Here is a 55,871-nt window from a genome sequence, read left to right on the forward strand (position 1 = left end):
ACCCACGACCATTCCGCCCACACAGCGCCGGCATGCGACTCGATTACGCTCCACACATCACGTGAATGGAGATAACATTTGAGAATATCTCGATATTCGCTCGCATATTGTATTTCGGTATTAGCTTGAACAAGCGATGCGCCAATATTTCCGGGATTCATGACCAACACGTACTTCGGCTTCGCAAAGCCGTGATAGTGAAGGACAATGGAATTCTACGCCCATTCCACCAAGGCGACCGATTGCTGCGATTGGGAGCTTCTCTCTGACCACCTCAGCGCCGTGGCGCGACGGGCACGCGAATTCGCAGCGCCCTTGAAGATTGCAGAGGCCGCCGCGTTTTGCGGCGCCCTGCATGACCTGGGAAAACTCTCGCCAGCGTTCCAGGCGCGACTGCAAGGCGCGAGCGAACCGGTCGACCATTCCACGGCCGGTGCGAAGGCCGTTCTCGGTCTCTTCGCGCATGCGCCGAACCAGTGGATCGCCTGGCTCATGGCGCAGGCGATCGCCGGGCACCATGCGGGCCTGCCGGACCGGTCGAGCCATCAGCCCAGCTCCCTGGAGGAGCGGTTGGGCGGTTTTACTATGAAAGCTCTGGCGCCCGGCTGGGCCGACCTCCTCCCCGACACGCCGTCCGAACTCATGCCGCCCTTCGACTGGACGGCCCCCGACTGGCCGCGCTGCGCCTTTCGCTTCGCCATGCTCGGGCGCATGCTCTTCTCCTGCCTCGTCGACGCAGATTTCAAGGAGACCGAGCTCTTCTACCAAAAAACCGGAGACGTCGCGAAGGACCGCGACTGGCCGAGCCTTGCGGAATGCCTGCCCACGTTTTTGGACTCCTTTGAGAAGAGGATCGCCGCCTTCGGCGAGCCGCAGAGCGAGATCGGCCGATTGCGGGCCGAAATCCTCGCCACTGCGCGGGCACGCGCAGAAATGGCGCCCGGCCTTTTCACACTCAACGTCCCGACCGGCGGCGGCAAGACGCTCGCTTCGCTCGGCTTTGCGCTCGACCATGCGAAACACCACGGCCATCGGCGGATCATCTTCGGGATTCCCTTCACGTCCATCATCGACCAGACGGCCGCGATCTTCCGGGAGATCCTGGGCGACGATTTGGTGCTGGAGCATCATTCGGCCATCGAAGACGAAGAGACCGGCCAGGTCGGCCCAGCGGACAGCACCCGATCGATGAAGGGCAAGATGCGGTTCGCCATGGAAGACTGGGCCGCACCTGTGGTCGTCACAACGCATGTCCAGCTGTTCGAGAGCCTGTTCGCCGCCCGCACCTCGCGCTGCCGCAAGCTCCACAACATCGCCGGCAGCGTCATCGTGCTCGACGAAGCACAGACCCTGCCGAAGAAGCTCTTGGCACCGACGGTCTGGGCAATCGACGAGCTCTGCCGCAACTACGGCTGCTCAATCGTTCTGTGCACGGCGACGCAGCCCGCCTTCGATGCACGCAAGCTGAAGGCGCTGAAGCCAGACCATCTCCTGGCGCTCGATCTCGACGGCCGCGAGCTCGCACCCGACCCGCCGCGACTTCACAAGGCCTTTGAGCGTGTGCGCCTCGTGTTCGCCAGAGAGATGAGTGACGAGGATCTCGTGGAAGCCCTGAAGGACCATCCGCAGGCGCTCATGATCGTCAACAGCCGCCGCCATGCGCTCGATCTTTACCGGGCGGCGCAGATGGAGGAGCTCGACGGGCTCGTGCATCTGACGACCCGGCAATACGCGGCCCATCGGCGCAACATCCTGGCTGACGTGAAAACGCGTCTCAACGAGGGACGCCCCTGCCGTCTGATCGCCACGTCACTGATCGAAGCGGGCGTCGATGTCGATTTTCCCGTCGCCTGGCGGGCCGAAGCGGGGCTTGATCAGATCGCCCAGGCCGCGGGGCGGGTGAACCGTGAGATGCGGCGACCAGTCGACGAAAGCGTCGTCACGGTTTTCAGGCCGTCCGACCCGGACCATGCGCCGCCCGCCGAAATCAAAAGCCTCATCGGCAGCATGGAGCGGATGAAGGATCTCTTCGACAACCATTTCGCGCCGGAGGCCATCGAGCGCTACTTTCATGAGATCTACTGGCAGGCCGGCGAAGAACGCCTCGGCAAGCCGATCCTCCATCTTTCAAAATTCTCGCAGAGCTACGGTCCGGACATTGCCTATCGCACCATCGCCGAACACTACCGGATGATCGAAGACGGCATGGCGCCGGTGATCGTCGCCCGCGACGAGAAGGCGCGGAAAGCGGTTAGAAACCTAGAAGTGCCCGAGATTTCCTCGGGTCGGATCGCCCGTGAATTACAGCCGTATATTGTCTCGGTCCCGCCCCGGGCGCGGGCACTCCTCAAGACAAACGAACATATCGTCTTTCCACATCGGGAATTGCGGAAGAAACAGTTCGCGATCCTGAAGACGGACACGCTCTACGAGGAAGACGTTGGTCTGCTCTGGGAGAATGCAGAGTACTTGGAGCTCGAAAACACCATCACTTAGAAAACGACCTTCTCTGCGGCTACGCGGCCCAGTTGCATGATCTCCATAAGAGACGAGATAATCAGTAACCGAGAAAACAAAGGTGGGGGCGATTCACCATGACCTACGGCATCCGTCTTTTGGTCTCAGGTCCCTTCGCCTGCTTCACCCGACCCGAAATGAAGGTGGAGCGCGTCTCCTATGACGTGATGACGCCCTCGGCCGCGCGCGGCATTCTGGAGGCGATCCACTGGAAGCCGGCGATCCGCTGGGTGATCGACGAAATCCATGTGCTGAAGCCGATCCGCTTCCGATCCATCCGGCGCAACGAGGTGGGTCACAAAGCCTCGGCCCGCAATGCCAAGACGGCGATGAATCGCGGCGATCTCTCCGGCCTCGCCCTCCTCGTCGACGACGACCGCCAGCAGCGCGCCTCCACCATCCTCGTCGACGTCGCCTACGTCATCGCCGCGCATTTCGAGATGACGGAAAAGGCCGGACCGCAGGACAATGAAGGCAAGCATCTCGACATGTTCAATCGCCGGGCGCGCAATGGGCAGTGCTTCCACCAGCCCTGCCTCGGCACGCGGGAGTTCGACGCCCGCTTCCGCTTGATCGAACCGGATGAACCAATCCCCGAACCCGACACCTCCGCACATACGGCCGAGCTCGGCTACGGCAGCCCTCGCGATCTCGGTTTCATGCTCTTCGACATCGACCACCAGGCAAAGGGGCGGCCGTCACTCTTTTTTCGCGCCACGCTCGAAAACGGCGCCGTGAAGGTGCCTCCCCTCGGCTCGCCGGAGATCCTGCGATGACCATCCTTCAATCCCTGGCGCGCGCCTATGAACGGATTCCCGACGCACCACCTCCAGGTTTCGCGATGCAGAAGGTCGGGCTCGCCATTGGACTAAACCCCGATGGGACGATCGCGACCGTCACAGATCTGAGGGAAGCGCAAGGCAAGAAAAAGGTCGCGCGGCAGATGTCGGTGCCGGCCCCGGTGAAGCGCGCTTCCAACATCCTTCCGCATACCCTTTGGGATAAGACGGCCTACACGCTGGGCGTGACGAAGATGCCTAAGCCGCGCACGGCGCAGGAGCATCAAGCCTTCGTCGAACATCATCGCGCGTTGATCGGGACGAGTGACGATCCGGGCCTTCTCGCCTTTTTGCGCTTTCTCGACCTCTGGAAGCCGGAAATGTTCGAGGAACACTTCGCCGAGGAGATGAAGGACGAGAATACCGTCTTCGCGCTGGAGGAGGAGCGGCTTCGGCACATCTATCTGCACGACCGCCCGGCGGCCCGCGCCCTTCTTAAGAACGGCGAGGGCCATTCCGGCCAACTCTGCCTCGTTAGCGGACAGCACGGCCCGACCGCCCGGCTCCACCCGGCGATCAAGGGAATGTGGGCCAAACCTGGACAGAAAGCCGCAGACACGATTGTCGGATTCAACTGGCCTGCCTTCGAATCCTACGGCCATTCGCAGGGCGACAACGCCCCCGTCTCCGAGAGCGCGGCAGAGGCCTATACTGGTGCACTCAACCATTTTCTCCAAAGGGGCTCCGGCCATCGCGTGCAGATCGGCGATGCGTCGACCGTATTCTGGGCGGAAGCAGACGATGCGCAAATGGCCGCTCTCTCAGAGAGCATCTTCGGAGCGATGGTCGGCGGAGCGGACACTAAGGCGTCGGCCGCCGAGGACGAAGCCGCGGCCAAGCGGGTCGGCATCCTGCTTGAGAAAATCCGCGCCGGCCAGGCGCTGAAAGACGTCGAACCGAAGCTCGGCGAGGGCGTTCGCTTTTACGTGCTGGGCCTGGCGCCGAACGCAGCGCGCATTTCCGTCCGCTTCTGGCTGGCGGAGAGTTTCGGCGAGCTTGCGAAAAACTACGGCCGCTACAGCGCGGACATGCGCATCGCGCCGCCCGACCCACACGGCACGCCGGCGCTCTGGCAGTATCTTTCCGAGACGGCGGTCCTCGGCAAGCGCGAAAACGTCCCGCCGAACCTCGCCGGCGAGTGGACGCGCGCAATCCTGACGGGCACGCCCTACCCGCTGACGCTTCTCAATACGGTTCTCATGCGCATCCGCTCTGACGGGATCATCAACGCCCGCCGCGCGTCGATGCTGAAAGCCATTCTCGTTCGCAATTTCCGTAAGGAAAAGGAGGCTCCTGTGGCGCTCGACCCAGACAACCCTGACCGCGCCTATCAACTCGGGCGGCTCTTCGCTGTCCTTGAATCGGCGCAATACACGGCTCTCGGCCGCGTTAACGCAACGATTGGCGATCGCTTCTACGCAGCGGCTTCGTCCACTCCGGCGCGTGTCTTCGGGCCGTTGCTGCGCGGTCTCAAGCATCACGTCTCAGACGCGAAAAAGCAGAACAAAGGTTTTTGGATCGAACCGCGGGTCACCGAGATCGTGGCGATGCTACCCCCCGACCTTCCACGTACGCTCAAGCTCGAGGAACAGGGACGTTTCGCTGTCGGCTACTACCATGAGCGGGCTCGCCGCAGCAAAGACACCGGAACCGAGGAGATGTCTGATGGGGAATAATCCACTCAAGGTGCGGCACGAATTCCTTCTTTTATTCGACGTGACGAACGGCAATCCGAACGGCGATCCTGACGCCGGCAACATGCCGCGAATGGACCCAGAGACCGGGCACGGCATCGTCAGCGATGTCTGCCTCAAGCGAAAAGTGCGCAACTATATTGAGATGACACAAATGGATGCGCCGAAGTTTCGCATCTATGTCACCGAAGGAGCAATCCTCAACGACAAACATCGTGAGGCCTACCGTGCGGAGCGTGGGGACGACGCCACCGTCGAAAAGGCGGCGAAACTGACACCTAAATCCGACGAAGAGGCCGCTCGCATCCGTCGTTTCATGTGCGACAACTTCTTTGATATTCGCACCTTCGGCGGCGTGCTCTCAACTGGCATCAATGCCGGTCAGGTCCGCGGCCCGGTCCAGTTCGCCTTCTCACGTTCCATCGAACCGGTGCTACCACTGGAAGTCTCCATCACACGCATGGCGGCAACCACAGAGGCTGAAAAGAAGGAGCGCGTCGAGGGAGAAGACGAAAAAGAAAAACGCGGCGACAAGCGGACGATGGGCCGTAAGCATATCATTCCGTACGGTCTCTATCGCGCCCACGGTTTTGTCTCTGCGCACTTGGCCTCGCATCCGGCAAAGGGAACAGGTTTCACCGAAGGAGACCTTGATCTGCTCTTCGAAGCGCTGGAAGCCATGTTCGAGCATGACCATTCAGCCGCACGCGGCGAGATGGCAACCAGGAAGCTCATCGTCTTCCGCCATGCGACCGCGCTCGGCAACGCTCCCGCCCACAGCCTCTTCGATCGCGTCAAGATCTGGCGCTCCTTCAAGGGCGAAACGTACGAGCCGGGCAGCGAACGCCTCGACAACGCGCCTCCCGCCCGCGCCTTCTCCGACTATGCCGTGACGATCGACCGGGAGAACCTGCCGGACGGGGTGGAGATCATCGAGCGGCTGTGACGGCGATGGCGTCGGCGGATCTTCTCGGTAGAGAAGCCCCTGCAGAGGGCGGCGAGCCCATTCCCCTCTCCGCCCTTCAGCATGCCGTTTATTGCCCGCGCCAAGCCGCGCTCATCCATCTGGAACGCATGTGGGCGGAGAACCGCTTCACGGCCGAAGGCGATATCCTGCACATTACGGCGGACCGTCCCGGCCAGCGCCGTGTCCGCGGTATGCGTCGCGTCTTTTCGCTGCCGCTTGCGAGCAAGCGCCTCGGCCTCGCCGGCGTCGCCGATTTAGTCGAATTCCATGCCACGGAAGACGGACGCGAAGTGCCGCTGCCCGTCGAGTATAAGCGCGGTAAGCCGAAAGCCCATCGTGCCGACGAGGTGCAGCTCTGCGCCCAGGCCTTGTGCCTGGAAGAGATGCTCGGACGGCCCGTGCCGGAAGGCGCGCTCTTCTATGGCGAGACGCGCCGACGTGTCGCCGTCACTTTCGACACCGGCCTGCGCGCGGTGACCGAAGAGACGGCTGCCGAACTCCGCACCATCTTTGCGGAGCACGTGACGCCCGCTCCCACGCCTCACAAGAGCCGGTGTCGGGCGTGCTCGCTCGCCGAGCTCTGCCGTCCGACGGCGGTAGTCCGCTCCGCCGGCGCCTGGACACGGCAGAGGCTCGCCGACCTCCTTGCAGAAGTGCCGGGAAACGCTGGATGAAGAAGCTCCTCAACACGCTCTACGTCACCACCGAGGGCGCCGCACTTCGCAAGGACGGAGAAAACGCCGTGGTCTCGGTCGAAGGCATAGAGCGGGCGCGCGTTCCCTTCCACATGCTCGCCTCGATCGTTCTGTTCGGCCCGATCGCCGTCTCACCCGCGATGATCGGGGCAGCAGCCGCACAGGGTATGACGATCGTGCTTCTCGACCGCGTCGGCCGTTTTCAAGCACGCATCGAAGGGCCCGTCAGCGGTAACGTGCTCTTGCGGCGCGCCCAATACGCCGCCTCCGCGACGCCTGTCGACATCGTCCGCGCCCTCCTTTTGGGCAAGATCGCCAACCAGCGCACTGTCTTGATGCGAGGTTTGCGCGACCATGGCTCCGGACTGAGCGAAGGAGCGCACCAGGCCCTTGAAAACGCGGTTGCGCGACTTGCCCAGATCTTGCGACGGGTCGAACTTCGCGGAGGTGACGCAGAAGCGCTGCGCGGCGCCGAAGGCGAGGCTGCAGCGCTCTATTTCACCGTCTTCGACCATCTGATCCGCGTCGAAGACGGTAACATGCGTTTTCGCGGCCGTTCGCGTCGCCCGCCGCTCGATCCCGTCAACGCGCTCCTCTCCTTCCTCTACACGCTTTTGACGCATGATTGCCGTGGTGCGGCGGAAGCCGTCGGACTCGATCCGGCCGTAGGTTTCTTGCACCGCGACCGCCCTGGACGTCCGAGCCTTGCGCTCGACCTGATGGAGGAGTTGCGCCCCGTACTGGCCGACCGGCTGGCGTTGTCGTTGATCAATCGCAGGCAGCTTGCTGCCGACGATTTCGAGACACGCGAGGGCGCCGCGGTGATCATGCGTGACGAGGCTCGTCGCACCGTTCTGACGGCCTGGCAGGAACGCAAGCGTGAAGAGCTTCTCCACCCCTTCCTGGGCGAAAAAGCACCGCTCGGCCTCGTCCCGTACATCCAGGCGCAGATGCTCTCGCGGCATCTTCGCGGCGACCTCGACGCCTACCCGCCCTGGTTCTGGAAATAGACGATGCTGGTTCTCGTAACCTATGACGTGAGAACGAGTGACCCGGGCGGTGCCAGGCGGCTCCGACGCATCGCCAAGGCTTGCCGCGATTTCGGCCAGCGCGTGCAATTCTCGGTCTTCGAGATTGAGGTCGACCCGGCCCAATGGACGAAACTGAAGGGACGGCTGGAAGGCATTATCGATCCGGCAGCCGACAGCCTGCGCTATTATTATCTTGGTGCAAAAGGGCAACGCCGCGTCGAACATGTTGGCGCCAAGCCAGCATCCGATCTTGAAGGCCCCCTGATCGTATGATCCTCCACCGAAAGCGGTGGCAACGCTGAAGAGCTATCGCGAACCGCAAGCGTGCCGCGTTTTCCCGGCAGGTTCGCGCACGCCCCAACCTCCTGAAAACATTGCACTGAAACGGAAGCCTTTCCCGGAGCGCCGTCTTCCAGACGCACGCCGAGGCCCAGTTCGCGCAAACATCGTCGTTTCTCTGACTTGGTCTCGCTTTATCGTGAGGCCGTCGCCCCTCACGCAGGGGCGTGGATCGAAACTAGAGGCCAGGACGCAGCTATGGCATTATGACCGGTCGCCCCTCACGCAGGGGCGTGGATCGAAACGCGGAGCGTCGGGATCAGCTTCACCCATGCCGTCTCGTCGCCCCTCACGCAGGGGCGTGGATCGAAACATTGCGGCCACGTCTTGCTTCGTGTCGTGTCAGGTCGCCCCTCACGCAGGGGCGTGGATCGAAACAGCGCGGAGGTTGGCGAACCCAAACTTCCCGTCCTTGTCGCCCCTCACGCAGGGGCGTGGATCGAAACCAGTATTGTCGGCCGGTTCGGCGGCGATGGATTGTCGCCCCTCAGCCGGCACCATTTTCATCCTGAAAAGACTGCGCTTTTTAGACCAGCCGGGATCTCGAGGAACGGATTGGGCGACACGCGCTTATCCGGCCGCGCGCCGCCTCTCGACTCAGAGAGAGCGCCCGGCCGCGCCGTTGAGGCGCGGCCTTTGTCTGGCGACCAGGACTGCGCATAAGCCCAGCCCCGGGGAATCGAGCGCCAAGTGTGGATCCCCCACTTTCCCGTAAAATTGCAACGCCAGGAAAGGGCCGCCGAGAGACGGTTGAAGACGGCTCAACGAGATTGGCAAGACCCGGACGACGCCTTGATCGCCCGGGAATCGACAGGGCCGGCCCCTCAGCCAGCCACCTTTTCGATGATCCGCCGGACATCCTCCGCACTTGCCTTGCGCGGGTTTCCGGACGTGCAGAAATCCGCCAAGGCGGAAGCGACTAGCGCATCCTTGCTCTCAGCCAGCACAGCCATGTCGGCGCCCAAAGCCTTGAGCGTCAACGGGACTCCAAAGCGCTTGTTCAGGTCCACGATCGCGTCGATCAAATTCTGCGTGCCTTGCAGGGCTGTCTCGCCTTCAAGATCGAGGAGCCGGGCCAAACGCGCATAGCGCTCTGCCGCGGGCTCCGCAGAGTTCTTGTCGAGACCGGCATTGAACGCGATCACGTACGGCAGGAGCATGGCGTTGATGCGCCCATGCGGAATATGCAGGCGGCCTCCGATGGCATGCGCCAGCCCGTGGTTGAGACCGAGCCCGGCCGAGTTGAAAGCCATGCCGGCCATGCACGAGGCGTTGTGCATCGCAATCCGGCCCTCGACGTTCTGGCCATCGGCAAAAACCACGGGAAGGTTCTTGAAGGTCAGGCTGACAGCCTTCTCGGCAAGAGCATCGGAGAAATCGGTCGCGCAATGGGCGACATAGGCCTCCAGAGCATGGGTCAGCACATCCATGCCCGTATCCGCCGTGATCTGGGGCGGCACGGTGCGCACGAATTCCGGCTCCAGCAGCGCGATATCCGGAATCAGATCGTCGGAGACGAGCGGGAACTTCGTGCCCTTCTCGGGATCGGAAATCACCGAATAAGCCGTCACCTCGGAGCCGGTGCCGCTCGTCGTCGGAATGGCGATGAAGGTGATGCGGCTCCGACTGTTCATCTCCCGCAGGATGGCCAGAATCGCTTTCGCTGCATCGATGGCCGAGCCGCCGCCGAGGCCGATGATGATCGTCGGGCGAAATGCGGAAAGCTCCCTCGCCCCTTCCTTGACGCTGGCAATGGGCGGATCGGGAGTGACTTTGTCGTAGATCGTGACGGCGGAGCCGGAAAGGTACTGGCGCACCCGGTCCGCCACACCGAGCTTCACCATCAGCGCATCGGTGACGATACCGACCCGCTCGCCGTGGAACTCACGAAGCCGCTCGAGGGTACCCACCCCAGAGACAACCTCTGTCTTGAGTGAAAACGTATGCATGGCGCTCATCGTCTTGGCCTCCTTAGCCGAAGAGCTCCCCCGCATTTTTAGGTCCGGCGTTGCCCGGAGCTGAAAACCGGTCCCTTCGCGCCATCGCATCAAGCCCCAAGCGACATCGCATCCAGTTTCGGATCAGTGCGCCATCATCTGGCGCGTCAGCTGAGCTCCGTCTAGCGATGAGGGGTAGTATGTCGGGCGATGGGGCCTCGAATTGGCGGGCCCCACCCGATCGCCCCTCCTCCCGGTCATCTGAGCGGCATGGGGCTGGGCGACCTCAGATCCTTGTGGGAAGCGCACGATCTCGCGTGTTTCCTCGCCGCTTTCGTCGCGGCGGCACGGCTCGCCTCTCCCCGCTCCGGCATCTCCGCACTGCGGGTCCCGCCACCCTCCGCGGCATTATGCCCCTGTGTTTCCTCAGCTTTTGGAGCTCTGTGCCCGACCGCTCGTCACGACAAAATCATCCCTCGAGCGGCAATCGGCTCTTCAATGCGACGAATGCCGCTCAACACGCACAACCCTTCGTTGAGATAGCGCAAAGTTGATCCTGTCTTCTTCGGAAGCGGCCCGCACGGGCCCTTCAACCCACACAAAGGAAGCCCGGCCGTAGAGACCAAATCTCGCGCGGCTCTGAGCCCCGATGCTCGAAGCGGCCGCGTGCGTTTTATCGATCCGGCCGGCCTCACCGGAAACGGATGGAACTGAAAGCGCCCCCACGGGTCATTTCACTGTCACCCAGTCCAATGCCACCGAACAAATCGGAAGGTGCAATCCATGGCGCAATCGCATCCCGCCGCGGACGACGCCGTCGCCGGGCAGCCCATCCACGCAGTGCTGGTCCAGTTCCCGACGGTCTGTTTCACCCTCGCCCTCCTCACGGACCTCGCCTACTGGCAGACGGCCAATCTCATGTGGCAGAATTTCTCCGCATGGCTCCTCTTCGTCGGTCTCGTCGTCGGCGTCCTTGCCGCGCTTGTCGGTATCATCGACATTCTCGTCCGCAGGTCGGCCCGCAGAAGCGGTGCAGCCTGGCCGCACGCGATCGGCAGCATCGTCGTCCTCGTGCTCGCCTTCATCAACAGCCTCATCCATGCCGGTGACGGCTGGACGGCCGTCGTTCCATGGGGCCTCACCCTCTCCATTCTCACCGTCCTCGTCATGATAGCGACCGGATTTCTCGGCCGCTCCATGACGGCGAGCAGCCATCGAGGAGATCGCGACCATGCCTAGACTTCACGCGGGTCTCGCGGGCCGCACGCTCACGCTCGCCGGCAGTGTTCTCCTGACCGCCATGCTGGCGAGTTGCGGCGACGACGGCTCAGACTTCGATATTTCGCAACAGATCGGTCCCGACCCGGTTCTCCCGGAGCCTGATCCTCCGCTCATTGCCAACATGAAGGTGGCGGAGGTGATCGGCTGGAACGAGGGCGAAACACCGTCCGTCCCCGATGGTCTCGCCATCATCGCCTATGCCCAGGATCTCGCCAATCCGCGGGCGCTGCACACGCTGCCGAATGGGGACGTCCTCGTCATCCAATCGCGAGGTCCAGGAGGCGAACCCGTGTCGCGTCCGAAGGATATCATCCGCGGATGGATCATGTCTTTTGCCCATGGCGGAGGCGGCGATACGAAGGAAAGCAATCTCATCACGCTTTTGCAGGATACCGATCGCGACGGCACGGTTGATGAACGCCACGATCTTCTCACCGGACTGAACTCCCCCTTCGGCGTGGCGTGGGCCGACGGCACGCTCTACGTGGCCGCAACCGACGCCATTCTCACCTATCCCTACGCGCTCGGGGACACCGAGATTACGGCATCGCCGGAAGTGCTCACCCCCCTTCCGGGCGGACCGATCGACCATCATTGGACGAAGGATCTCGCCCTCTCTCCGGACGGGCAGAGCCTCTTCGTGTCGGTCGGCTCCAATTCCAACATCCTGGAAAACGGACTGGAGGCCGAGAAAGGTCGCGCCGCGATCTGGCAGGTCGACCGTCAAACCGGCGCAGCGCGGGTTTACGCCTCGGGACTCCGCAACCCGAATGGCCTGACCTTCAATCCGCAGACCGGCGCGCTCTGGGCGGTCGTCAACGAGCGCGACGAACTCGGGCCGAACCTTGTTCCCGACTACATGACCTCCGTCCAGCAGGGCGCCTTTTACGGCTGGCCGTGGAGCTATTACGGCGACCATGTCGACGAGCGCGTCCGCCCGAAGAGGCCCGATATGGTGGAGGAGGCGATCGCGCCGGACTACGCCCTCTCGAGCCACGTCGCGCCTTTGGGCATGACCTTTTCTTTGAACTCTGCCCTGCCACAAGCCTATCGCAACGGCGCCTTCGTCGGCGAGCACGGCAGCTGGAACCGCAGCTTCTTCAACGGCTACAAGGTCGTCTTCATCCCGTTTGAGAACGGCACACCCTCTGGCATGGCGCAAGATGTGGTGACCGGTTTCATCGATGGCGACGAAGCGCATGGTCGCCCGGTCGGTGTTGGGATCGACGGCACCGGCGCGCTGTTGATCGCCGATGATGCCGGCAACACAGTCTGGCGCGTGGCGGCCGCCGACGGCTCCGTGACCCCCCAACCGATCGGCACCGATCAGGTCTCGGCCGCGTCTGCGGGCAGTGCCGGAGCCTCCGGGGCAACCTCGGGATCGGTAGCAGGCAGGTCCGGCCCGCAGCAATCGCCAGAGGCGGCTTCGCCATCCGGCACAACATCGACGCCTGATCAGACCTCCACACCTGTCGACCAGGAGAGGCCCGCCGCCTCTGCCGACGAGATGATGACAGGTCAGGCGCCCGTTGCGCCGCCGGCGGATTCGGCGCCTGCCCCCGGCCAGACGGAGATCGCTCCGGCTGTTCTTCCGCAGACAGAGCCGGCACCGAACTCTAGCAGAAACCAGTGACAGGCGAGCCGGTGTTCTGCGGAGCCACGGAGCGATGGCAACAGCCCCCATATGGCATTAACAAAACCAAATATCATATTGGTTTATATTGTGATTTAGGCAGAACCATATGGAACGGCGGCGGGCATGGGTTTCAGCACGCCGCCCTCACTCCTCCGGGCGCAGGAAGCGGTAGCCGACCCCGGGCTCGTTCAGGATATAGCGAGGGCTCGCCGGGTCATCGCCAAGTTTCTGGCGCAGACGTCCGACGAAAACGCGCAGATACTGCACGTCTTCGGCATTCGCAGGGCCCCAGACGCTCGTCAGGATCTGCCGGTGGGTGAGGATGCGGCCGGCATTGCGCATCAGATAAGCGAGAAGTTCGAATTCTTTCGGCGTCAGCTTGAGCTTCTCCGCCGCCAGCGACACCTCGTGGCGGGCGAGATCGAGCTTCAGATCACCGACCACGATCTCGGCGGAGTCCTCTCCGGTTTTTCGCGTGGGACGCAGGAGAACCCGCACGCGTGCCAGAAACTCCGGGATCCCGAAAGGCTTGACCACGTAGTCGTTCGCCCCGGCATCGAGGGCGGCGACCTTCTCATCCTCCCCTTCCCTGACGGACAGCACGAGAATCGGCAGGTTCGACCATTCGCGAAGGCGCGTGATCACTTCCTTGCCATCGATATCGGGCAGACCGAGATCGAGAATAACGAGGTCGGGCTCCTTCAAGGCGACGGCCTCCACCCCCTTGCGGCCATTCTCCGCCTCGAAAACCTCAAAACCATGCGCTCCGAGCGCCACCCGGAGGAACTTCCGGATCTGCGGCTCGTCGTCGACGATCAGGATACGCGTGGCGCTCATGGTTCTGCCGTCGCCTTCTTCGGCACCTCGGGAGCCAGAGGAAGCTTCACCGTTATGGCGGTTCCGCGGCCGCCCGAGCCCGTGCCGATGGTGATCTCGCCGCCATGTGCCTCCACGATGCCCTTGCAGATGGCGAGCCCGAGGCCGGTGCCGGCTCTCTGCGCGTCCCCGGCACGCACGCGATAGAACATGTCGAACACACGGGCGCGGTCCTCGACCGGGATGCCGGGGCCCTCGTCGCGCACCGAGAGATGAAGCTGCCCCGCCTCGACGCGGCCCGACACCGCGATCTCGGTGCCGGCCTCGGCGTATTTCGCGGCATTGTCGAGAAGATTCGCGATGACCTGCTCTAAAAGTACGGGATCACCCGCAGCCATGGGCAAGTCACGCGGCAGCTCGATGGCGAGGGTATGTCCCGCAAGACGCCGACGGAGCTGACGAACGGCGCGGCCCACCACCTCCCGCATGTCGACCCAGTCGCGCCGGACCTGCAATGCGCCATAGCCGAGACGCGTCATGTCGAGAAGGTTCTGGATGTAGCGGTTGAGCCGCTCGCCCTCGTCGCGGATGGTTTCGGCCATCGCCACGCGACCCGACGGGCCAAGCGCTTCATCGGCCTCCAGGAGACCCGACGCGGCCCCAATGATGGACACGAGCGGCGTGCGCAGATCGTGGCTGACGGACGACAGAAGCGCGGCGCGCAGCCTCTCCGTCTCGGAAAGCAGCCGCGTCTCCTCCATGTCGGCCGCCAGACGGGTGCGCTCGACGGCGATCGCCACCTGATCGACGAGCGCTTCCAGGAGGCGGCGCTCGTCGGGAGCGAGCGGCTGCGAGCGCGCAAAGCTCACGCCGAGCAGCCCTTCCCTGCCATGCGCCGTCTTGAGCGGCAGAAACAGCCACGAAGACGCCGGCAGTGTCGGCGAGCCCCAGCCGGCGATTTCTCCATGCTCCCAGGCCCATTCCGCCGCGCCACGATCCTTCGCCTCGAGCTGGTCCTCGGGCGGATAGCCGCCGAGGATGGTCAGCTGCCCGTCCGGGCCAGGCCCGAGGATGAGCGAGGAGCAGTTCAACGTCGAGGCGACGTGGTGGACTGCCGCCCACACGACGTCGTCGAGCGAAGCTGCACTCGCAATCTTGCGGCTGAAATCATAGAGCGCTACCGTACGCCTAGCGATGTTGCGCTGTGCCTTCACCTGCGCGCGCAGCCGCGCCGCGAGATTGCCGGTCGCGATCGCCACGGCGAGATAGAGGAAAAGGGTGCGGACCACCGTCTCGCTGTGGACGCTGAACGTATAATACGGCTCGGTCAGAAAGTAGTTGTAGGCGAGGAAGGACAGGACGCTCGCATAGATCGAGGGCCAGAGGCCGTACCGCGTGGCGAGGGCGATCACCGAGGCGAGGTAGAGGAGCGACAGGCTCTCCACCGGCAGAGCCCGATGGACCGCCGCGCCGATCGCGCTGCTCGCGAGAACGGCCACGGTCGCCACCCCATAGGCTTCCGCCTCCCAGGTCGGAAAGAGATGCGGCGCCCTCACCTTGTCGCGACGCGCTCGCGCGGCGTCCGAGGCGATCACCGTGACCTCGAAATCCCTCGCGGCGCGGATGATCTCGTTCGCCACGTTCTCGCGAAAGAACCGCGCGGAAAGGGTACGCATGCGCGGGCGGCCGACGACGATGCGGCTCACATTGCGCGAGCGTGCGAAAGCGAGAATCTCCTGCGCGATGCGCGATTCTGCGTTGAGCGAAGCGACTTCGCCGCCGAGGGTTTCGGCGAGCCTCAGCGTCTCGGCGATCTGATCCTTCGCGGCCTCCGGCAGGCTCTCCGAGGCCGGGGTGACGACGTGCACCGCGATCCACGGAAAGCGGCCGCGGTCGGCAGCCCGTTTGGCGGCCCGTACCAGCACGCCGGCGACCGGCGATTCGTTGACGCAAACGAGGATTCGCTCCTGTGTCGGCCACGGTCCCGGGATCGCGTGGCTCTTCATATGCGCCATCATCTGCGCATCGACACGGTCGGCCGCGACGCGCATGGCAAGCTCGCGCAGAGCCGTCAGATTGCCCTTGGAGAAGAAGTTCTGGATGGCCCGCGCAATCTGCTCCTGGACGTAGACCTTCCCCTCACGCAGCCTTTCGATCAGCTCGTCGGGAGGCAGGTCGATCAGCTCGATCTCATCCGCCAGTTCGACGACGCGATCGGGCACCGTCTCGCGCACACGCACGCCGGAGATGCGCGCGACGACATCGTTGAGGCTCTCCAGGTGCTGGATGTTGAGCGTCGTATAGACGTCGATGCCCGCGCCGATCAGCTCCTCCACATCCTGCCAGCGCTTCGGATGCCGGCTTTCGGGAACGTTGGTGTGGGCGAGTTCGTCGACGAGGACGAGGCCCGGCCGACGCTTCAGGATCGCATCGACGTCCATCTCGGAGAGAAACCGGCCGCGATAGAGGACGCGCCGCCTCGGGATGATTTCAAGCCCGCCTGCAAGGCGTTCCGTCTCGGCGCGGCCGTGCGTCTCGACGACGCCGACGGCAACGTCGAGACCCGCCGTGCGGCGCTCGCGCGCCGCCTCGAGCATGGAATAGGTCTTGCCGACGCCGGGCGCCGCGCCAAGGAAAATCTTGAGCCGCCCCCTTCCTTCCCGCGATGCTTCCGCAAGAAGAGCCTCAGGCTCGGGACGGTTATCCGGCTCGTTCATTGCGCCCTGCTGATCGCCCCTTCCGCCACCGGCACGCCGTTATTCCCGGCCGGCCGAAGCTCGTCGAGCGCCAGGTTGAGCGCAAGAACATTCACGCGTGCCTCGCCGAAAAGTCCGAGGCTGCGCCCCTCGATATGACGCGCCACCAGGTCGCGCATCTGCTGCAGGGGAAGGTCTCGCGCCTTGGCGACGCGCGGCGCCTGAAAGAAGGCCGCTTCCGGAGAGATGTGCGGATCGAGACCGCTGCCCGATGTCGTAACGAGATCGACGGGCACGCGCGCACCTCCGGCTTCCCGGCTGAGCCTTTCGGCCTCGCTCGAAACCCGCTTGAGGAGGGCCGCGCTGGTGGGACCGAGATTGCTGCCCCCGGACGCGCCGGCATCGACGTCACCGGCCGACGGCCGCGGATGGAAATAGCCCGGAGCCGAAAATGTCTGGGCGACCAGACGGGATCCCACGACCTGTCCGTTGCGCTCGATGAGGCTGCCGGCGGCCTCGGCCGGAAACAGCGTTTGAGCGAGACCGGTCAGGGCGAGCGGATAGCAGAGGCCGAGAAGCACGGTCATGAGAACCGAAAGAACGATGGCAGGGCGAAGCTGGTCGATCATGGCTTTGCTCAGACGATTGCGATGGAGGTGATGAGAAGGTCGATGGCCTTGATGCCGATGAAGGGCACGATCAGCCCCCCGAGGCCGTAGATGAGAAGATTGCGCCGCAAGAGGCTCGCGGCCGTCGCCGGCGCATAGCGCACGCCCTTTAAGGCGAGCGGAATGAGCGCGATGATGACGAGCGCGTTGAAGATCACCGCCGACAGAATGGCGCTTGCCGGGCTTTCCAAGCGCATGACGTTGAGCGCTGCGAGACCTGGATAAGCGGCGACGAAAATCGCCGGCAGGATCGCGAAATATTTCGCCACGTCATTGGCGATCGAGAAGGTCGTGAGCGAACCGCGGCTGATCAGGAGCTGCTTGCCGACCAGCACGATCTCGATGAGTTTCGTCGGATCGCTGTCGAGATCGATGAGATTGCCGGCCTCCTTGGCGGCGGGCGTCCCGGAATTCATGGCGACGCCGACATCGGCCTGCGCCAGCGCCGGCGCATCGTTGGACCCGTCGCCGCACATGGCAACGAGTTTGCCCCCCGCCTGCTCGGCGCGAATGAGTTCGAGCTTCTTTTCCGGCGTCGCCTCCGCCAGGAAGTCGTCGACGCCGGCTTCGGCCGCGATCGCAGCGGCCGTCAGCGGGTTGTCGCCCGTCACCATGACGGTGCGCACCCCCATGCGCCGCAGCTCGGCAAAGCGCTCGCGGATACCGGGCTTCACCACATCCTTCAGATGCACGACGCCGATCGGCTTGCGGTCGGCGGCGACGACGAGCGGCGTGCCCCCGGAGCGGGCGATGCGTTCGATGAGGCGCGAAAGCTCCGGCGTCGGCGCCTTGTCGCACCAGGCGAGAATCGCGTCGCTCGCCCCCTTGCGGATCGCGCGCCCGTCTTTCAGATCCGCCCCTGAAATGCGGGTCTGCGCGCTGAACGGAATAGCCGCGACCACGCGGTCATCGTGATCGATCTGCCGGCCGAGGCGTTTGCGGGCAAGGTCGACGATCGATTTTCCTTCCGGCGTCTCGTCCGCCGCCGAAGCAAGATGCGCGAGCTCGGCAAGCTGCCGTTCATCGACGCCCGAAACCGGCAGAAAATCGTCGGCCATCCGGTTGCCGAAGGTGATCGTTCCGGTCTTGTCGAGGAGAAGCGTGTCGACGTCGCCCGCCGCCTCCACCGCCCGGCCGGACTTGGCGATGACGTTCGCCTTCACCAACCGGTCCATGCCGGCAATCCCGATCGCCGAGAGAAGACCTCCGATCGTCGTCGGAATGAGAGTGACGAGAAGCGCGATCAGGAAGGCCACAGGAACCGTCGCGCCGGAATAAAGCAGGAAGGGCTCGAGCGTCGCGGTGACGATCAGGAAGATGATGGTCATGCCGGCAAGCAGGATCCCGAGCGCCACCTCGTTTGGTGTCTTCTGCCGTTCCGCTCCCTCCACGAGCGCGATCATGCGGTCGAGAAACGTCTCGCCCGGCTTCGAGGTCACCTTCACCTTCAGCCAGTCGGAGACGAGGCGCGTACCGCCGGTGACGGCGGAGCGATCGCCTCCCGCCTCGCGAATGACGGGGGCGGATTCGCCGGTGATCGCCGATTCGTCGACCGAGGCGATGCCGTCGACGATCTCGCCATCCGCCGGGACGATGTCTCCCACTTCGACGAGAACGAGATCGCCGGGTTTCAGCGTGTGGCTCGAAACCGTCCGTGTCTCCACCGCATCGAGCGCTGCGAGAAGCTTAGCAGGCGTTTCGGTCTGCGTCGCCCGCAGCGTGTCCGCCCGCGCCTTGCCACGACCTTCCGCCATCGCTTCGGCAAACGTCGCGAAATAGACCGTGAACCAGAGCCAGGCTGCGATCTGGCCCACCACCGCCGTCTCGCCGGCACCGGTCACGACACCGCGCAGGAAAAGGAGCGTGGAGAGCGCCGCCGCCACCTCCGTGACGAAGATGACGGGGTTCTTCATCAGATGACGCGGATCGAGCTTGACGAGCGCCACGCGCAAAGCCGGCGCCGTCACCTGCATGTCGAAGAGAGAAATATCGGGCTTTCTGCGCATGGCGCCTGGCTTTCTGACAGGATGCTGATGGAGGGCCGCAGCGTCGGCGCTCGGGAGATCGCCATGGGTTGCGGCCTGCAAAGGAGCTTGCGGCATCAGAACGTCTCCCCGGCGAGCATCGCCGTGTGTTCGGCAACCGGCCCGAGGGCGAGCGCCGGAAAGAAGGTAAGCCCGCCGAGGATCAGGACGACCGCGACGAGAAGCGTGACGAAGAGAGGACCGTCCGTCGGAAATGTGCCGGCTGAGGCCGCGACCTTCTTCTTGGCCGCCAGCGAGCCGGCGATCGCCAGCATCGGCACGATGAAGACGTAGCGGCCGAGGAGCATGGCAATGCCGAGGAGCGTGTCGTGGAAGGGCGTGTCAGCACCGAAGCCCGCAAAGGCCGAGCCGTTGTTCCCCGTCGCCGAGGAATAGGCGTAAAGGATCTCCGACAGCCCATGCGGGCCTTTGTTCTGGAGCGAGGCGAGCGCCACCGGGAGCGTCGCAGCCGCGGCGCCGAAAACGAGTACGCCGAGCGGCATGACCAGGAAGGCGATGACGGCGAGCTTCACCTCTTTCGTCTCGATCTTGCGTCCGAGATATTCAGGGGTTCTCCCGACCATCAACCCGGCCAGGAAGACCGTCAGCACGACGAAGGCGAGCATGCCGTAGAAGCCGGAGCCGACACCGCCGAAGACCACCTCGCCGACCTGCATGAGCAGCATCGGCGCGAGAGCGCCGAGCGGCGTGAAGCTGTCGTGCATGGAATTGACGGAGCCGTTGGAGGCGGCGGTCGTCGCCGTCGCCCAGAGCGCCGATTCGCCGACGCCGAAGCGGACTTCCTTGCCCTCCATATTGCCGGCAGCCTGCTCGACGGGAAGGTTGGCGAAGAGCGCGTTGCCTTCGCTCTCCGCCCCATAGGTGAGCGCCAGCGCGCCGAGAAAGAGGATGCCCATGGCGGCAAAGATCGCCACGCCCTGGCGCATGTCGCGCACCATGCGACCGAACATGAAGGTGAAGGCCGCCGGGATGAGGAGGATCGCCACCATCTCGGCGAAGTTTGAAAGCGGCGTTGGGTTTTCATAAGGCACGGCGGAATTGGCGTTGAAGAAGCCGCCGCCATTGGTGCCGAGCTGCTTGATGGCGATCTGCGCCGCTGCTGGCCCCTGGGCGATCGTCTGCCGTGCGCCCTCGAGCGTCATGGCATCCACATAGGCGGAGAGGTTTTGCGGCACCCCCTGCCAGACGAGAAAGAGTGTGAAGAGGATCGAGAGCGGTAAGAGCAGGTAGAGGACCGCCCGGGTGAGATCGACCCAGAAATTGCCGAGATTGCGCGCATCCGCGCCATCGGACCCGCGGCCGGCAAAGCCTCGGATCACGGCGGCGCCGACGGCGATGCCGGTCGCGGCCGAGACGAAGTTCTGCACCGTCAGCCCCGCCATCTGGCTGAGATACGAAAGCGTCGTCTCGCCTCCATAGGCCTGCCAGTTGGTGTTGGTGACGAAGCTGACCGCCGTGTTGAAGGCGAGGTCGGGCGCAAGCCCCCCAAAACCTTGCGGGTTGAGCGGCAGGTGGCCCTGCAGGCGCAGGATCGCATAGAGGATCAGCCAGCCGGCCGCGTTGAAGGCGAGGCAGGCGGCCGCGTAGCGCGCCCAATTCTGACCCGTGTCAGGATCGATGCCGCCGGTGCGATAGAAAAGCCGCTCGATCGGGCCGAGCACCGGCGTCAGGAGCGTTCGCTCTCCCGAAAACAGCCGCGCCATGAAAAGGCCGAGCGGCCAGGCGAGCGCCGTGACGACGACACCGTAGACGATGAAAAGCAGGATGTCGGAAGACATGGCCGCACCTCAAAGCTTTTCTGGGTTGAGGAGCGCCCAGACGAGATAGCCGAGAAGGGCGAGCGCCACGACGGCGCCGAGCACAAGGTCGAAGGCCATCGCTCAAAGCCTCTCGATGAGGCGCAGCGAAAGGGCCGCGGCAGCGAAAAAGCCAAGCGCGAGGCCGACAAAGAAGACGTCGAGCATTTCATCTCCATCATCCGGAACGTGAGCGGAGGATGGGCGCGGAGGCCATAAACGGGCCATTCGCGTTTCTGGCGGATCGCATCAACGAGGCATAAATGAAGGAGGCGACATCGGGCCTCCCTCACACGAGCACGACGTCACACAGAGTCCCAAGGGCAGACCATGGGCCATTCGGGGGTGAAGCGCCCTGCCCGTCCTCAGCCGCAATGCTTGGATGAACGTTTCGATCGAAGTCGTTGAGACGATTCCGGACTTCGCAGTCGGAATGCCTCGCCGGAGGCTAACGCGACGCGGGCTCCGTTTCCGAAGCCGGGCTCCCGTCGTCTGCCTTTCGGTCCGGCTCGTGCCATTTCTGAGCGAGGCCGGAAAGGTCATCAAACGTGTTGGACGTATCCGACACCGTGCGGCCCATCCCGCATCCGCCAAGCGTTCCGAGAACGGCGAAAAGACCAAGCGCCAAGGCGGTTTGCGTCACGACCTTCGAGGCGGCATTCGAAGAGGAGGTGTCCTTTCGACGGTGAATGGCGCGCATCGTTCTTCCCCTCGTCACGGCAGCTCGTTTGAGATCAGTCGCTCGACCGCACGAGCCAGCACCCGACAGCCGAAGACGATATCCTCTTCCGCCGTATCTTCGTCGATATCATGGCTGCGTCCACCGATGCTCGGTACGAAAAACATCGCCGCCGGCATCGTCTGGCCGATAATCATGCAGTCGTGACCGGCCCCGCTTGCAAGCCGCATCGGTTGTTCGCCGAGATCTGCGGCCGCTTCGGCGAGTTCCCCCGCAAGCTTTGGATTGGTCGTCGTCGGAGGGACCCGCGTGGTCACATCGACGGAGACAGCAAGCCCGGTCTCGCGCTGAAGTGCCGCCGCCTTGTCGTGCACGGCCAATTCCATTCGCTCCAGCCGCTCCAGCTCGCCGTCTCGAAACTCCAGCGCAAGTTCGGCCTGAGACGGCACGACGTTCGGGGCGCCCGGCTTCAGCGCCACACTGCCGATATTCCAAACGGTCTCCGATCCGGAGAGCTCCGGAAAGGTCGAATCCACCCAGGACGCGAAAGCGAAGATCGCGCGTCCCGCATCGCGGCGCATCGTCATCGGTGTCGTCCCGGCGTGATCTGCACGCCCCTCCGCCTTCACGCTCATGCGGCGCGTGCCGGCAAAGCCGGTGACGATGCCGATCCTCCGCCCGGCGGCAAGGAGCCGTGGGCCCTGTTCGATGTGGCCCTCGAGGAAACCAATGAGACGACGCCTGTCGGCGACGATCGGATCGCCCGAGAAACCTGCCGAAGCGATGGCAGAGGTGAGCGCCTCGCCATCCGATCGGTGCGCATGCCCAACGTCACCCTCCGACAGGAGCCCGGCGAGGCTCTTGGAGCCGAGGAGAGGCAGATAGGTGCCCTCCTCATCCTGGAAGGCGATGACGTCGATACCGACAGGAACGCTCGTGCCGCTCTCGCGAAATGCCCGCGCGACTTCGAGCGCGTAGATGACGCCCATCGCACCATCGAGCCAGCCGCCACGCGGCACCGTGTCGGAATGCGAACCGAGCAGCAGAGCCCGGTCGACGTCCGGCCACGCCCCGTAGACATTGCCGAAACGATCCTGCTTCACGACGAGGCCGATTTCGCCCAGCCTCTCTTTGAGCCAGTCGCGCGACGCGACATCGGCCTGCGAAAACGCGATCCGATCGACCCCGGTCTTGTACTTTCCGAATTCGGCGAGGCGCCGCAGATCTGCGATCAGCCGTTCACTTTTGATCTCAACCACAGCCGGCTCTTCATTCTGGCGCGGACGAAGCCAGCGCGATCGATGCGCCGCCCCGACCGCCGCGAACACGTGAAGGCTCCTTCATGGCGCGGATCGCGAGCCTCGTCGAGCGCCGAAGGCACGACCACGGGAATGGACGCCTTCGGCGACAGCGGAGCGCGCCGGCCACGATGCAGAAAGCTCAGGAGGGATCGTCGCCGAAATACTGCGTGCGCAAACGTTCCACCAGCTCGCTCTCTTCGGCCCAGATGACCTCGACGGTCAAATCCCGCGTCAGACCGGAATTTCGGCTGACGCCGAAACCATATTTGTCCGGCTCGAAGATCGGACCGACGACGTCGAGCGGCTCGTCCTGATGCGTGTGGGCGTAATATTCCAGGACGGGCGCATCGGCGATGATCGCATCGACGTCCCCGTCGAGGAGACCGGCCACAGCCCCGTCGAGATCATTGTAGGCCCGCGTCTCGAGAAAGGCCTGCTGGGCGAAAGCCTCAGAAACGCCGCCCTTGAACACCCCGACGGTCTTTCCCGGCAGATCGGCAAGACTGTCGATCTGGCTGTTGATCGAAATCGCCGTCATGACGCTGGTGACGGTCGACGTCAGATAGGCGACGACAGCGACACCGCAGACGAGCCAGAGGGCTGCCCAGACCCGGCCGACCCACCCGAACAGGTTCTTGCGGATCGGAGCCCGCCCGGACGTCGCCACCGACATGACGGAGTAAAAGCCCTCGGCGAGCGCATCGGGCCACGTCTTAGGAAACTCCGGATCGAAGCGACGATAGTAGATAGTGCTCAGGACGGTCGCCACGAGAATGACGAAGGCGAGCCAAAGATAGGCTCTCAGAAAGCCGCTATCCCTCAACCCCGACACGACCTCGCTGAAGCCGGCTCCGGCATCCTCGTTGATCATGATCCGAAGGCCGGCGTCGAACCAGGGATAGGTGAAGTCGATCCGGTGGGCACGCTGTTCGGTGATGGAGAGATTGGTGACCGCAACATCGATCTCGCCAGAGGCCGTCGCGTCGAGAAGTGCCGCAATGGTCGGATAGGGCTGGTAGTTCGTTTTGAAATTCAGTCGCCCGGCGATCGTCTCCCAGAGATCAATCGCCATGCCCTCATAGCGGTTGTCCTGTTCCATGACGAAAGGCGGGCTCATGTAAAGCCCGACATCGACCGCACGCGGCGATGCTTGCTCCTGCCTCTGTTCGTCAGGTGCCGGCGGTTCTCCGTCCGAGGTTTGGGCAAACGCAGCGCCCGCACCACTCATGAGAACGAGAACAAGCAAAAGCATCACGAGATGAGACAGTGCCGTCCACCGCCTCTCGAAAACATAACGACTTGATAACTTCACTGAGACTGTCCCCCGGCGCCCTTCTTTGGGTTTTCGATTGCTCCGGCCACATCTTCGTCAAGATGTCTTAGCCGTCGCCTAACACAAACTCGGAACGCCGACTTGCCGGTCCGCGAAACCCGCTAGCCTCCAAGCGAAATCGGTTTTTCGCAGATGCGAACCTCACGCGGCCTCACGCGTTCAGTTTGCGACGGGCGACGACGGTTTCACAGCAAAGAAAGAGCGAGAGAAAGAGGCGAGATGTCCGACACTCTGTGGTGGCAGCATGGAACGATCTACCAAATCTATCCGCGGTCTTTTCAAGATTCGAATGGCGACGGCATCGGCGACCTGGAAGGCATCCGTCAACGCCTTCCCTATCTCATCTGGCTCGGCGTCGACGCAGTTTGGATCTCGCCCTTCTATCCCTCTCCGATGGCAGATTTCGGCTACGACGTTGCCGATTATTGCGACGTCGATCCGATCTTCGGGACGCTTGAGGATTTCGACCGGCTGAGCGCCGACATCCACAAAGCCGGCATGAAGCTCATCCTGGACTTCGTGCCGAACCACACATCGGACCGGCACCCCTGGTTTCAGGAGAGCCGCATTTCGCGCGATAGCCCGAAACGGGACTGGTATATTTGGCGCGACCCCGCTCCGGACGGCGGCCCGCCGAACAACTGGATCTCCAATTTTGGTGGCAGCGCCTGGCAGTTCGACGAAGCGACGGGCCAGTATTACTACCATGCCTTCCTGAAGGAGCAGCCCGACCTCAACTGGCGAAACCCGGAAGTGCGGTGGGCCATGCACGACGCCCTGCGCTTCTGGCTCGACCGAGGGGTCGACGGGTTCCGCGTCGACGTGATCTGGCACCTGATCAAGGATGCCGACCTGCGCGACAACCCCATCAATCCCGCCTACGAGCCACATCAGCGCGAGCTCAATCGCCTGCTTGAGGTTCATTCCTGCGATCAGCCGGAAGTGCACGAGGTGATCGCTGAGATGCGCGCCGTGCTCGAGGAGTACGACGAGCGTGTTCTGATCGGCGAAATCTATCTGCCGATCGAGCGCTTGATGGCCTATTACGGCGACGACCTCAAAGGCGCGCACCTCCCGTTCAACTTCCAGCTCCTGCAATCGGCCTGGGATGCCCGCCACATCGACAATCTCATCCGCGAATACGAGACGGCGCTTCCCGAAGGCGGGTGGCCGAATTGGGTACTCGGAAACCACGACCAGGCGCGCATCGCCGATCGTCTCGGCCCTGCCCAGGCGCGGGTTGCGGCTTTGCTGCTTCTCACCCTTCGAGGCACGCCCACACTCTATTACGGCGACGAGATCGGCATGGTGCAGGTCCCGATCCCTCCCGAACGCGTGCAGGATCCGTGGGAGAAGAACGAGCCGGGCCTCGGCTTCAATCGCGATCCGGCGCGCACCCCGATGCAATGGGATGAGAGCGCCCACGTCGGCTTTTCGACTGTCGAGCCCTGGCTGCCGGTGGATCACCGAGAGAGCAACCGCAACGTCGCCGCGCAGAAGCAGGATCGATCCTCGCTTCTCTGCCTCTACAAGCGATTGCTCGAGCTGAGGCGCGAGCGAAAGGCTCTTTCCATCGGACGCTACGTGCCCGTAACGGCCGAAGGAGACATCCTCGCGTTTCGCCGCGAGCACGACGAGGAGCGCTTTCTGATCGTCCTCAACCTCGGCAGCACCACCCATCGGCTGATGCTGGATGAGGGCGTGCGTGGGCACGTCGTGCTGTCTTGCCTCGGAAGAGAGGCCGGCGACGAACTCTCCGGCACCATCGAGATACCCGCAAACGAAGGCCTCGTCGTCGAACTCGCCGACTGATCTCAAACCTCAGGCAGGAGCCCTGCAATGCTCGATCTCTGGTACAAGAACGCTGTCATCTATTGCCTTGATGTGGACGCCTATATGGACGGCAATGGCGACGGAGTCGGCGATTTCCGCGGGCTGGCCGATCGCCTCGATCACATCGAGGCACTGGGCGCGACCTGTATCTGGCTCCTGCCCTTCTACCCGACACCCAACCGCGACAACGGCTACGACATTTCCGATTTCTACAACGTCGATCCACGTCTCGGCTCGCTCGGGGATTTCGTAGCCTTCACGCGCGCCGCGGCAGACAGAGGCCTGCGAGTTCTGGTCGACCTCGTCGTCAACCACACCTCGACGGACCATCCCTGGTTCCAAAGCGCCCGCTCCGACCCCAACTCCCCCTATCGCGATTGGTATGTGTGGTCGGAGGAAAAGCCGGAGAATATCCACGACGGCATCGTGTTTCCCGGCGTGCAGGAGGCGATCTGGACCTACGACCAGAAGGCTAAGGCCTGGTACCTGCACCGCTTCTACAAACACCAGGCCGATCTCAACATCGCCAACCCGGCGGTGCGCGAAGAGATCGACAAGATCATGGGTTTTTGGCTGCAGCTCGGCGTCTCGGGCTTCCGCATCGATGCCGTGCCCTTCCTGATCGAATATCTCGGCCTCGATCACGCACCGGCCCGCAACCCGGCCGAGTATCTCTCCGACATGCGCCGCTTCCTCTCCTGGCGAAAGGCGGAATCGGTCCTTCTCGCCGAAGCCAACGTCTCCATGAAGGAGGTGACGAGCTATTTCGGCGAAGACGGCAACCGCATGCACATGGTCTTCAACTTCATGCTGAACCAGCACATGTTCCTGGCCATGACGCGCCGCGATGCCGAGCCGATCCGCCGCATCATGTCGATCATGCCGGATCTGCCTGTGGAAGGTCAGTGGGGGTCCTTCCTCCGAAACCACGACGAAGTCGATCTCGGCCGCTTGTCCTCGCAAGAGCGCCAGGAGGTCTTCGATGCGATGGCGCCCGACCCCGGAATGATCGTCTATGATCGGGGCATCCGTCGCCGCCTCGCACCGATGCTCGAAGGCGATGTCCGCCGCCTCAAGCTCGCTTACGCTCTCATGTTCGCGCTGCCCGGAACACCCGTCATCTGGTACGGCGAGGAAATCGGCATGGGCGACGACCAGAGCCTTGAGGAGCGCAATTCCGTGCGCACGCCGTTGCAATGGTCGAACCGCAAGAACGGCGGCTTTTCCTCAGCCGATCCCGAAGCACTCGTTCGTCCTGTCCTGAGCGACGGCCCTTTCGCCTACGACAAGGTCAACATCGCCGACGCCATACGCGACCCGGACTCGCTGCTCTCCTTCGTTCGCGAACTCGTGCACATTCGAAGGTCGTTGCCCGAAATCGGATGGGGAAAATGGACGGTGATGGACAGCGACACGGGGATTCTCGCACTGCGCAGCGAGTGGAAGGGAAATGTCACCCTCACCTATCACAACCTTTCCGACGAGGAGGTCGAGGTGACACTCGAACCCGCTCGGGAAAGCGATAGCGAGGAGACCGCCTATACCTCCGTTCTCTTCGGACCCGGCGCACCCCCTCGCAACTTGAAACCGGGCACCAGCCTGAGGCTCGCGCCCTACGGCTTCGCCTGGCTGCGGCCGGACAAGGAGCGCCGCTGACCGCAAGCCGCTGAAGTCCAGCGGCAGCGCCAAACCCCGCACAAAATTCGTTATTTCTCAACCACATCTCGCCTTGCCCCGACGCTTCGCGTCCAGGAGGTCAGCCTCAGATCAGACAGACATCCCATTAGATCTCGATTCAAAGAGGTTTCGACATGGGAGCTATCCGCAAGGCGAAAGCGCTTTCCACCCACGTATTGTGGGTGATGAGCCTGTTCGCCCTCCTGGCTGTTGGCGGAATGTTGTTCGTCGTTCTGCAAGCGCTCGTGGGCACAGACCACGTCTCCATCGAAAGACAGCAGCAGCTCGTGCGCCATGCCATGGAGGCCCAGACGACGCGCGTCTCCGAAGAGCAGAAGAGCGTCACCTGGTGGGATGAAGCCGTCGAGGCGGCAAAAAACCGGGATATGCCTTGGATTCACGAGAATCTCGGCGAGTGGATGTATGAGTTTTTTGGGCACGATCGCACCCTCGTCGTCGCGCCTGGCGACCGTGCGATCTACGCCATGGAAGAAGGCCGGGCTGCAGACCTTGAGACAGCCGCAGACGTGCTGCCCATCATGGGACCCGAACTGGCAAGCCTTCACCGCCGTTTCGCAGAAGTCGAAGGACACGACGCCGTCGTCGAGCGCAGTGTCAAGATGGTCGGCGGACGGCCTGCGATCATCAGTCTCCTCCCGCTCCTGCCTTACTCTGAGGCTTTGCGTGTCATGCCGGGCGAGGAATACGTGCTCGTCAGCGTGCAGTTTATCGACCACGCCTTCCTCGATCACATCCGCGACGGCTACCTCCTGGCCAAAGCGCGCATCCAGACGGATGAGCCGGAGAAGTTCAACGAAACGTCTCTCCCGGTTCTGGACGATAAGGGCAACACGCTCGCCTATCTCGCCTGGGAGCCAGATCTGCCAGGTCGTGAAATCCTCAACCAGGTGCTTCCGACGGCCGTGATCGCGGGTCTTGCGATGCTGGCACTCATCGTCTTCTACGCCCGCAACATCTACCGCAGTTCGGCCGAGATCGAGGCTGGGCGACTTCGCGCGCTCCATCTCGCATCGCACGACGGGCTGACCGGCCTGCCGAACCGCTCAGGCGTCATTCAACGGCTGGAGCGCATTCTGCCTCTGGCAGGCGAAGAGAGCATTGCCCTCCTTTTCGCCGATCTCGACCGCTTCAAGGAAGTGAATGACACTTACGGCCACCCGGCAGGAGATGATGTCATCCGGCAGTTCGCAACCCGCGTCACGCGCCTGCTCGGTGAAAAGGACATGCTCGGACGCCTCGGCGGCGACGAATTCGCCATTCTTATTCGCAATCTCGGCACGCGAGAGGATATCTCGGTGATCTGCGAGCGCATCCTCTCATGCGCCAGCGCGCCTTTCTCGATCGAAGGAGGCACGGCCCATGTCGGCGTCTCGATCGGCTACACCTTTCTTCATCCCGACATGCCCCGGAGCGAATCTCTGAGGCGGGCCGACATTGCTCTTTATGCGGCCAAGCGCGAGGGCCGCGACCGCTTCGTCGCCTTCTCACAGGAAATGGACGCTGCCCTGCGCGCCCGCCACCTCATCGAAGAAGAACTCGCAGCGACGCTGGCGCGAGGCGGCCGCGATCTCGTCCTTCACTATCAGCCGCAAGTGTCGGGACGCGACGGCGAGATTTGCGGGGTGGAAGCGCTCCTGCGTTGGCGTCATCCGCGGCTCGGCTTCCTTCTGCCCGGCGCCTTCATCGGCCTCGCCGAAGACACCCGCCTCGTGGCCAAGCTCGACGAGTGGGTTCTGCGCCACGCCTGCCGTCAGGCGCGAGACTGGCCGGAGCTGACCGTTGCCGTGAACATATCGCCCTGCTCTTTCGAACGGCTCGGACTTGCCGGGCGCCTGCTCCGGATCATGCGCGAGGAAAGGGTGAACCCGAACCAGATCGAAATCGAAATCACGGAAAGCGTCCTCCTCAAGGAAGGCAAAAGCGCTGCAGAGGAATTGCTGCATCTGAGAAGCCATGGCGTGCGGGTCGCGCTCGACGATTTCGGCACGGGTTATTCGAGCCTCAATCGGCTCAGAATGCTGAAGGTCGACAAGGTGAAGATCGACCGCTCTTTCGTGCAGCCGATCGGAGAAACGGCCGATTCGACCGCGATCGTCGACGCGATCGTCGAACTCGGCCACGCGCTCGGACTTTTGGTGACGGCCGAAGGCGTCGAAACCGAGCGGCAGCGCGAATATCTGCGTTTCATCGGCTGCGACGAAATCCAGGGCTTCTTGTTTTCCGGGCCGGTCCCGCCGGAAGCGATCAACGATATGCTGATCGAAGAAAGACAACGCGGCGCCGCCTGATTGCGCAGGCGAGCCCCTTAAAGCGCCAGCATGTGCCGAATATCGGCCGCACAGTCGCAAACCTTTCTGCCCGCGGTTTCGACCACCGGGACGGGACGCGTCCAGGGCCGGTAATCCCGCGCCACAACCTCTTGCCAGGTCGGTCCTGCGCAGCCGTCCGAAACCATCCTTCGGGTTTCGACCCGGTGGCGGTGCGCATCACGATCCGTACAGATGATCTCCACCTCCAGAAGCTCTGCGTCGGCTGTGCGCGCGACCTCGCGCCACGCATCGCGGGTCAGCATCCATGGATTGACGCAATCGGCGATGACGCGATGACCCAAGGCGAGATTGTCCGCGGCAACGGCATAGGCCGCGCGGTATCCGGCATCCTTCATATCGTCATCGACGACACCGGACGCGCGAATGGCGTTCTCGATGGAATCGATACGAAGCCAGATGGCCGCGATCTCAGCCGCCAGCACGCGCGCAATGCTTGACTTGCCGACACCGGGAAGACCGGAGAGCGACACGAGAAGCCCGCGCTTGCGTCTGCGGCTCATGCCGTCTCCGCCCGCGCCCATTCGAGATAGGGTGTGTTCACCTGCACCGTGGCAAGCGTCAGGATGGCCGGGACGTCATAAGGGTGTCTTGCCTCGATGAGGCGACGCAGGTCCGCCTCCCTCTCGGGCGGCGTCTTCAGGATCAGCACCGTCTCCTCCTCGTCCTCGATGGCGCCCTGCCAGCGATAGACGGAGACCATTGTCGGGAGGATATTGGCGCAGGCCGCCAGCCTTTCGGAAACCGCGGCTGCAGCGAGCTCTTTCGCCGTCTCCATGTCCGGGCAGGGAATATAGAGAAGCATCAACTGCCCCGTCTCCTGCAGCCCGCCCACACTGCGCTTGCGCTCGTCTTCGTCTTCCATGGTCGTTCGCCTTTGATTTCCGTGTCCGCGAGGGCCTTCCAGGATCCACGCGCAACTACAGCTTTGCCGAAGCGGCCGGCTCCGTGCTAGGCGAAACGTGACCCGAAGCTGGGCTCGCCACAACCGCCGCTACCGACACGCCCGTCATGACGATCGTATCGCCGATCAAGAAGATCGCCATCATGTCCTCCGATTCGCCCGAGGCCGTGGGGGCGGCAGACCTTTTGCGGGAAACCTATGGCGAGGTCCCGCCCAAAGATGCCGATGTCGTCGTGGCTCTCGGCGGCGACGGACTGATGCTGCAGGCGCTGCACGCACACATGGATTCGGGCAAGCCGATCTACGGGATGAACCGCGGCTCCGTCGGCTTTCTGATGAATGAGTACAGGCCGGAAGGTCTGATGGAACGCATTTCGGAAGCGAAGGTGGAGCCGGTCCATCCGCTGCGCATGAGCGTTCTCACCGCGGACGGCGAAACGATCACGGCGCACGCCGTCAATGAAGTGGCGCTCTTCCGCCAATCCTATCAGGCCGCAAAGCTGAGGATCACGATCGACGGCCATGTCCGCCTCGAAGAGCTCATCTGCGACGGCATCCTGCTTGCGACACCGGCAGGCTCGACGGCCTACAATCTATCCGCCCACGGGCCCATCATCCCGATCAACGCACCCTTATTGGCCTTGACCCCGATCAGCCCGTTTCGGCCGCGTCGCTGGCGCGGCGCCCTGCTGCCCGATCGGGCCGAAGTGACGCTCGAAGTGCTCGAGACCGACAAGCGGCCGGTCAATGCGGTCGCCGACCACACGGAATTCAAGAGCGTGCGTCAGGTTTCGATCGTCGAAGACAAGACGGTGACCGGCTTTATCATGTTCGATCCCGATCACGGCTGGGACGAACGCATCCTGGCCGAGCAGTTCCGCTACTGACGCTCAGGCGGCCGCCTTGATCTGAAGGGCGTAGCCGCGCGCCGCATCACGCTTTGCATCCATCGCAAGACGCCTCAGAAGAGCGAGAAGATCATCGAGTTCACCCGTCGGCCGGGCTCCGTAACGCAGGAGCACGGCGTCGATCAGCCGGGTGGCGCGCCGATAATCGTGACCGGAACCGGCCTCGCAATCGAGGTCGCGCAGGACCTCCATGACGGTCACGATGACAGGCACGGCGCTCGCGGGCAGTCCGGCCTTTCGAAGAAGTGCGCCGAGCCCGGAGGAGCGCCCGGCGGCCACGAGAGCGGAAACCCGCCGTCGCGGCATATCGGCAAGCGCGGCGATCGCTTGCTCGAAGAAATCGATCTGTCCGCAGACCGCCGCGCGCACGAGGAGCACGGGGGTCAGCTGATCCGAATCGAGAAGTCGGTTGACGAGTTGCACGAGGCCCGCAGGTCCGGCGTCTTCGGCCAAGACGAGGACCGCGCGTTCGAGCGTTTCGTCGGCAACCGCCCGCGCCTGCATCGGGGAAAGCCAGCCTTTCGCGGAGACGAAGGCGCACAGGCTGTCAGCCAGATCTTCCAGAAGGACCTGGCGCACGCCCACAGGCAGATCGCTGCGCGCCAAGAGCATCTCGCGCAGCTCCGCCTCGTGGCCATAGCGTTCGACGATCCGGTCGAGGGAGAAACGCGCCACGCAGGCCCCGTCGTTGCAGAGGAGATCCATCACGGCTTCCAGGCAGCCGACTTCCGCGATCGCGGCGGCAAGCGCGCGCGACACGGTTCTGCGACGCGCGATCGCCGCCTGCACTTCCGGCTCGCGTGTCGCCACGAGATCGACGAGTTCGCCGTCGAGGAGAAGCGGCGAGTGTTCGACCACGATCGTCGCCACTTCAAAGTGATCTGCGGACAGCGCGAGAATGACATGGTGCGGCGCCATCTCGCTGTCTGCGAGCTGTTCCGCGAGCGCCAGACGGACCAGACGATTCGGATCGTCGAGCAGAATGGTCATGGCCGCTTCGAGGCCGTCATGCTCCTCCGGCGACAATTCGGAGGTGAGAAAAGCACGTGCGAGCGCACTCGCGGCTTCCACACGTCGCCTCGGTGCGGCACTTTCGATCCAGGTCAAAAACCGTTCGACGATCATCAAGACACTCTCCTCAATATGAGATCGTGCACGGGGATGATTAATGATCGGTTCACCATAGCGTCGGCCTTTGCGCAGCGCCCTCCTCAGTCCCCAGCTATGGCCCCAACGATGGGTGAAAAATGATGCGCTCCTACCTTCTCGTGCCCGCAGACAGCGAGCGGAAGCTCGCGGGAGCGCTGACGAGCGGCGCCGACGCGCTCATCCTCGATCTCACCGATTCGGTTGCCCCCCGGGACAAGGGCAAGGCCCGAAAGCTGGCGACAGACTTTTTGCGCAGGCACGTCGGTCTCATGCGCCCTCGCCTCTTCGTGCGCATCAACGCTCTCGAGAGCCCTCTGAGCGAGGGCGATCTCGACCACGTCATGACCGGCGCGCCCGCCGGCATCGTGCTGTCGGCCGCGGCGGGAAAAGACGATGTCGTGCTCCTCGGCGCACGCATCTCCGTTCGCGAAGCGCTTCACGGTCTCCCGGACGGCGGCACACGCATTCTCGCAGTCGCAGGAGATCGGCCCGATTCCGTCTTGGCGCTCGGAAGCTATGCCGGCGACGTTGCGCGCCTCTGCGGCCTTGTTGGGTGCGGCGACAGGTCTGCGGCGGGAATCGGGCGCCAGAGGGAGAGCGATGAAGACGGCGACTGGGGAAACCCGTCTGCGCTTGCACGCAATCTGTGCCTTTTTGCCGCCGGTGCAGCACATGTCGATGCCATCGATCGCCCCTATCAGGACTTTGCCGACTCAGAGGGGCTTGCCGCCGAAGCGGCGAAGGCTGCTGACGCAGGCTTCGCGGGCAAGATCGCCATCCATCCCTCACAGGTGGCGGCAATCAACGCTGCGTTTACACCGGATCCCGACGCGGTCGCGGCGGCCGAGGCTTTGATTGCCACGTTCCGAGAAGCAGGAAACCCGGGAGCACTCGCAATCGAGGGGCATGCCTGCGATCAGAGCGATCTGCGAAAAGCCGAACGGCTTGTCGCGCGCGCCGCTCAGATCACCCAGATCCGTGAAATCGTCAGCCCGTCATCTTCGGATCCTTCGGGCGAATGATCTCGAAGACACCGTCGACCACGGCATAGTCGAAATAGCCGCAGCGCGCGATCGTTCGGGCCGCCGCCATGTCGAAGCGGTCGTCGCGGATGAAGCGGTCATCGACATAGATCGAGACGACTTCTCCGAAAACGACGATGTTGCCGGACCACTGCCCGTCGAGACCGGCGAGACGGTCCGCCTTGAGAAGCCGGCATTCGAGCGCCGTCGGGGCATCGCGAACGCGCGGCGGCTTGACGACGGCGCTCTCCGCCATGGCGAGCCCCGCCTCTTCCGCCTCGCTGACCCCGCGGGGATAGGCGGCCGAGGTCGCATTCATCTCTTCGCGGAGATCGAACGTCGTGAGATTGCACACGAATTCGCCTGTCGCCTCGATGTTCTTCACGCTGTCTTTCTCGCCAAAGGACGAGAACATCACGATATGAGGATCGTTGGAGACGGCGTTGAAGAAGGAATAGGGCGCAAGATTGAGACGCCCTTCCGGATCGAGACTCGAAATCCAGCCGATCGGACGGGGCGCGACAATCGCCTTGAACGGATCATGTGCGAGCCCGTGGTCCCGCAGGCGCGGCGTATAACGCATCTAAAATCCTCAGTTAGAAAAGAAAGTCGTGAGCGCGGAGATATCCGGCCGGTCGCGTTCCGGCGTTTCCTGGCTCGCCATTCCGATATGGATGAAGCCGGCAAGCTTCTCGTTCTCACCAACGCCGAGCGCGTGGAGCGCTTCCGCATCGAAGGCGAACCATTGCGTCAGCCATTGGGCGCCGAAACCGTGGCCCGCGGCTGCGTGCAGGAGGTTCATGCAAACGGCGCCCGCCGTCAGCTCCTGCTCCCAGACCGGCACTTTCGCATGCGCGGCCGCTGTCGAGACAACGCCGATGACGACCGGCGCAACCGCAAACTGGGCGGCCTTTCCCGCTTTGCGTTCGGCTTCCGGATCACCGCTCTTCAGAACCAAGGCTTTCAGCGTTTCCGCCAAACGTTGCCGGTCCTCGCGGCTATAGATAATGTAGCGCCAGGGTGCGAGCTTGCCGTGGTCGGGCACACGCGCACCAATGGTCAGAATATCGGATAACGTATCTGGATCCGGCCCCGGATCGCCAAGCTGGACGGAGGGTGTGCTCCGACGTTTGCGCAGATGGTCGAGAAGGTCGTGCATCGTCGCCTGTGTCATTTTGCCTTTGCGCCGAACGGTTTCCATCATGGCTCGGGCCGTTTCAACCTTGAAATCGACATGGTTCGCCGCTTACGACCAGGAAGAACCATCAACAGCATGAGCAGATGATCCGCTTCACCCCGGCTATTGTCCTAGCTTTCGCGACCGTGGCGACCGCCTTCGGCGGAGCGCTCGCAACCGCACCAGCCTATGCTCAAGACGGCCGGGGCGGCGGCGGAGCAGGCTTTTTCGGGCCCGGCCCCTCAGATCTCGGACCGGGCGCCCCTCCGCAAGGAGACGAGCCGAGGAGCTTCTTTCGCAAGGACGGCCCCCGGCCTCCCCGGCAGGACGATCCGCCCCACAAGCTCGATTTCGTCGCGCCTTCGAGCGAGTTCAATCTGCCCGGACCGGAAGAAACCATCATCTTTCCGGACAATCCGGACGGCGATGCGAAGGGATTGCTGCTCGGCGGCAACGTCCTCACGCTGAATGCGCGCCTGACGGATGACAGCCCCGATCTCACCCAGGGTCTGACCTGGAGGATCTTCGGCACCACACCGAGCGAAGACGGCAGCCTGCCGCTGATCGCAACGTCATCCGGCGGAACGGCGCGACTCACCCTGCCCGACGGCGCCTATTATGTACACGCCGCCTTTGGCCGGGCGGGCGCCACCCAGCGCATCGAATTGAACGGCGTTCCAGAAACCGAAGATCTGGTGCTGGAGGCGGGCGGCCTTCGCCTGTCGGCCGTGGTGGGCGAGGACTTTCCTCTCGATGAAGGCAAAGTCACCTACGAAATCTACTACGAGGCGGAAAACGACAAGCGCGAGCTCGTCACGCCCAATGCCGAAGCCGGTCACATCGTGCGTCTGCATGCGGGCACCTACAGCGTCGTCAGCCGTTACGGCACCCTCAACGCCATCGTGCGTGCGGAAATCGAGGTGAAACCCGGCGAGCTGACCGAGGCCATCATCCACCACGCGGGTGCCGAGGTGACGCTGAAGCTGGTGGAACAGGAGGGCGGCGAAGCTCTCGCCAACACACGCTGGACGGTGCTGACGCAGGGCGGCGACACGATTCACGAATCGGTCGGCGCCTTTCCTCACATCATCCTTGCGGAAGGCACCTACACTGCGGTCGCGCGCCACGACGACACGACCTATGCCCGTGATTTCGAGATCAAGGCAGGGATGAACCGTGACGTCGAAGTCCGGCTGACCGACCTTGTCCGTCCGGAAGGGATGCGCCTGGCTCGTTAGAGCCAGGCACTTTGAGACTTATGCCGCGGCGGCCTGGGCTTCCCCGGCCGGCCGAAGGTCAGGCGGCGTCGCCTCTTCCTTCAGGCGGCGAAGCGCTTCTTCGAGAGGCAGGGTCATCTGATCTTTCTGGCCGAGACGGCGCAGAGAAATCGTTCCCTCTTCCGCTTCACGACGGCCGACGACGAGCATCGCCGGCACCTTGCCGACCGAGTGCTCGCGGACCTTGTAATTGATCTTCTCGTTCCTGAGGTCGGCGACCGTGCGAAGGCCCGCAGCCTTCAGCTTCTCCTCGACCTCGCGCGCGTAATCGTCGGCTTCCGAGACGATCGTCGCGACGACCGCCTGGACCGGCGCAAGCCAGAGCGGCAGGCGCCCGGCATAATGCTCCAGAACGATGCCGATGAAGCGCTCGAACGTGCCGAAGACGGCCCGATGCAGCATCACCGGACGGTGACGCTCGCCATCCTCGCCGACGTAAGACGCATCAAGCCGCTCCGGCAGCACGTAATCGAGCTGATACGTGCCGCACTGCCAGGTCCGGCCGATCGCATCGGTCAGGTGGAACTCGAGCTTCGGGCCGTAGAACGCCCCCTCGCCCTCGGCGATCTCGAACTCCACGCCGGCCGCCGTCAGAGCATCGGCAAGCGACTTTTCGGCACGATCCCAGGTGGCGTCGTCGCCGGCGCGGGTCTCCGGCCGGGTCGCGAGCTTATAGCGGATATTGGTGAGACCCATATCGGTATAGACGCGCGCAAACAGCTTCAGGAAGCGCTCGGTCTCGCTCACCACCTGCTCGTCCGTGCAGAAGATGTGCGCATCATCCTGCGTCATCTGCCGGACGCGCATCAGCCCATGGAGCGCGCCATGCGCTTCGTTGCGATGGCAGCAGCCGAATTCGGCCATGCGGATCGGCAGATCGCGGTAGGATTTGATCCCGTGCTTGAAGATCTGCACATGCGCCGGGCAGTTCATGGGCTTGAGCGCCAGCCAGGTATCGACCTCGTCGGCGAGAACCGGCCCATCTTCTTCCGTATTCGGGGTCTGATCGGGGACCACGAACATGTTTTCGCGGAATTTCGACCAGTGCCCGGATTTCTCCCAGAAGCTCGAATCGAGAAGCTGCGGGGTTTTCACCTCCACATAGCCATCCTCATCGAGGCGCCGGCGAATGTAATCCTCCAGGACCCGCCACACGGCATAGCCCTTCGGATGCCAGAAGACGGACCCCTGCGCCTCTTCCTGCAGATGAAACAGGTTCATCTCGCGCCCGAGACGGCGGTGGTCACGTTTTTCCGCCTCCTCGATCATGGTGAGATAGGCGTCGAGCTCTTTCTTGGAGGTCCAGGCGGTGCCGTAGATGCGCTGCAGCTGCTGGCGACTGGAATCGCCGCGCCAATAAGCGCCGGCGAGTTTCGTCAGCTTGAAGGCGTCCCCGATCCGCCCGGTCGAATCCATATGCGGGCCGCGGCAGAGATCGAACCAGTCGCCCTGGCGATAGATCTTGACGTCGTCGCCTTCGGGAATCGCATCGACGAGTTCCACTTTGAACTGCTCGCCCATTTCGCCGAAGACGTGCTTCGCCTCGTCGCGGTCCCACACCTCCTTCGTGAAGGGGCGGTTGCGCGCGATGATCTCACGCATCTTCGCTTCGATGGCGGTGAAGTCCTCGGTCGAAAACGGCTCCTGGCGGAAGAAGTCGTAATAGAAGCCGTCCTCGATCACAGGCCCGATGGTGACCTGCGTGCCGGGGAAGAGCTCCTGCACGGCCTCCGCGAGGACATGGGCGCAATCGTGACGAATGAGGGACAGCGCCTGCGGGTCCTCGCGCGTGACGATCTTCACCGTAGCGCCTTCCGGCAGCCTGTCGGCGAGATCGGCGAGTTGCCCGTCGACTTCGACGGCAACGGCTTTCTTCGCCAAAGATTTGGAGATCGACGCAGCGAGATCGGCACCGCTCGCCCCTTCGGGCAAGCTGCGCTCCTGGCCGTCGGGAAGTCTAATCCGGCTCATGACAGCAAAGTCCGGGCCCATCGGCCCGCTCCATAGTTCAATCCGAAAAGCGTTCGGTGATGTGTCGGCCCGTCCATAGGCCGTAGCGCCACGGCGTATACCAGCGGGCATTGTCGGGCAAGCGGGCTGGCACCGGGTCGAGCCCATTGCTGCCGAAAGGATGACAGCGCGAGAAGCGGGCAAGCCCCATCCACAGCCCTGGCCAGGCGCCGAAGGTGCGGATCGCCTCGCTCGTATAGTCCGAACAACTCGGCAAATGCCGGCACGTGCGGCCCATGATCGAGGACAGCGAGAGCTGATAAACCCTGATCAGTCCGAGGAGACCACTGGCGACGGGCGAGAAACGCCGCGGCTTCAGCCGACCGCCTTCTGATCCTTCGGCCCTCTCCATAGCGTCACGCGGCCTGACCGGCGCCGGCCGCTTTCCGGCCCTGCCCCTTTTCGAACGAGGACGAACCTGCGTGACCCGCCGCCTCGATCTGATCGAGCGCATCGACGACGGCGTCGAATGTCAGCATCGTCGAGGCATGCCGCGCCTTATAATCGCGCACCGGCTCGAGAAAACGAAGATCGGCCCAGCGGCCTTGCGGCGACGGCCCGTTCTCCTTGAGCATGGCGCGCATCTCCTCACGAACCTGCCGCAGCTCGTCGGGCGTCGAACCGATCACCGTCCGCGCCATGATGGAGGAAGACGCCTGGCCGAGCGCGCAGGCCTTCACTTCATGCGCGAAATCCGCGATCCGGCCATCCTGCAGCTTCAGATCGACGGTGACCGTCGAGCCGCACAAGCGCGAATGCGCCTTGGCGCTCGCGTCGGGATCGGCAAGCCGTCCGATGCGGGGAATGTTCCCTGCGAATTCCAGAATTTTGGCGTTATAGACGTCGTCGATCATAGGTCACTCCGCTCGGGGGGTGGCCGAGCTTGGGCAAAATCATTACTTCGCCTTATATAGGTTCGACAGGCCGGCGTCACACCTCCACCCGAGAGCGGCCGGCACGTCTCGAAAGGACGCAAGATGGACAGCACGTTGAAGCTCTTCTCCTCGGCCGCGGTGGCGGGTCGAAGGCCAAGCCGCGAGGAGGCAGAAGCTGCCGTGCGAACGCTGATCGCCTGGCTCGGGGACGACCCCGACCGCGAGGGTCTGCGCGACACGCCGCGGCGCGTGGTTTCGGCTTATGAGGAGCTTTACGCCGGCTACCCCCAGGATCCGGGGACATTGCTCGCACGCACCTTCAAGGATGTGGGCGGCTATCACGACATGGTGCTGGTTCGCGACATCGCCTTCTACTCGCATTGCGAGCATCACATGCTCCCCTTCTTCGGGCATGTGCACATCGCCTATTACCCGAACGACGGCGTCGTGGGCCTCTCGAAGATGGCCCGCGTCGTGGAAGCCTATGCGCGCCGCCTGCAGACGCAGGAGACGATGACAGCCCAGATCACCGATGCGCTCGAAAACGCCCTGAGCCCGCGCGGCGTCGCGGTGATGGTGGAAGCCGAGCATATGTGCATGTCGATGCGTGGCGTGCAGAAGCAGGGCTCGTCCACCATGACGTCGCGCTTCACCGGCCTCTTCCATGACGAGGCAGCCGAACGCGAAAAATTCCTCAACCTCGTGCGCCCGACAGGCCGCTGATCACGGACGCCGGTGTCGATGAAGGACGATCAGGCAACGGCCTCTCCCGAGGCCGTCATCGAAGAGACGCAGGACTTCCGGCCCCGCTTCAACGAAGCGGGCCTCCTGCCCTGCATCACCCAGGATGCCGAAAGCGGCGATGTCCTGATGATGGCGTGGATGAACCGCGAGGCTATCGATCTCACGCTCGCCACCGGCGAGGTGTACTATTTCAGCCGGTCTCGGAACTCCCTCTGGAAGAAGGGCGAGACGTCCGGCGCCATCCAGAAGCTGATCGAGCTCAGGATCGACTGCGACCAGGATTGCCTTCTCGCGCGCGTCGCCGTCGCCGATCGCGCCAGAACCTGCCACACCGGTCGCACAGACTGCTTTTACCGCGTCGCGGAGGCAGCACCCGAGGGACTCCACCTCCGCATGCGCGATTAGGCGTTCCGGTCAGCCCTGCGTCACGTATTCCCGGATCGCTTCGGCTTCGTTCTGCACCTCGGCGATCCGACGTTTGACCACGTCCCCGATCGAGATGATGCCAACGAGTTTGCCATCCTCCTCGACGGGCAGATGACGAAACCGCTCATTGGTCATCATTTCCATGAGATCGTCGGTCGTATGATGCATCCGGCAGATCCGCACGCGCGCCGTCATAAAATTGGCCACCGGCTGACTGAGCGCCCCTGACCCCTCGCGGGCGACAGCAGAGACGATGTCGCGCTCCGACAAAATACCTTTTATGGCCGCGCCCTCGGTCACGACGACCGCGCCGATACGATGTTCTGACAACGTGACGGCGACTTCGTGCAGGCTCATCTGCGGCCGGCACGTCACGACGTCATTGCCTTTGCTCTCCAGCAATTGCCGTACATGCATGTCTAGTCCTCCCCGAATGCGAACGTTTGTTTCGTCCGCTTATCAGTATCCTAGGGCGAGACGGCATAAGTTTGAACTCTTCTGAGATCGAGTTTTCTCAAAGAACCAAGATCCCCGGGAGCCTATGAACGAGTTTGGCGTCCGACCGGGTCGAATAAGGGAAAAAGAAGAAGGCCCGCTAGAAATCCGCCGATATGAGCCTGCCAGGCGATCGCACCCCCGACGCCCGGGAGCATCTGCCCGCCGACACCAAACAGGAGATTGATTCCGAACCACATCAAAATGAAGAAGGCGGAGTATGGATTGAGAAGGCTCGCTCTCAGCCCCGGATCTGGCACGAGGTAGGCTTCCGGGCGCGCGCCTCCACCCGCCAGAGGACCGCCCGGCGCAAAGGCGAAACGCGCGGCCGCAGCCGTAATGCCAGAGACACCAGCGGAAGCTCCGATGACGAGGGTCTCATTCCCCGGCATCGCCAGAAACTGGGCGAGAGCACCCGCGGCGATCGCCACCAGCAGCAGGAGGAGGAAGCGAGAAGTCCCGAAACGCCGCGCCACGGCACTCCCGAAGCTAAGCATCCAAAGAACGTTCACGCCGAGATGCAGCCAGTCGGCGTGCAGCAGCCCATAAGTGAGGGGCGTCCAAAAGCAGGCCGCGAGCCCTCCAGGAAGGAATGAGGCCGCGCCCGTATAGCGTGCCGGCACGAAGCCGAACATCATGAGCACCTCGACGTCGCTCTGATAAGGCAACAGGGCGCGGATGACATGCACGATGAGCAGCACACCGACCGTCCACACGAGGACCGTCGGCAGGTTGAACATTCTCTCTCGTTCTCGTTCTTGCATGGGCGGGTCGCTTCTTCGGAGACAGGCGAAAAGGTGGAGCATCCGGGGGATTACGGCTCACCCCTTCGCAATCACAGAGCGTCCGGGCAAGGAAAAGACTTGGAAAAACACTGTTTCTTTCTGCCACACACGCTTACAGATGGTTAACTTGCACTATGATAGTTTTGCCACAGGCTCCTGGTTTCACGAGCAATGACCATCGCTTCCACAAACACTGATGCGCCCAAAGAGACGGTGGAGATCACCGTGGAGGACCCCGAACGCAATCGTCGCCAGCATGAGCGCGTCGAGGTCAACCTGCTCGGCCGCTGCATGTTTGCGGATCAGCAAGAGAACCCGTGCGAGATGCGCAACGTGTCCGCAGGTGGGGCCGCGATCATCAGTCCTCTCAAAGGGAATGTCGGCGAGAAGATCATCATCTATGCCGAGCAGATTGGGCGTATCGAAGGCATCATCACGCGTCACACGCAAAATGGTTTCGCCATCACGATCACGGCCTCGGCGCGCAAACGGGAAAAGCTCGCGAACACGCTCGCCTGGCTCGGACGGCGAGACGTGCTCAAGGTCCGCGACGACCGCCGCTCCGTGCGGCGTGTGCCGGCCACCACGGAAACACGGGTGACCCTGCCGGGCGGCAAACAGGTCGATTGCAAGATCATCGACATGTCGAAGACCGGCGCAGCGTTGGCGATTTCAGAGCGCCCGCCGATCGGCTCTCGCGTCAACCTCGGCCGGCTTGGAGGCCGCGTCGTGCGCCATTTCAGCGACGGCGTCGCCATCGAGTTTATGCGCATCATGTCGGAAGAAGAGATCGAGCGGATTATCGAGGAAGAGTTCTTCACAGATGGAAGCATGTGACAGCACTCTTTCCCGGCCGTCATAACAACATCTTTTTAACCAGACCGACAGTCGACTCTTATGTAAAAGCCCTTACACTTGCCGACAATTTCAGGAGAACTTCCTGATTTCAACCAAATGGTAGGCAGCGTAAAGAAGAGCTTGCCGAAAGCGTGAAACTCCGAAAGAACCGCTTAGCCCGCGCCTAAGCGGCCGGGGATACGGTCTCCCAAAACGGGGGATCGCGATATGCGGTTGAACAGAGTGACCGGAACAATGCTTGGGGCAGCTTTCGCCCTCGCCGTCTTTGTGGCGGCCCCGGCGGAGGTCCAGGCCCAGCAGACAAGCTCCGGTCTTGGCATCAGGATCACGGGCAGCATCAGCGCACCGGTCATGCGCACGGGCCGTTATGCATCGCCACCGATTGGACATCGTGCCTTCTGCAGATCGTTTCCGGGTGAATGCGAGGTTCATGGCAGCCGCTCACCCATGCAGCTGACACCGTCACGCTGGCAGGATCTCGTACGCGTCAACAATTACGTCAACGACACGGTCGAGGCCGTGACGGACCAAGAATATTATGGGCAGGAAGAAGTCTGGACGCTCCCGCAGGGCTACGGCGATTGCGAGGATTACGTGCTTCTGAAGCGCAAGCAGCTCGTGGCGCGCGGCTGGCCCACCTCCGACCTCCTGGTCGCCGTCGTTTTCGACGAAGTGGGCGCCGGCCATGCCGTGCTCGTGGTGCGCACCGATCGCGGCGACTACGTGCTCGACAACAAGGTCTCCGATATCCGCCTGTGGAGCGAGACCGGCTACCGCTACGTAAAACGGCAGGACATCGCGGATCCGAAAAAGTGGGTCGCCATCGACGATTCCCGCTGGCAGCCGCTCGACGCCACAGGTCGCGTGCGCTGAATGTGACCTAGCCTGGTCGCCTCCAAACTCTCCCGTCCCCGACCAGGCTCAGCGGCCGGTCTCCGCAAGGAGGCCGGCCGGCGCTTTATCGAGCCGACGAATTCCGGGCGCCAGACTGTCGAGCGCTCTATATTTCGCCGAGCGATTCCCGAAAGCGTCGACCGTTGGCGACGTATCTTTCGGCCGATTCCCGCAGCCCCTCCTGTGCGGCCTCGTCGAGCGTGCGCACCACTTTGCCCGGAGAACCGACGACGAGCGAATAATCCGGGATCTCCTTGCCCTCGGTGATGAGGGCACCCGCGCCGATCAGACAGAAACGGCCGATCTTGGCGCCGTTCAGAACGATTGCGCCCATCCCGACGAGTGAAAAATCCCCGATCGTGCAGCCGTGCAGGATGGCGCGGTGGCCGATCGTGCAATCGCGACCGATCGTGCAGGGGAACCCGGGATCGGTGTGGATGACGCTGAGATCCTGAACGTTGGAGCGAGGGCCGACGGTGATCGGCTCGTTGTCGCCTCGCAGGACGGCGCCGAACCACACGCTTGCGTCTTCACCCACTCTCACGTCGCCGATCACGCTCGCGCCGGGCGCGATCCAATAGGCTCCGCTCTCGGGCAGGTCAGGCTTCCGTTCTTTCAGACAATAAATGCTCATAGGCGGGCAGCCACCAGAAAACTGAGAAACACCGTGCCCGAACATGCACTCCACAGACCCGCCACCACAAGTCCGAGACACACGATCTCAGGCCCTGCTTCCCTGCGACGCAAGGCGGCGAAGCACATCAAGGTGCACGTCGCGATCGCAGGAAAGGAAACGGAACCGTCTCAGGTGGGCGCAACAAGATACGGGCGGCCGCTCGCCGCGACCGCCCGCATTTTCACGTCAGATTCGTCTTCGACGGCCGTCAGGCGCGCAGGTCGAAATCCAGGATCGCCATCGAGAAATTGTAGGAGAGATCCTCATCCTCATCGTCCCGGAAAATGAGGCCGACGAATTCCTCGCCGACGAACACCTCCGCCGAATCGTCTTTCCGCGGCCGAGCCTTCACCTGGATCTTCTCGTTGTCGAAAAGCCTCTGCAGGTAGGCCTGGAGTTTTTTCAGTTCGTCGATGCTCAACGCGACACCCTTTAACTTGGTTTGGCCCGTCCTGACATAACGAGAAGCCGATCTCAACCGGCTCAGCCGGAAACGTCGTCGCTGCCCTGCTCCGCCTCGCGCAGGAGCTGATCCATGGATCGGCCGGGCTCGTCGCGGCCCGCTTTTCCGACGATTCGTGCCGGCACGCCCGCAACCGTGACCATAGGCGGCACCGGTTTCAACACGACCGAGCCGGCCGCCACACGCGAGCAATGGCCGATTTCGATATTGCCGAGGACCTCCGCACCGGCGCCGATGAGAACGCCATGACGAATCTTCGGATGGCGGTCGCCACAGGATTTTCCCGTCCCACCGAGCGTCACGTTCTGGAGGATCGAGACATCGTCCTCGATCACGGCCGTGGAGCCGATCACGATACCCGTCGCGTGATCGATGAAGATCCCCCGCCCGAGAGGAACGGCGGGATGAATATCGACCTGGAAAACTTCCGAAGCCCGGCTCTGCAGATAAAGCGCGTAATCCTTGTGACCTTGCTGCCAAAGCCAATGCGCCAGCCGGTGCGACTGGATCGCGTGGAAACCCTTGAAATAGAGCACCGGCTCGATCAGCCGCTCGCAAGCCGGATCGCGGTCATAGACGGCCATCAGATCGATGCGCAGAACCTCCGACAATTCCGGCTGATCCTCATACATCTCGCCAAAGGACCGGATGATCTGGCCCGTCGAAATGCCGGGATGGCGCAGCCTGTCGCCGACACGGTGAGCGACCGCATCCTCCAGCCGCGGATAGTTCAAGATCGTCGAATAGATGAAGGCGGCCAGCACGGTCTCGCGGGCGACGATGTCCTCGGCTTCGCGGCGAAGCTGCGCCCAGACCGGATCGACCGTTTCGGCTCCCGAGCTCAGACGGGTTTGTTCGACAGCCATATCGGCTCCTCTCGCTGCGTCACGATCCGGTTCTCCGGCGCCCGGATATCTGGTGCGGCACGCTCAGTTTACCAGAGAGATCATGCAGGCTCTCTCTGCCGTCACCACCGCTCTCGCGGGCCACGCACCGTGTTATATAGCTTCCAATGAAAATCAGCATATGCCGGCGCGACCCAGGGTCAACAGCTCGCTGACATGATCGGCACCGGTTCGCACCCTTCGCGCACCACTCTCAGATGCCGCTAGGCCGCTTTGCGCAGGCTGTCCAAAAACGTCAGAACGGCAGCCTTGGTCGCCTTGTCCCCAACCGCGCGCATGTGGTCACGCCGCGGGATGATCGCCGTCTCGGCGCCCGGGATGAGTTTTGCCAGCGCTTCCGGATCGCCGGCCACCTCATCCTCGGACCCCACGACGATGAGCACCGGCATCGTAAGCTTGCCGAGCATGTCGGGAGTAAGGTTCTCGCGGCCGGCCTCCATACAGGCGGCAAGCGCCAGGAGATCCGAACCGGTCTGTTCGGCGAAGACGCGAAATCCTTTTGCGGTCTCGCCAACGACCTCGTCCATGGAGGCGGCGCGCATGCCGGCTGCAACGTCATCAGCCTCGCCGAAACCCTGGACGAGCTGATCGCCGAGCCCACCGATGATGAGGGCTTCAACCTTCTCGGGTGCAGCGACGGCAAGATGCGCCGCGATCCGCGCGCCCATCGAATATCCCATCATGAGGGCTCGCTCGAGGCCGAGATGATCGAGAAGCTCCAGCATATCGCGTCCCATCCGGTCCATGCCGTAGGCATCGGCCGAATGCGGTGCGTCGGACCAGCCATGGCCGCGATTGTCAGGCGCGATGACGCGATATCCGGCCTCATTGAAGGCCGACACCCAGCCGGTGGACTGCCAGTTGACCCGGTGGCTCGACGCGAAGCCATGGATCAGGAGGAGCGGTTCGCCCTCTCCCTGGTCGAGATAGGCGATGGCGACGCCGTCTGACGTTTCAAAGGAGGGCATGAGAAGAATGGACGTGCGAATGGATCATGCCGCCGCTTAGCCCCTCATGCGGCAGACGGTCAACGCGAAGCGGGAGCAGGCGCCTCGACGAGCTGGAATTTTGACATTGGCCCGCCGCCCCTGCACGCCTATGTTCCGCAAACCAGCAACAACGGACAGGACGAGCGACGATGGCGGAGAACGTGGTTCCGCATTTTCATAATACCGGCGGAGTGGAGGCGATTTCGGTGGGCGCCAGCGAATTCATGTGCATCGGTGCCCTGCCCCCGTTCGACCATCCGCACGTTTTCCTCGACATGGGCGACGAGCACGAGATCGTCTGTCCCTATTGCTCGACCCTCTACAAGCTCGATCGTTCGCTCAGCCCCAAGCAGGCGCGTCCGACCGAAGCCGTTTACCAGGAATGAGGATGGAGGGGAGCATGGGCGCCCGCCCCTGCCCTTCCTTATAGGATGCGCGTCGCCGTCATCGGGGCCGGCATCTCCGGCCTGACTTTCGCGCTTTCGCTGGCGCGCAAGGGATTCGAGCTCGATCTCTTCGAGCGTGCGGAAACGTTGGAGGAAGTGGGCGCCGGCATCCAATTGTCGCCAAACGCCTCTCGTCTTCTCCTCGCGCTCGGCCTCGGGGAGGAACTGAGCAAATGCGTCGTCGCACCTGACAAGCTGCAGATCGGCAACGGCCAGCGCCTCAACCTGCTTGCAACGCTCCCCTTGGGAGAATGGGCGCAGGCGCGATACGGCGCGCCCTACTGGCTGATCCATCGCGCTGACCTGCAAGACGTCCTTTTGCAGGCGGTTCGCAAAGAGTCCGCGGTGCGCCTTCATCTCGGCGCAGGCGTGGAGGCTTTTGACGCACATGAAAGCGGTGTCGCCTTCGAGGCTGCCGGCGCCGAGCATCACGCCGATCTCGTCGTTGGTGCAGACGGGCTTCGCTCGGTCGTCCGCCGAAAGCTCGTCTCCGGGGCAGACCCCGCCCCGTCGACCCATATCGCCTGGCGTGTGAGCATCGACGTTTCGGCCGCCCCCGACTGGCTCGACACGAGCTGCACCACGTTGTGGATGGGCCCCGGCTGGCACGTCGTTCACTATCCGATCAGGCGGGGCGAACGCCTCAACATCGTGGCAATCGAGCCGCAAAGAGCAACCGGCCAATCGGGACCCGTGCTCTTCCATGCGGCGCCCGAGATCGCCACGTTTTTCGGTTCCGAGACCCTACGCCACAAATGGCTGCCCTGGCCGCTCCAGACCGTCGACCCGAGCCTCGCCTGGACAAAAGGGCGTGCCGTTCTCCTCGGCGATGCCGCCCATGCCATGCTGCCGACGGCCGCCCAGGGAGGCGCGATGGGGATCGAGGATGCCGCGACGCTTTCCGCCGAGCTCGCAGGCGACGGAGCGCTTTCCGGAAAACTCGCCCGTTACGAGCTTTCGCGCAAGACACGCGTCCGTAAGGTTGTATCCATGGCGGAGAGCAATCTCCAGATCTACACCATGCCCAGTCTCGTCGCGGGCCTCAGGAACACAGCGCTCCTGGCGCTCCCCGGCGAAGTTTTGATGCGCCGCCAGGACTGGCTATATTCTTTTACCGCCTAAGCATTTCAGAGAGTTATACATCTCCGCAATCGGAACCCGATCGACCACTTAACGTTGTCGGGTGGTAACGGCCGCGCGAACGGCTTCCACACACATCCGCGCGGCCTCAATAGCATCCGAGATGCAAGGAGATTACTACATGATCCGCACATTGATGGCGAGTACGGCGATTGCCGCACTGTTGACCACCGGCGCGATCGCCCAGACGCAGCCGGCCCCTCAGAACGAGACGACGCAGGCTCAGTCCACCACCGAGGGCGTCAAGACGCAGCAGAAGCAGGGCGAGGATCTCGCCTCCTCCTGGATGGGCCAGACCGTTTACTCCTCGGCCGGACCGGACGCTGAAGAAGTCGGCGACATCGACGATCTTCTCGTCGACGAGAACGGCAATATCACCGCAGCGATCATCGGCGTCGGCGGCTTTCTGGGCCTCGGCGAAAAAGAAGTCGCCCTCGATTACGATCAGTTCCAGGTGACGCAGGACCAGAATGGCGAAATGCGCCTGGTCGTGGATGCCACCGAAGAAGAGCTAAAGAACGCTCCTGAATTCCAGGAGAATGACAATCAGCGCAGCTATGCGCAGATGCAGAAAGAAGGTGGCAACGACAGCGCGAGCTCTACGGATGCCTCGGCGACAACCGCCTCTTCGGCTGGCGCTGCAAGCGGGTCCATGACGAAGGATCAGTCGCAGCAGACAGCCTCCAGCACCACGACGACCAGCGACGGCGCCGCGAATAACAGCGCGATGAGTGGTCAGGACCGCCAGACGGCATTTGCGCAGCCGGAGCAGGGCGAAACCCGCCTGAGTGACTGGCTCGGACGGGAAGTCTATTCGTCGGCAACGGGTCAGGACGCGACGGGCGCCGGCTCCATGGGTGACAAGGCAGGCCAGCGCCAGCAGCAAGCCATGCAGAACAACACCGACAGCGGTCATGCCAGCGGCTCCATGGGTCAGAACGACACCATGGCAAGCGGCGAGCCTGTGACCGACATGCAGGATCGGGTGAAGACCGACGCCTCCGGCCAGACGACGGCCATGGGCACGAGCGGCACGACGTCCGGCGACAGCACCGATCAGCAGATGGCGACGAACCGCTCGGCGACAGGCGGCTCGGCATCGGGTAGCGACACTGGCCAGAACCAGGAGCTCGCCGCAAACCCGGACGATCAGCAGCAGAGCGTTGGTGAGATCGACGATGTCATCCTCGCCGACAACGGCAAGATCGATTCGATCGTGATCGACGTCGGCGGTTTCCTCGGCGTGGGCGAAAAGCCGGTCGCCATCAAGTTCGATAAGGTCGAGATGACCCAGGCATCGAACGAGGATGAGCCGCGCCTCACGATCCCGATGACGCGCGCCGAGCTGGAGAACGCTCCGAAGTGGGAGATGGCCGGCCAGGAAGGTGATGTCGCCAGCAACACCAGCGACATGAATGCCGATACGACGGGCTCGCAGACGGCACAGAACAGCCAGAGCGAGACGACGAAATCGGGCACCAACGACAATGCCGGCACGGGCTCGATGACCACCGCTTCGCGTGATCAGACCGACATGGGCTCGAGCAAGTCCGCTGCCGGAGGTGCGCAGCCCAGCGGATTGAGTGCTGACGAGATCATGGGCGCTACCGTCTACGGCAGCAACGATGAGAGCGTCGGTGATATCGATGACGTGATCGTCGGCCAGAATGGCGATGTCCGCGCCGTGATCATCGATGTCGGCGGCTTCCTCGGCATCGGCGAAAAGCCGGTTGCGGTCGAATATGACACGCTCAACATCCAGAAGGATGCGAACGGCGAAACCCGCTATTCGATCAATGCCACCGAGAATCAGCTGGAAGACGCGCCGGAATACGAAGGCGCGCAGTAAGCACCCAGCGTTCACTCAGACAGTACGACCCGTCGGCTCCGGCCGGCGGGTTTTTCTTTGGCCTTCTACGACATCACGGCTTGAGATCGAGCGGCCCGGGCCCTGGCCCTTTCCAGCAAGGGGGAGCGAAGTCCGAAGCTCGGATCGTGTGAGAAGAAAGCTCCTGACGCCGTCGATGTCAGCGCGCGCCGAACTCTCATCGTCTTGGTCTGCAACGCACGACGCCGCTCGGAGACGACCCGGCAGAGAACTGACATGGCAGAATGGTGCGGGCGGCGGGACTCGAACCCGCATGGTTTTCCAACCGAGGGATTTTAAGTCCCTTGCGTCTACCTGTTCCGCCACGCCCGCGTGCCAGGGTTTCTCTCTGCTTTTCGATCCCCGGTCAATCGGATGTGTGCAGCTCAGCATACGGCATTATGTGCGAGCTTCTCCCCACCCGCAGTCGTATCAGCTCAGCGACAGGCCCGTTGAACGACGACAAATGTCAGCCCAACCTCCAACTCTGAAAACACGTAAAGCTTGTAGGTCCTTAGATTTATGTATATACGAAAACTAAATGATCGTCTGGGATGAACGAAAGCGGCTCGCGAACCTCGACAAGCACGGGTTGGACTTCGCCGATTTGGATGAAGACTTCTTTTTGAATGCGCTGGTGCTGCCGGCGAAAGCGGCCGGTTTCAGGCAATAGGGCGCCTCGCGGACGGAACCGTCTCGGTGATCTTCACCACCCTCGGGACCGAAGGGCTGTCGATCATATCCATGCGCCCTGCCAGGAGGAACGAAAGGAAGAGGCTGGAATGACGAAACGCAATGAGAAAAAGAGGACGTTCGAACCGGGCCGCGGATACAGCCGCGACGATTGGGAGGAGGTCTCGGACAATCCGGAACTGACCGAAGGAGACTTCCGAGAGGCCAGGCCGTTTCGCGAAGCCTTTCCCGATCTGGCCGCCAAAATGGAAAGGAACGTGGGAGGCCGCCCCAAAAAGACGAATCCGAAGCAAGCGGTTTCCCTTCGCCTGGATGCCGAGGTGATCGAAAAGTTCAAAGCCACAGGTCCTGGCTGGCAGACCCGCATTAACGACGTTCTCAAAGCTGCAAAGCTCTAAAAAGCCGCACGACGCCGGAAGCAACCGGCAAGAGTCTCACCAGCGCCAGAAGGCCGGGTCGAAAAGCACCAGGACCGTGAAGAGCTCCAGCCGCCCGAGGACCATTGCAAAAGTGAGCGCGATCTTGGCGGCGTCGGGAAGCGACCCGAAATTGCCGGCCGGGCCCACGATCTCGCCAAGCCCGGGACCGACATTGCCGACCGCAGTCACCGCCGCGGAAATGGCGGTGACGAAGTCGAGGCCGAGCGCCGCGAGAATCATCGTGATGATCACCGTGGTCCCGACATAAAGCGTCAGGAAAGCCAGAACCGAGGGCGGAACGTCGGCCGGGATACGACGGCCGGCATAGCGCAGCGGATCGACGCGCGAAGGATGGGCGAGAAGCCGGATCTGGCGCCGGATGATCTCCCACAGGATAACGAGACGGTAGATCTTGATGCCGCCGGCCGTGGACCCGGTGCAGCCCCCCACATAGGTGAGCACGAAGAAGAGGCCGACCGAAAAGGTGCCGAGCTGCGTGTAGTCGAGCGAGGCATAGCCGGTCGTGGTCACCACGGAAACGACGTTGAAGGTGGAGTGCCGCAGAGCCTGGCCGAACGTGAACTCGCCCGTCAGCGTCAATTGGAACGCAAGGCCCGTACACACGATCACCAGGAGACCGACCAGCGCCCGCACCTGGGGATCGCGAAAGATCTCATACGGGCGGCCACGCAACGCGCCGATATAAGCGACGAACGGCATGGCCCCCGCCAGCATGAAGAAGCTGCCCGTCCAAAGAAGCTCCGGATTGTCGCCGAAATAACCGAAGGACGCGTCGTGGGTCGAAAACCCGCCGGTCGAGAGCGTCGTCATCGCATGGCAGATCGCATCGAAGAAGGTCATGCCTCCGGCCGCATAGGCGAGCGCGCAGAGAAGCGTCAGACCGACATAGATGCCGCCGATCCAGGCGGCGAGATCGAACGACTTTGCCAGCACCTTCTCCGAACGGTCGGAGCTTTCCGCGTGGAAGAGCTGCATACCGCCGACCTTCAGGAACGGCAGCATGATGATGGCCATGACGACGATGCCGACGCCACCGATCCATTGCAGGAGCGAGCGCCAGAGATGAATGCCGGGCGGCAGACTGTCGAGGCCAGTGAGGACGGTGGAACCCGTGGTCGTCATGCCGGAGACCGTCTCGAAGAAGGCATCGGCATAATCGACATCGAGGCCGAGGAACGGCAGGGCCGCAAAACCCGGCAGCACGAACCACAGAACGGTGGTGAGAATGAAGGCCTGCTTGAGATTGAGCCCGAGCGGCTCGTCCTCGCGCCCCGCAATGGCGAAGACCGCGCCGACGAGCGCCGTCACGACGCCCGAGAGCGCAAACACCATCCAGTCCGGATTGCCGGCCGAAAGATCGACGAGGGCCGGCAGAATCATCACCACGCCGAGCGCCACCAGAAGGAGGCCGGTTATCGCCAGGATAGGTTGATACCGAAGCAAGATGTCGCCTGCGCCCGTGGCGTCAGCTCGGCGCGCCGAAAATCGGCGGCTGGAAGCTCAGCCCGAGATCCCACGGGAAATAAATCCACGTGTCCTGGGAGACTTCCGTGACGAACGTATCGACCAGCGGGCGCCCCTTCGGCTTGGCATAGACCGTAGCGAAATGCGCATCCGGCAGCATTTCTCGCACGATCGACGCAGTCTTTCCGGTGTCGACGAGATCGTCGACGATGAGGACGCCCTTGCCGCCTGCCCCGCCGAGATGGCGCACCTGTTCCGAAATCGGCTTCAGGACCTCGGTCGTGCCCTGGGTTTTGTAGTCGTGATAGGACGCGACGCAGACCGTCTCGATCAGCCGGATTTCAAGTTCGCGCGACACGACGGCCGCTGGCACGAGCCCGCCGCGCGTGATGCACACGATTGCCTCGAAGGGGCCGGCGCCGGCGAGCCGCCAGGTCAGCGCCCGCGCGTCGCGATGAAACTGCTCCCAGGAAACCGGGAAGGCCTTTTCTTGCACCATATCTCTCTCGTTCTTTCCGGCCTCTTATCCGCTTTGCAGGCGGCTTTCCACGGCCTCGGCCGCCTTTTTTAGCGCCTCTTCATCGCGCGAGCGGATCACGATGCGTGTCGTGAAGCGGTTCCCGTCCTGATAAGGGTAGGAACCGAAACGCACCTCCGGGTGCTCGTCCTGAAGGTCGGAGAGCCAATCAGCGATCTCTCCTTCCCCGCGTCCCGCCTCGATCGTCACAGACATGATCTTCGCGGCATGTGGCAGCGTGGGCGCGAGGGCGGCAAGCATTGCCTCCATCACGGCCGGCACGCCCGCCATCACATAGACGTTGCCGATCTTGAAGCCGGGCGCGCCCGAGACCGCATTGGCGATGAGGTCGGCGCCTTCCGGCGTCCGCGCCATTCTGAGGCGCGCCTCGTTGAGCTCCCAACCGCGCGCCTCGGCCCGCTCCCGCAGGATCCGAACCGCCTCGGGATGATGAATGAGCGGACGATCGAACGCGCTCGCAACCGCATCCGCCGTGATGTCGTCATGCGTCGGCCCGATACCGCCAGAGGTGAAGACGATGTCATACGCCGCCGACAGCGCCTTCAGCGCCGCCACGATCGCATGCTTCTGATCGCCGACGATCCGCACTTCCTCCAGATCGATCCCGAGGTCGGTGCAGAAATCGGCCAGCGTGCCGATGTTCTTGTCCTTGGTGCGCCCCGACAGGATCTCGTCGCCGATCACCAGCATGGCTGCCCGAGGCGCGGCCAGGGTCGGGTGTGCGATAGTCGCTTCGATCTCGCTCATTGAGACTGAGTGCCCTTTGTCGTAGCCGCCGGCAAGTCCAATCTGGCTTGCCGCCCGCCCCTTCCCCATATGGAAGGCGAAATACTCCATCTCCCCTTTAAAAGGGGCGCCTCAATCGGCTAGCTTGTCGCCGAATAAGGACGGTTTCATCCTATGCAGAACGCACTTTCAGGCCAGCGCGAAAAGGCCTCCATCCATACCTACGGCGAGGAAGGTTTTGTCGGCATGCGCCGGGCCGGTCAGCTCGTCGCCACCTGCCTCGATGAATTGACCGAGCGGGTCAAACCCGGTGTCACGACGCAAGAGCTCGACGATTTCGTTTATGATTTCGCGCTTCAGCATGATGCACTCCCGGCAACGCTCAATTATCGCGGCTACCGCAAGGCCTCGTGCATCTCGCTCAATCATGTCGTCTGCCACGGCATTCCCAACGATAAACCGCTCAAAGAGGGTGACATCGCCAATATCGATGTCACCTTCATCCTCGACGGCTGGCACGGCGATTCAAGCCGCATGTACGCGGTCGGCCAGATCAAGCGCGCGGCTGAACGGCTGATGGAGGTCACCTATGAGTGCCTGATGCGCGGGATCGACGCGGTGAAACCCGGCGCGACGCTCGGCGATATCGGTCACGCCATCCAAAGCTATGCGGAAGCCGAGCGCTGTTCGGTCGTGCGCGATTTCTGCGGCCACGGCGTCGGGCTGGCCTTCCACGAGCCGCCGAATATCCTGCATTACGGGCGTCCCGGCGAAGGGCTCGCGCTCGAACCTGGGATGATCTTCACGATCGAGCCGATGATCAATCTCGGCCGTCCGCACGTCAAACTCCTGAACGACGGCTGGACGGCGGTCACGCGCGACAGATCTCTCACCGCACAATACGAGCATTCCGTCGGCGTTACGGAGGACGGGGTGGAAATCTTCACGCTGTCACCCGCCGGCTACGGCCGGCCCTGAGACCTCCGTGGGCTTTGATTTCGAAGAAGCCGGCCCCGGCCAGGTCCATTATCACGGCCACCGGGACCGTCTGCGCAACCGTTTTCGCGAGGCAGGAGCCGACGCGCTGGCGGATTACGAGCTTTTGGAGCTCGCTCTCTTCAGCGCCCTGCCCCGGCGCGACACGAAGCCGATCGCCAAGGCTCTGCTCGCCACCTTTGGTTCTCTCGGCGAAGTTCTGGCGGCATCGCCGACACGCCTGAAAGAAATCGATGGCGTCGGCGACGCCGTCATCCTGCAGCTGAAATTGATGCGCGCCTTCGCCGAACGTCTTGGTCGTCACGAAGTCAGAAGCCGTCCGGTTCTCGCCTCCTGGTCGACCCTTCTTGACTATTGCCGCACGGCGATGGCGTTTGAGGATCGCGAGCAGTTCCGCATCCTCTTTCTGGACAAAAAGAATGCCCTCATCGCCGACGAAGTGCAGCAGAGGGGCACGGTCGACCACACCCCGGTGTATCCCCGGGAAGTGATGCGTCGCGCCCTCGAACTTTCGGCGACCGCCCTCATTCTGGTTCACAACCACCCGTCCGGCGACCCCTCACCGTCTCGGGCCGACATTCAGATGACGAAGACGCTCATCGACGTCGGCAAGCCTTTGGGGGTGACCGTGCACGATCACATCATCATCGGCCGCGATGGACACGCGAGCTTTCGCGGCATGGGGCTGATGTAACGGCTGCGTCGTCGGCGCTCACAAAATCCCGTTCGCGCGCTGCAATTCGCGCACATAGGCGGCGATCTTCTCCACCTCCGTCTGAGACAGCCCTTCTACCGGCGCCATGTTACCAAAGCTCCAATGATGCGCGGTCACGCCGCGGGCCACGGCAAGCTGAAACGCCTGATCGCTGTGATGCT

At 63.1% G+C, this 55,871-nt stretch carries 52 protein-coding genes, 1 tRNA gene, 1 pseudogene and 1 CRISPR repeat array (1 of these 55 running past the window's edge); of the genes and pseudogenes, 26 read left to right on the plus strand and 28 right to left on the minus strand.

Features of this window, described 5'->3' with window-relative positions; genetic code table 11:
* The first annotated feature begins 207 nt into the window (after positions 1-207).
* From cas3 to cas2, 7 genes are all read left to right on the plus strand, one after another.
* Positions 208-2,496 carry a CRISPR-associated helicase Cas3' gene (gene cas3, locus L0F51_RS05410; RefSeq protein WP_234628256.1) on the plus strand — a complete coding sequence of 763 codons (2,289 nt, stop codon included), beginning with the start codon at positions 208-210 and terminating at the stop codon, positions 2,494-2,496.
* Between the two features lie 98 nt (positions 2,497-2,594).
* On the plus strand, positions 2,595-3,293 hold the full coding sequence (gene cas5c / locus L0F51_RS05415; protein ID WP_234628257.1) for a type I-C CRISPR-associated protein Cas5c: 699 nt from the start codon (positions 2,595-2,597) through the stop codon (positions 3,291-3,293).
* Positions 3,290-5,032, plus strand: coding sequence for a type I-C CRISPR-associated protein Cas8c/Csd1 (gene cas8c / locus L0F51_RS05420; protein WP_234628258.1), 1,743 nt, complete (start codon positions 3,290-3,292; stop codon positions 5,030-5,032). Before cas5c ends, cas8c begins: the two co-directional genes overlap by 4 nt.
* Positions 5,022-5,996, plus strand: coding sequence for a type I-C CRISPR-associated protein Cas7/Csd2 (gene cas7c / locus L0F51_RS05425; protein ID WP_234629340.1), 975 nt, complete (start codon positions 5,022-5,024; stop codon positions 5,994-5,996). Before cas8c ends, cas7c begins: the two co-directional genes overlap by 11 nt.
* A 5-nt stretch (positions 5,997-6,001) precedes the next feature.
* Positions 6,002-6,691 carry a CRISPR-associated protein Cas4 gene (gene cas4, locus L0F51_RS05430; protein ID WP_234629341.1) on the plus strand — a complete coding sequence of 230 codons (690 nt, stop codon included), beginning with the start codon at positions 6,002-6,004 and terminating at the stop codon, positions 6,689-6,691.
* Complete coding sequence (cas1c, locus tag L0F51_RS05435; RefSeq protein ID WP_234628259.1) at positions 6,688-7,722, plus strand: type I-C CRISPR-associated endonuclease Cas1c; 1,035 nt, start codon at positions 6,688-6,690, stop codon at positions 7,720-7,722. Before cas4 ends, cas1c begins: the two co-directional genes overlap by 4 nt.
* 3 nt (positions 7,723-7,725) lie before the next feature.
* The gene (cas2, locus tag L0F51_RS05440; protein ID WP_234628260.1) at positions 7,726-8,016 is read left to right on the plus strand and encodes a CRISPR-associated endonuclease Cas2; all 291 of its coding nucleotides are present in this window, start codon (positions 7,726-7,728) and stop codon (positions 8,014-8,016) included.
* A gap of 213 nt (positions 8,017-8,229) precedes the next feature.
* Positions 8,230-8,593: a CRISPR direct-repeat array (repeat unit 32 nt; unit sequence GTCGCCCCTCACGCAGGGGCGTGGATCGAAAC).
* A 313-nt stretch (positions 8,594-8,906) separates the two neighbouring features.
* On the opposite strand, the gene L0F51_RS05445 is transcribed toward cas2, so the two are convergent.
* Positions 8,907-10,040: a 1-propanol dehydrogenase PduQ gene (locus tag L0F51_RS05445; protein ID WP_234628261.1), complete on the minus strand. Its 1,134-nt coding sequence runs from the start codon at positions 10,038-10,040 to the stop codon at positions 8,907-8,909.
* A 762-nt stretch (positions 10,041-10,802) separates the two neighbouring features.
* Between L0F51_RS05445 and L0F51_RS05450 the strand changes: the two genes are divergently transcribed.
* Both L0F51_RS05450 and L0F51_RS05455 read left to right on the plus strand, forming a co-directional pair.
* Entirely contained in the window at positions 10,803-11,258 is a 456-nt protein-coding gene (locus tag L0F51_RS05450; RefSeq protein WP_234628262.1) for a DUF2231 domain-containing protein, read from the plus strand.
* Positions 11,259-11,319: 61 nt separating this feature from the next.
* On the plus strand, positions 11,320-12,933 hold the full coding sequence (locus L0F51_RS05455) for a sorbosone dehydrogenase family protein (protein ID WP_234629342.1): 1,614 nt from the start codon (positions 11,320-11,322) through the stop codon (positions 12,931-12,933).
* A 147-nt stretch (positions 12,934-13,080) separates the two neighbouring features.
* On the opposite strand, the gene L0F51_RS05460 is transcribed toward L0F51_RS05455, so the two are convergent.
* From L0F51_RS05460 to L0F51_RS05495, 8 genes are all read right to left on the minus strand, one after another.
* The gene (locus L0F51_RS05460) at positions 13,081-13,773 is read right to left on the minus strand and encodes a response regulator (RefSeq protein WP_234628263.1); all 693 of its coding nucleotides are present in this window, start codon (positions 13,771-13,773) and stop codon (positions 13,081-13,083) included.
* Positions 13,770-16,469 carry a sensor histidine kinase KdpD gene (locus L0F51_RS05465; protein WP_234628264.1) on the minus strand — a complete coding sequence of 900 codons (2,700 nt, stop codon included), beginning with the start codon at positions 16,467-16,469 and terminating at the stop codon, positions 13,770-13,772. Before L0F51_RS05465 ends, L0F51_RS05460 begins: the two co-directional genes overlap by 4 nt.
* Complete coding sequence (gene kdpC / locus L0F51_RS05470) at positions 16,466-17,077, minus strand: potassium-transporting ATPase subunit KdpC (protein WP_234628265.1); 612 nt, start codon at positions 17,075-17,077, stop codon at positions 16,466-16,468. Before kdpC ends, L0F51_RS05465 begins: the two co-directional genes overlap by 4 nt.
* A gap of 8 nt (positions 17,078-17,085) precedes the next feature.
* On the minus strand, positions 17,086-19,122 hold the full coding sequence (gene kdpB / locus L0F51_RS05475) for a potassium-transporting ATPase subunit KdpB (RefSeq protein ID WP_234629343.1): 2,037 nt from the start codon (positions 19,120-19,122) through the stop codon (positions 17,086-17,088).
* 95 nt (positions 19,123-19,217) lie between these two features.
* Positions 19,218-20,939, minus strand: a complete 1,722-nt coding sequence (gene kdpA, locus L0F51_RS05480) for a potassium-transporting ATPase subunit KdpA (protein ID WP_234628266.1) — start codon at positions 20,937-20,939, stop codon at positions 19,218-19,220.
* A 9-nt stretch (positions 20,940-20,948) separates the two neighbouring features.
* Positions 20,949-21,038 (minus strand): K(+)-transporting ATPase subunit F, encoded by a 90-nt coding sequence (gene kdpF / locus L0F51_RS05485; RefSeq protein ID WP_092816200.1) that lies wholly within the window; start codon positions 21,036-21,038, stop codon positions 20,949-20,951.
* A gap of 633 nt (positions 21,039-21,671) precedes the next feature.
* Entirely contained in the window at positions 21,672-22,895 is a 1,224-nt protein-coding gene (locus L0F51_RS05490) for a hydantoinase/carbamoylase family amidase (protein ID WP_234628267.1), read from the minus strand.
* A gap of 181 nt (positions 22,896-23,076) precedes the next feature.
* Positions 23,077-24,054, minus strand: coding sequence for a transporter substrate-binding domain-containing protein (locus L0F51_RS05495; RefSeq protein WP_234628268.1), 978 nt, complete (start codon positions 24,052-24,054; stop codon positions 23,077-23,079).
* 435 nt (positions 24,055-24,489) lie between these two features.
* Between L0F51_RS05495 and L0F51_RS05500 the strand changes: the two genes are divergently transcribed.
* The 3 genes from L0F51_RS05500 (at position 24,490) to L0F51_RS05510 (ending at position 30,089) form a co-directional block, all read left to right on the plus strand.
* Complete coding sequence (locus L0F51_RS05500) at positions 24,490-26,082, plus strand: alpha-amylase family glycosyl hydrolase (protein ID WP_234628269.1); 1,593 nt, start codon at positions 24,490-24,492, stop codon at positions 26,080-26,082.
* Positions 26,083-26,109: 27 nt separating this feature from the next.
* Positions 26,110-27,759: an alpha-amylase family protein gene (locus L0F51_RS05505; protein ID WP_234628270.1), complete on the plus strand. Its 1,650-nt coding sequence runs from the start codon at positions 26,110-26,112 to the stop codon at positions 27,757-27,759.
* Positions 27,760-27,914: 155 nt separating this feature from the next.
* Complete coding sequence (locus L0F51_RS05510) at positions 27,915-30,089, plus strand: bifunctional diguanylate cyclase/phosphodiesterase (protein WP_234628271.1); 2,175 nt, start codon at positions 27,915-27,917, stop codon at positions 30,087-30,089.
* Between the two features lie 17 nt (positions 30,090-30,106).
* Here the strand turns inward: L0F51_RS05510 and L0F51_RS05515 are convergent, their stop codons facing one another.
* Positions 30,107-30,631 carry an AAA family ATPase gene (locus L0F51_RS05515; protein WP_234628272.1) on the minus strand — a complete coding sequence of 175 codons (525 nt, stop codon included), beginning with the start codon at positions 30,629-30,631 and terminating at the stop codon, positions 30,107-30,109.
* Positions 30,628-30,993, minus strand: a complete 366-nt coding sequence (gene cutA, locus L0F51_RS05520; RefSeq protein ID WP_234628273.1) for a divalent-cation tolerance protein CutA — start codon at positions 30,991-30,993, stop codon at positions 30,628-30,630. Before cutA ends, L0F51_RS05515 begins: the two co-directional genes overlap by 4 nt.
* Positions 30,994-31,139: 146 nt before the next feature.
* On the opposite strand from cutA, the gene L0F51_RS05525 reads away from it, so the two are divergent.
* Positions 31,140-31,919 (plus strand): NAD kinase, encoded by a 780-nt coding sequence (locus L0F51_RS05525; RefSeq protein WP_128291722.1) that lies wholly within the window; start codon positions 31,140-31,142, stop codon positions 31,917-31,919.
* 3 nt (positions 31,920-31,922) lie between these two features.
* Here L0F51_RS05525 and L0F51_RS05530 read toward each other — a convergent pair whose 3' ends face one another.
* Entirely contained in the window at positions 31,923-33,065 is a 1,143-nt protein-coding gene (locus tag L0F51_RS05530; protein WP_234629344.1) for a DUF2336 domain-containing protein, read from the minus strand.
* 122 nt (positions 33,066-33,187) lie between these two features.
* Between L0F51_RS05530 and L0F51_RS05535 the strand changes: the two genes are divergently transcribed.
* Positions 33,188-34,111, plus strand: coding sequence for a CoA ester lyase (locus L0F51_RS05535; RefSeq protein WP_234628274.1), 924 nt, complete (start codon positions 33,188-33,190; stop codon positions 34,109-34,111).
* Here the strand turns inward: L0F51_RS05535 and L0F51_RS05540 are convergent.
* A complete protein-coding gene (locus tag L0F51_RS05540) occupies positions 34,077-34,694 on the minus strand; it encodes a flavin reductase family protein (protein ID WP_234628275.1) in 618 nt (205 codons plus the stop codon). The two genes, L0F51_RS05535 and L0F51_RS05540, sit on opposite strands and share 35 nt — an antisense overlap.
* A gap of 9 nt (positions 34,695-34,703) precedes the next feature.
* Positions 34,704-35,285: a nitroreductase gene (locus L0F51_RS05545; RefSeq protein ID WP_234628276.1), complete on the minus strand. Its 582-nt coding sequence runs from the start codon at positions 35,283-35,285 to the stop codon at positions 34,704-34,706.
* 107 nt (positions 35,286-35,392) lie between these two features.
* Between L0F51_RS05545 and L0F51_RS05550 the strand changes: the two genes are divergently transcribed.
* Positions 35,393-36,526, plus strand: coding sequence for a hypothetical protein (locus L0F51_RS05550; protein ID WP_234628277.1), 1,134 nt, complete (start codon positions 35,393-35,395; stop codon positions 36,524-36,526).
* Between the two features lie 18 nt (positions 36,527-36,544).
* Here the strand turns inward: L0F51_RS05550 and thrS are convergent, their stop codons facing one another.
* Genes thrS through L0F51_RS05565 form a run of 3 tightly spaced genes read right to left on the minus strand, consistent with a single transcriptional unit; the run spans position 36,545 to position 39,429 of the window.
* The gene (thrS, locus tag L0F51_RS05555) at positions 36,545-38,536 is read right to left on the minus strand and encodes a threonine--tRNA ligase (protein WP_234628278.1); all 1,992 of its coding nucleotides are present in this window, start codon (positions 38,534-38,536) and stop codon (positions 36,545-36,547) included.
* Between the two features lie 37 nt (positions 38,537-38,573).
* Positions 38,574-38,927: a membrane protein insertion efficiency factor YidD gene (gene yidD, locus L0F51_RS05560; RefSeq protein ID WP_255701284.1), complete on the minus strand. Its 354-nt coding sequence runs from the start codon at positions 38,925-38,927 to the stop codon at positions 38,574-38,576.
* 4 nt (positions 38,928-38,931) lie between these two features.
* Complete coding sequence (locus tag L0F51_RS05565; RefSeq protein WP_234628279.1) at positions 38,932-39,429, minus strand: iron-sulfur cluster assembly scaffold protein; 498 nt, start codon at positions 39,427-39,429, stop codon at positions 38,932-38,934.
* 123 nt (positions 39,430-39,552) lie between these two features.
* Between L0F51_RS05565 and folE the strand changes: the two genes are divergently transcribed.
* Positions 39,553-40,173 (plus strand): GTP cyclohydrolase I FolE, encoded by a 621-nt coding sequence (gene folE, locus L0F51_RS05570; protein ID WP_234628280.1) that lies wholly within the window; start codon positions 39,553-39,555, stop codon positions 40,171-40,173.
* 18 nt (positions 40,174-40,191) lie between these two features.
* Positions 40,192-40,599, plus strand: coding sequence for a phosphoribosyl-AMP cyclohydrolase (gene hisI, locus L0F51_RS05575; RefSeq protein ID WP_234628281.1), 408 nt, complete (start codon positions 40,192-40,194; stop codon positions 40,597-40,599).
* Between the two features lie 9 nt (positions 40,600-40,608).
* On the opposite strand, the gene L0F51_RS05580 is transcribed toward hisI, so the two are convergent.
* A complete protein-coding gene (locus tag L0F51_RS05580; protein ID WP_234628282.1) occupies positions 40,609-41,037 on the minus strand; it encodes a CBS domain-containing protein in 429 nt (142 codons plus the stop codon).
* A gap of 122 nt (positions 41,038-41,159) precedes the next feature.
* Positions 41,160-41,855, minus strand: a complete 696-nt coding sequence (locus L0F51_RS05585) for a rhomboid family intramembrane serine protease (RefSeq protein WP_234628283.1) — start codon at positions 41,853-41,855, stop codon at positions 41,160-41,162.
* A 216-nt stretch (positions 41,856-42,071) separates the two neighbouring features.
* On the opposite strand from L0F51_RS05585, the gene L0F51_RS05590 reads away from it, so the two are divergent.
* Together L0F51_RS05590 and L0F51_RS05595 are read left to right on the plus strand one after the other, a co-directional pair.
* Entirely contained in the window at positions 42,072-42,737 is a 666-nt protein-coding gene (locus tag L0F51_RS05590; RefSeq protein WP_234628284.1) for a PilZ domain-containing protein, read from the plus strand.
* Between the two features lie 372 nt (positions 42,738-43,109).
* Positions 43,110-43,631, plus strand: a complete 522-nt coding sequence (locus L0F51_RS05595; RefSeq protein ID WP_234629346.1) for a transglutaminase-like cysteine peptidase — start codon at positions 43,110-43,112, stop codon at positions 43,629-43,631.
* A gap of 127 nt (positions 43,632-43,758) precedes the next feature.
* Here the strand turns inward: L0F51_RS05595 and L0F51_RS05600 are convergent, their stop codons facing one another.
* From L0F51_RS05600 to L0F51_RS05615, 4 genes are all read right to left on the minus strand, one after another.
* Positions 43,759-44,286 carry a gamma carbonic anhydrase family protein gene (locus L0F51_RS05600; RefSeq protein ID WP_234628285.1) on the minus strand — a complete coding sequence of 176 codons (528 nt, stop codon included), beginning with the start codon at positions 44,284-44,286 and terminating at the stop codon, positions 43,759-43,761.
* A gap of 250 nt (positions 44,287-44,536) precedes the next feature.
* On the minus strand, positions 44,537-44,749 hold the full coding sequence (locus L0F51_RS05605) for a DUF3126 family protein (protein ID WP_092816236.1): 213 nt from the start codon (positions 44,747-44,749) through the stop codon (positions 44,537-44,539).
* 62 nt (positions 44,750-44,811) lie between these two features.
* Complete coding sequence (gene cysE, locus L0F51_RS05610; RefSeq protein WP_092816238.1) at positions 44,812-45,657, minus strand: serine O-acetyltransferase; 846 nt, start codon at positions 45,655-45,657, stop codon at positions 44,812-44,814.
* Positions 45,658-45,899: 242 nt separating this feature from the next.
* Positions 45,900-46,664 carry an alpha/beta fold hydrolase gene (locus L0F51_RS05615; protein WP_234628286.1) on the minus strand — a complete coding sequence of 255 codons (765 nt, stop codon included), beginning with the start codon at positions 46,662-46,664 and terminating at the stop codon, positions 45,900-45,902.
* 170 nt (positions 46,665-46,834) lie between these two features.
* Between L0F51_RS05615 and L0F51_RS05620 the strand changes: the two genes are divergently transcribed.
* From L0F51_RS05620 to L0F51_RS05630, 3 genes are all read left to right on the plus strand, one after another.
* The gene (locus L0F51_RS05620) at positions 46,835-47,071 is read left to right on the plus strand and encodes a zinc-finger domain-containing protein (RefSeq protein ID WP_234628287.1); all 237 of its coding nucleotides are present in this window, start codon (positions 46,835-46,837) and stop codon (positions 47,069-47,071) included.
* A gap of 45 nt (positions 47,072-47,116) precedes the next feature.
* Positions 47,117-48,253, plus strand: coding sequence for an FAD-dependent monooxygenase (locus L0F51_RS05625; protein WP_234628288.1), 1,137 nt, complete (start codon positions 47,117-47,119; stop codon positions 48,251-48,253).
* 139 nt (positions 48,254-48,392) lie between these two features.
* The gene (locus L0F51_RS05630) at positions 48,393-50,120 is read left to right on the plus strand and encodes a PRC-barrel domain-containing protein (RefSeq protein WP_234628289.1); all 1,728 of its coding nucleotides are present in this window, start codon (positions 48,393-48,395) and stop codon (positions 50,118-50,120) included.
* 264 nt (positions 50,121-50,384) lie between these two features.
* Here the strand turns inward: L0F51_RS05630 and L0F51_RS05635 are convergent.
* Positions 50,385-50,471 (minus strand) — tRNA-Leu (locus L0F51_RS05635).
* Positions 50,472-50,679: 208 nt separating this feature from the next.
* On the opposite strand from L0F51_RS05635, the pseudogene L0F51_RS05640 reads away from it, so the two are divergent.
* Positions 50,680-50,924: pseudogene (locus tag L0F51_RS05640) on the plus strand (BrnT family toxin).
* Complete coding sequence (locus L0F51_RS05645; RefSeq protein ID WP_234628290.1) at positions 50,921-51,229, plus strand: BrnA antitoxin family protein; 309 nt, start codon at positions 50,921-50,923, stop codon at positions 51,227-51,229. Before L0F51_RS05640 ends, L0F51_RS05645 begins: the two are co-directional and overlap by 4 nt.
* A gap of 36 nt (positions 51,230-51,265) precedes the next feature.
* Here the strand turns inward: L0F51_RS05645 and L0F51_RS05650 are convergent, their stop codons facing one another.
* From L0F51_RS05650 to L0F51_RS05660, 3 genes are read right to left on the minus strand one after another with little or no spacing between them, the layout of a single operon-like run.
* Positions 51,266-52,714 (minus strand): TrkH family potassium uptake protein, encoded by a 1,449-nt coding sequence (locus L0F51_RS05650; protein ID WP_234628291.1) that lies wholly within the window; start codon positions 52,712-52,714, stop codon positions 51,266-51,268.
* Between the two features lie 22 nt (positions 52,715-52,736).
* Positions 52,737-53,234 (minus strand): xanthine phosphoribosyltransferase, encoded by a 498-nt coding sequence (gene gpt, locus L0F51_RS05655; RefSeq protein ID WP_234628292.1) that lies wholly within the window; start codon positions 53,232-53,234, stop codon positions 52,737-52,739.
* 24 nt (positions 53,235-53,258) lie between these two features.
* Complete coding sequence (locus tag L0F51_RS05660) at positions 53,259-53,999, minus strand: competence/damage-inducible protein A (protein WP_370642370.1); 741 nt, start codon at positions 53,997-53,999, stop codon at positions 53,259-53,261.
* 174 nt (positions 54,000-54,173) lie between these two features.
* Here L0F51_RS05660 and map point away from each other — a divergent pair, with 174 nt between their 5' ends.
* Together map and radC are read left to right on the plus strand one after the other, a co-directional pair.
* Complete coding sequence (gene map, locus L0F51_RS05665) at positions 54,174-54,977, plus strand: type I methionyl aminopeptidase (RefSeq protein ID WP_092816250.1); 804 nt, start codon at positions 54,174-54,176, stop codon at positions 54,975-54,977.
* Between the two features lie 7 nt (positions 54,978-54,984).
* Positions 54,985-55,689 carry a DNA repair protein RadC gene (gene radC / locus L0F51_RS05670; RefSeq protein WP_234628293.1) on the plus strand — a complete coding sequence of 235 codons (705 nt, stop codon included), beginning with the start codon at positions 54,985-54,987 and terminating at the stop codon, positions 55,687-55,689.
* A gap of 18 nt (positions 55,690-55,707) precedes the next feature.
* Here the strand turns inward: radC and L0F51_RS05675 are convergent, their stop codons facing one another.
* A protein-coding gene (locus L0F51_RS05675) for a cytochrome c (protein WP_234628294.1) crosses the window boundary here: on the minus strand, positions 55,708-55,871 show its end. It continues 241 nt past the right edge of the window; the window shows 164 of its 405 coding nt (coding positions 242-405); its start codon lies beyond the right edge, outside the window — the gene reads right to left on this strand; it ends in the stop codon at positions 55,708-55,710.

It is taken from the genome of Afifella sp. H1R (genome assembly GCF_021462425.1).
Classification (GTDB): Bacteria; Pseudomonadota; Alphaproteobacteria; order Rhizobiales; family Afifellaceae; genus Afifella; species Afifella aestuarii.

Excerpts from the sequence above, each read along its gene's own strand:
- L0F51_RS05525 (WP_128291722.1), top strand. The coding sequence starts at position 31,140 with ATGACGATCGTATCGCCGATCAAGAAGATCGCCATCATGTCCTCCGAT.
- folE (WP_234628280.1), top strand. The coding sequence starts at position 39,553 with ATGGACAGCACGTTGAAGCTCTTCTCCTCGGCCGCGGTGGCGGGTCGA.
- L0F51_RS05580 (WP_234628282.1), bottom strand. The coding sequence starts at position 41,037 with ATGCATGTACGGCAATTGCTGGAGAGCAAAGGCAATGACGTCGTGACG.
- L0F51_RS05545 (WP_234628276.1), bottom strand. The coding sequence starts at position 35,285 with ATGACACAGGCGACGATGCACGACCTTCTCGACCATCTGCGCAAACGT.
- kdpA (WP_234628266.1), bottom strand. The coding sequence starts at position 20,939 with ATGTCTTCCGACATCCTGCTTTTCATCGTCTACGGTGTCGTCGTCACG.
- cysE (WP_092816238.1), bottom strand. The coding sequence starts at position 45,657 with ATGGCTGTCGAACAAACCCGTCTGAGCTCGGGAGCCGAAACGGTCGAT.
- L0F51_RS05510 (WP_234628271.1), top strand. The coding sequence starts at position 27,915 with ATGGGAGCTATCCGCAAGGCGAAAGCGCTTTCCACCCACGTATTGTGG.
- cas3 (WP_234628256.1), top strand. The coding sequence starts at position 208 with ATGGAATTCTACGCCCATTCCACCAAGGCGACCGATTGCTGCGATTGG.
- kdpF (WP_092816200.1), bottom strand. The coding sequence starts at position 21,038 with ATGGCCTTCGACCTTGTGCTCGGCGCCGTCGTGGCGCTCGCCCTTCTC.
- L0F51_RS05625 (WP_234628288.1), top strand. The coding sequence starts at position 47,117 with ATGCGCGTCGCCGTCATCGGGGCCGGCATCTCCGGCCTGACTTTCGCG.
- L0F51_RS05620 (WP_234628287.1), top strand. The coding sequence starts at position 46,835 with ATGGCGGAGAACGTGGTTCCGCATTTTCATAATACCGGCGGAGTGGAG.
- L0F51_RS05450 (WP_234628262.1), top strand. The coding sequence starts at position 10,803 with ATGGCGCAATCGCATCCCGCCGCGGACGACGCCGTCGCCGGGCAGCCC.
- map (WP_092816250.1), top strand. The coding sequence starts at position 54,174 with ATGCAGAACGCACTTTCAGGCCAGCGCGAAAAGGCCTCCATCCATACC.
- L0F51_RS05600 (WP_234628285.1), bottom strand. The coding sequence starts at position 44,286 with ATGAGCATTTATTGTCTGAAAGAACGGAAGCCTGACCTGCCCGAGAGC.
- kdpB (WP_234629343.1), bottom strand. The coding sequence starts at position 19,122 with ATGCGCAGAAAGCCCGATATTTCTCTCTTCGACATGCAGGTGACGGCG.
- L0F51_RS05460 (WP_234628263.1), bottom strand. The coding sequence starts at position 13,773 with ATGAGCGCCACGCGTATCCTGATCGTCGACGACGAGCCGCAGATCCGG.
- L0F51_RS05530 (WP_234629344.1), bottom strand. The coding sequence starts at position 33,065 with ATGATCGTCGAACGGTTTTTGACCTGGATCGAAAGTGCCGCACCGAGG.
- L0F51_RS05515 (WP_234628272.1), bottom strand. The coding sequence starts at position 30,631 with ATGAGCCGCAGACGCAAGCGCGGGCTTCTCGTGTCGCTCTCCGGTCTT.
- L0F51_RS05630 (WP_234628289.1), top strand. The coding sequence starts at position 48,393 with ATGATCCGCACATTGATGGCGAGTACGGCGATTGCCGCACTGTTGACC.
- L0F51_RS05590 (WP_234628284.1), top strand. The coding sequence starts at position 42,072 with ATGACCATCGCTTCCACAAACACTGATGCGCCCAAAGAGACGGTGGAG.
- cas7c (WP_234629340.1), top strand. The coding sequence starts at position 5,022 with ATGGGGAATAATCCACTCAAGGTGCGGCACGAATTCCTTCTTTTATTC.
- L0F51_RS05585 (WP_234628283.1), bottom strand. The coding sequence starts at position 41,855 with ATGTTCAACCTGCCGACGGTCCTCGTGTGGACGGTCGGTGTGCTGCTC.
- L0F51_RS05505 (WP_234628270.1), top strand. The coding sequence starts at position 26,110 with ATGCTCGATCTCTGGTACAAGAACGCTGTCATCTATTGCCTTGATGTG.
- L0F51_RS05550 (WP_234628277.1), top strand. The coding sequence starts at position 35,393 with ATGATCCGCTTCACCCCGGCTATTGTCCTAGCTTTCGCGACCGTGGCG.
- hisI (WP_234628281.1), top strand. The coding sequence starts at position 40,192 with ATGAAGGACGATCAGGCAACGGCCTCTCCCGAGGCCGTCATCGAAGAG.
- L0F51_RS05615 (WP_234628286.1), bottom strand. The coding sequence starts at position 46,664 with ATGCCCTCCTTTGAAACGTCAGACGGCGTCGCCATCGCCTATCTCGAC.
- L0F51_RS05595 (WP_234629346.1), top strand. The coding sequence starts at position 43,110 with ATGCGCACGGGCCGTTATGCATCGCCACCGATTGGACATCGTGCCTTC.
- L0F51_RS05565 (WP_234628279.1), bottom strand. The coding sequence starts at position 39,429 with ATGATCGACGACGTCTATAACGCCAAAATTCTGGAATTCGCAGGGAAC.
- thrS (WP_234628278.1), bottom strand. The coding sequence starts at position 38,536 with ATGAGCCGGATTAGACTTCCCGACGGCCAGGAGCGCAGCTTGCCCGAA.
- L0F51_RS05445 (WP_234628261.1), bottom strand. The coding sequence starts at position 10,040 with ATGAGCGCCATGCATACGTTTTCACTCAAGACAGAGGTTGTCTCTGGG.
- L0F51_RS05465 (WP_234628264.1), bottom strand. The coding sequence starts at position 16,469 with ATGAACGAGCCGGATAACCGTCCCGAGCCTGAGGCTCTTCTTGCGGAA.
- cas8c (WP_234628258.1), top strand. The coding sequence starts at position 3,290 with ATGACCATCCTTCAATCCCTGGCGCGCGCCTATGAACGGATTCCCGAC.
- cas1c (WP_234628259.1), top strand. The coding sequence starts at position 6,688 with ATGAAGAAGCTCCTCAACACGCTCTACGTCACCACCGAGGGCGCCGCA.
- L0F51_RS05645 (WP_234628290.1), top strand. The coding sequence starts at position 50,921 with ATGACGAAACGCAATGAGAAAAAGAGGACGTTCGAACCGGGCCGCGGA.
- cutA (WP_234628273.1), bottom strand. The coding sequence starts at position 30,993 with ATGGAAGACGAAGACGAGCGCAAGCGCAGTGTGGGCGGGCTGCAGGAG.
- L0F51_RS05500 (WP_234628269.1), top strand. The coding sequence starts at position 24,490 with ATGTCCGACACTCTGTGGTGGCAGCATGGAACGATCTACCAAATCTAT.
- cas5c (WP_234628257.1), top strand. The coding sequence starts at position 2,595 with ATGACCTACGGCATCCGTCTTTTGGTCTCAGGTCCCTTCGCCTGCTTC.
- L0F51_RS05455 (WP_234629342.1), top strand. The coding sequence starts at position 11,320 with ATGCTGGCGAGTTGCGGCGACGACGGCTCAGACTTCGATATTTCGCAA.
- L0F51_RS05540 (WP_234628275.1), bottom strand. The coding sequence starts at position 34,694 with ATGCGTTATACGCCGCGCCTGCGGGACCACGGGCTCGCACATGATCCG.
- kdpC (WP_234628265.1), bottom strand. The coding sequence starts at position 17,077 with ATGATCGACCAGCTTCGCCCTGCCATCGTTCTTTCGGTTCTCATGACC.
- L0F51_RS05535 (WP_234628274.1), top strand. The coding sequence starts at position 33,188 with ATGATGCGCTCCTACCTTCTCGTGCCCGCAGACAGCGAGCGGAAGCTC.
- L0F51_RS05495 (WP_234628268.1), bottom strand. The coding sequence starts at position 24,054 with ATGAGCCCGCCTTTCGTCATGGAACAGGACAACCGCTATGAGGGCATG.
- gpt (WP_234628292.1), bottom strand. The coding sequence starts at position 53,234 with ATGGTGCAAGAAAAGGCCTTCCCGGTTTCCTGGGAGCAGTTTCATCGC.
- cas2 (WP_234628260.1), top strand. The coding sequence starts at position 7,726 with ATGCTGGTTCTCGTAACCTATGACGTGAGAACGAGTGACCCGGGCGGT.
- cas4 (WP_234629341.1), top strand. The coding sequence starts at position 6,002 with ATGGCGTCGGCGGATCTTCTCGGTAGAGAAGCCCCTGCAGAGGGCGGC.
- yidD (WP_255701284.1), bottom strand. The coding sequence starts at position 38,927 with ATGGAGAGGGCCGAAGGATCAGAAGGCGGTCGGCTGAAGCCGCGGCGT.